This window comes from Aquisalibacillus elongatus, assembly GCF_003843875.1.
Classification (GTDB): domain Bacteria; phylum Bacillota; class Bacilli; order Bacillales; family Alkalibacillaceae; genus Aquisalibacillus; species Aquisalibacillus elongatus.
The window spans coordinates 114594-172264 of record NZ_RKRF01000010.1 but is presented as its reverse complement, the minus strand read 5'-3'; the positions used below and the strand labels follow the sequence as shown (position 1 = coordinate 172264).

The 57671-nt window shown below is 37.3% G+C and carries 58 protein-coding genes (2 of these 58 cut by a window edge); 22 read left to right on the top strand and 36 right to left on the bottom strand.

Annotated features, from left to right (window positions below; all coding sequences use genetic code 11):
• Both EDC24_RS10745 and EDC24_RS10740 read right to left on the bottom strand, forming a co-directional pair.
• On the bottom strand, nucleotides 1-120 hold the start of the coding sequence (locus EDC24_RS10745) for a GntR family transcriptional regulator (protein ID WP_124222433.1). Its footprint begins 261 nt before the window's first position; only the first 120 of its 381 coding nucleotides appear in the window; it begins with the start codon at nucleotides 118-120; its stop codon lies beyond the left edge, outside the window.
• A gap of 663 nt (nucleotides 121-783) precedes the next feature.
• Nucleotides 784-1143: a VOC family protein gene (locus EDC24_RS10740; RefSeq protein ID WP_170158558.1), complete on the bottom strand. Its 360-nt coding sequence runs from the start codon at nucleotides 1141-1143 to the stop codon at nucleotides 784-786.
• A gap of 167 nt (nucleotides 1144-1310) precedes the next feature.
• Here EDC24_RS10740 and EDC24_RS10735 point away from each other — a divergent pair, with 167 nt between their 5' ends.
• Nucleotides 1311-2198, top strand: coding sequence for a helix-turn-helix transcriptional regulator (locus EDC24_RS10735; RefSeq protein ID WP_124222429.1), 888 nt, complete (start codon nucleotides 1311-1313; stop codon nucleotides 2196-2198).
• A 15-nt stretch (nucleotides 2199-2213) separates the two neighbouring features.
• Here the strand turns inward: EDC24_RS10735 and EDC24_RS10730 are convergent, their stop codons facing one another.
• Together EDC24_RS10730 and EDC24_RS10725 are read right to left on the bottom strand one after the other, a co-directional pair.
• Nucleotides 2214-2600: a DUF6508 domain-containing protein gene (locus EDC24_RS10730; protein ID WP_124222427.1), complete on the bottom strand. Its 387-nt coding sequence runs from the start codon at nucleotides 2598-2600 to the stop codon at nucleotides 2214-2216.
• 69 nt (nucleotides 2601-2669) lie between these two features.
• Nucleotides 2670-3134, bottom strand: a complete 465-nt coding sequence (locus EDC24_RS10725; RefSeq protein WP_124222426.1) for a divergent PAP2 family protein — start codon at nucleotides 3132-3134, stop codon at nucleotides 2670-2672.
• Between the two features lie 104 nt (nucleotides 3135-3238).
• On the opposite strand from EDC24_RS10725, the gene EDC24_RS10720 reads away from it, so the two are divergent.
• Entirely contained in the window at nucleotides 3239-4555 is a 1317-nt protein-coding gene (locus EDC24_RS10720) for a glycoside hydrolase family 18 protein (RefSeq protein WP_170158557.1), read from the top strand.
• Between the two features lie 53 nt (nucleotides 4556-4608).
• Here EDC24_RS10720 and rbsK read toward each other — a convergent pair whose 3' ends face one another.
• The 5 genes from rbsK to EDC24_RS10695 all read right to left on the bottom strand — a co-directional run bounded on the left by rbsK (nucleotide 4609) and on the right by EDC24_RS10695 (nucleotide 11073).
• Nucleotides 4609-5478 carry a ribokinase gene (rbsK, locus tag EDC24_RS10715; RefSeq protein ID WP_124222422.1) on the bottom strand — a complete coding sequence of 290 codons (870 nt, stop codon included), beginning with the start codon at nucleotides 5476-5478 and terminating at the stop codon, nucleotides 4609-4611.
• Between the two features lie 13 nt (nucleotides 5479-5491).
• A complete protein-coding gene (locus EDC24_RS10710; RefSeq protein ID WP_124222420.1) occupies nucleotides 5492-6436 on the bottom strand; it encodes a nucleoside hydrolase in 945 nt (314 codons plus the stop codon).
• A gap of 138 nt (nucleotides 6437-6574) precedes the next feature.
• Nucleotides 6575-7984: a SpoVR family protein gene (locus tag EDC24_RS10705; RefSeq protein WP_124222418.1), complete on the bottom strand. Its 1410-nt coding sequence runs from the start codon at nucleotides 7982-7984 to the stop codon at nucleotides 6575-6577.
• Nucleotides 7985-7997: 13 nt separating this feature from the next.
• On the bottom strand, nucleotides 7998-9158 hold the full coding sequence (yhbH, locus tag EDC24_RS10700) for a sporulation protein YhbH (protein ID WP_124222416.1): 1161 nt from the start codon (nucleotides 9156-9158) through the stop codon (nucleotides 7998-8000).
• A gap of 16 nt (nucleotides 9159-9174) precedes the next feature.
• Entirely contained in the window at nucleotides 9175-11073 is a 1899-nt protein-coding gene (locus EDC24_RS10695) for a PrkA family serine protein kinase (protein ID WP_124222414.1), read from the bottom strand.
• Nucleotides 11074-11710: 637 nt separating this feature from the next.
• Here EDC24_RS10695 and EDC24_RS10690 point away from each other — a divergent pair.
• Nucleotides 11711-12931: a hemolysin family protein gene (locus EDC24_RS10690; RefSeq protein ID WP_124222412.1), complete on the top strand. Its 1221-nt coding sequence runs from the start codon at nucleotides 11711-11713 to the stop codon at nucleotides 12929-12931.
• Between the two features lie 13 nt (nucleotides 12932-12944).
• A complete protein-coding gene (locus EDC24_RS10685) occupies nucleotides 12945-13490 on the top strand; it encodes a histidine phosphatase family protein (protein WP_124222410.1) in 546 nt (181 codons plus the stop codon).
• Nucleotides 13491-13516: 26 nt separating this feature from the next.
• Here the strand turns inward: EDC24_RS10685 and EDC24_RS10680 are convergent, their stop codons facing one another.
• The 3 genes from EDC24_RS10680 to EDC24_RS10670 form a co-directional block, all read right to left on the bottom strand.
• On the bottom strand, nucleotides 13517-13702 hold the full coding sequence (locus EDC24_RS10680) for a hypothetical protein (protein WP_124222408.1): 186 nt from the start codon (nucleotides 13700-13702) through the stop codon (nucleotides 13517-13519).
• 90 nt (nucleotides 13703-13792) lie between these two features.
• Nucleotides 13793-14458, bottom strand: coding sequence for a YetF domain-containing protein (locus EDC24_RS10675; RefSeq protein ID WP_124222406.1), 666 nt, complete (start codon nucleotides 14456-14458; stop codon nucleotides 13793-13795).
• 72 nt (nucleotides 14459-14530) lie between these two features.
• Complete coding sequence (locus EDC24_RS10670; protein WP_124222404.1) at nucleotides 14531-15106, bottom strand: TetR/AcrR family transcriptional regulator; 576 nt, start codon at nucleotides 15104-15106, stop codon at nucleotides 14531-14533.
• Between the two features lie 273 nt (nucleotides 15107-15379).
• Here EDC24_RS10670 and EDC24_RS10665 point away from each other — a divergent pair, with 273 nt between their 5' ends.
• Together EDC24_RS10665 and EDC24_RS10660 are read left to right on the top strand one after the other, a co-directional pair.
• Complete coding sequence (locus EDC24_RS10665) at nucleotides 15380-17320, top strand: efflux RND transporter permease subunit (protein WP_245998120.1); 1941 nt, start codon at nucleotides 15380-15382, stop codon at nucleotides 17318-17320.
• A gap of 2 nt (nucleotides 17321-17322) precedes the next feature.
• Entirely contained in the window at nucleotides 17323-19131 is a 1809-nt protein-coding gene (locus EDC24_RS10660) for a coiled-coil domain-containing protein (protein ID WP_245998117.1), read from the top strand.
• Nucleotides 19132-19316: 185 nt separating this feature from the next.
• Here EDC24_RS10660 and rpoN read toward each other — a convergent pair whose 3' ends face one another.
• From rpoN to EDC24_RS10635, 5 genes are all read right to left on the bottom strand, one after another.
• A complete protein-coding gene (rpoN, locus tag EDC24_RS10655; RefSeq protein WP_124222398.1) occupies nucleotides 19317-20594 on the bottom strand; it encodes an RNA polymerase factor sigma-54 in 1278 nt (425 codons plus the stop codon).
• Nucleotides 20595-20709: 115 nt separating this feature from the next.
• Nucleotides 20710-22119, bottom strand: a complete 1410-nt coding sequence (gene nhaC / locus EDC24_RS10650; RefSeq protein ID WP_124222396.1) for a Na+/H+ antiporter NhaC — start codon at nucleotides 22117-22119, stop codon at nucleotides 20710-20712.
• A 52-nt stretch (nucleotides 22120-22171) separates the two neighbouring features.
• Nucleotides 22172-23059 carry a proline racemase family protein gene (locus tag EDC24_RS10645; protein WP_124222394.1) on the bottom strand — a complete coding sequence of 296 codons (888 nt, stop codon included), beginning with the start codon at nucleotides 23057-23059 and terminating at the stop codon, nucleotides 22172-22174.
• Between the two features lie 11 nt (nucleotides 23060-23070).
• The gene (locus EDC24_RS10640) at nucleotides 23071-24093 is read right to left on the bottom strand and encodes a proline racemase family protein (protein WP_124222392.1); all 1023 of its coding nucleotides are present in this window, start codon (nucleotides 24091-24093) and stop codon (nucleotides 23071-23073) included.
• Nucleotides 24090-25274, bottom strand: a complete 1185-nt coding sequence (locus EDC24_RS10635; RefSeq protein ID WP_124222390.1) for an NAD(P)/FAD-dependent oxidoreductase — start codon at nucleotides 25272-25274, stop codon at nucleotides 24090-24092. The genes EDC24_RS10640 and EDC24_RS10635 overlap by 4 nt, the downstream gene beginning before the upstream one ends.
• Before the next feature lie 154 nt (nucleotides 25275-25428).
• On the opposite strand from EDC24_RS10635, the gene EDC24_RS10630 reads away from it, so the two are divergent.
• From EDC24_RS10630 to EDC24_RS10615, 4 genes are all read left to right on the top strand, one after another.
• Nucleotides 25429-27027, top strand: a complete 1599-nt coding sequence (locus EDC24_RS10630; RefSeq protein ID WP_245998116.1) for a sigma-54 interaction domain-containing protein — start codon at nucleotides 25429-25431, stop codon at nucleotides 27025-27027.
• A gap of 81 nt (nucleotides 27028-27108) precedes the next feature.
• Entirely contained in the window at nucleotides 27109-27369 is a 261-nt protein-coding gene (locus EDC24_RS10625; protein WP_124222597.1) for a (2Fe-2S)-binding protein, read from the top strand.
• The gene (locus tag EDC24_RS10620) at nucleotides 27366-27707 is read left to right on the top strand and encodes a (2Fe-2S)-binding protein (protein WP_124222388.1); all 342 of its coding nucleotides are present in this window, start codon (nucleotides 27366-27368) and stop codon (nucleotides 27705-27707) included. Before EDC24_RS10625 ends, EDC24_RS10620 begins: the two co-directional genes overlap by 4 nt.
• On the top strand, nucleotides 27697-28926 hold the full coding sequence (locus EDC24_RS10615; RefSeq protein ID WP_124222386.1) for an NAD(P)/FAD-dependent oxidoreductase: 1230 nt from the start codon (nucleotides 27697-27699) through the stop codon (nucleotides 28924-28926). Before EDC24_RS10620 ends, EDC24_RS10615 begins: the two co-directional genes overlap by 11 nt.
• 30 nt (nucleotides 28927-28956) lie before the next feature.
• On the opposite strand, the gene EDC24_RS10610 is transcribed toward EDC24_RS10615, so the two are convergent.
• A complete protein-coding gene (locus tag EDC24_RS10610; protein ID WP_124222384.1) occupies nucleotides 28957-30393 on the bottom strand; it encodes an aldehyde dehydrogenase family protein in 1437 nt (478 codons plus the stop codon).
• 22 nt (nucleotides 30394-30415) lie between these two features.
• On the bottom strand, nucleotides 30416-31297 hold the full coding sequence (locus EDC24_RS10605; protein WP_124222382.1) for a dihydrodipicolinate synthase family protein: 882 nt from the start codon (nucleotides 31295-31297) through the stop codon (nucleotides 30416-30418).
• Nucleotides 31298-31595: 298 nt separating this feature from the next.
• Between EDC24_RS10605 and EDC24_RS10600 the strand changes: the two genes are divergently transcribed.
• The 3 genes from EDC24_RS10600 (at nucleotide 31596) to EDC24_RS10590 (ending at nucleotide 33088) form a co-directional block, all read left to right on the top strand.
• Nucleotides 31596-31796, top strand: a complete 201-nt coding sequence (locus EDC24_RS10600; RefSeq protein WP_170158544.1) for a hypothetical protein — start codon at nucleotides 31596-31598, stop codon at nucleotides 31794-31796.
• Between the two features lie 40 nt (nucleotides 31797-31836).
• Nucleotides 31837-32274 (top strand): Hsp20/alpha crystallin family protein, encoded by a 438-nt coding sequence (locus EDC24_RS10595; RefSeq protein WP_124222378.1) that lies wholly within the window; start codon nucleotides 31837-31839, stop codon nucleotides 32272-32274.
• 148 nt (nucleotides 32275-32422) lie between these two features.
• Nucleotides 32423-33088 carry a DUF4352 domain-containing protein gene (locus EDC24_RS10590; RefSeq protein WP_124222376.1) on the top strand — a complete coding sequence of 222 codons (666 nt, stop codon included), beginning with the start codon at nucleotides 32423-32425 and terminating at the stop codon, nucleotides 33086-33088.
• Between the two features lie 160 nt (nucleotides 33089-33248).
• Here the strand turns inward: EDC24_RS10590 and EDC24_RS10585 are convergent, their stop codons facing one another.
• The 4 genes from EDC24_RS10585 to EDC24_RS10570 all read right to left on the bottom strand — a co-directional run bounded on the left by EDC24_RS10585 (nucleotide 33249) and on the right by EDC24_RS10570 (nucleotide 40972).
• Nucleotides 33249-34784, bottom strand: a complete 1536-nt coding sequence (locus EDC24_RS10585) for an AbgT family transporter (RefSeq protein ID WP_124222374.1) — start codon at nucleotides 34782-34784, stop codon at nucleotides 33249-33251.
• A 180-nt stretch (nucleotides 34785-34964) separates the two neighbouring features.
• Nucleotides 34965-36548 (bottom strand): peptide chain release factor 3, encoded by a 1584-nt coding sequence (locus tag EDC24_RS10580; RefSeq protein WP_124222371.1) that lies wholly within the window; start codon nucleotides 36546-36548, stop codon nucleotides 34965-34967.
• Nucleotides 36549-36662: 114 nt separating this feature from the next.
• Complete coding sequence (locus tag EDC24_RS10575) at nucleotides 36663-37718, bottom strand: NAD(P)/FAD-dependent oxidoreductase (protein ID WP_124222369.1); 1056 nt, start codon at nucleotides 37716-37718, stop codon at nucleotides 36663-36665.
• A 254-nt stretch (nucleotides 37719-37972) separates the two neighbouring features.
• Nucleotides 37973-40972 carry a S8 family peptidase gene (locus tag EDC24_RS10570; RefSeq protein ID WP_170158556.1) on the bottom strand — a complete coding sequence of 1000 codons (3000 nt, stop codon included), beginning with the start codon at nucleotides 40970-40972 and terminating at the stop codon, nucleotides 37973-37975.
• Between the two features lie 333 nt (nucleotides 40973-41305).
• Between EDC24_RS10570 and EDC24_RS10565 the strand changes: the two genes are divergently transcribed.
• From EDC24_RS10565 to EDC24_RS10555, 3 genes are all read left to right on the top strand, one after another.
• A complete protein-coding gene (locus EDC24_RS10565; RefSeq protein WP_124222365.1) occupies nucleotides 41306-41818 on the top strand; it encodes an RNA polymerase sigma factor in 513 nt (170 codons plus the stop codon).
• Complete coding sequence (locus EDC24_RS10560) at nucleotides 41811-42671, top strand: hypothetical protein (protein WP_124222363.1); 861 nt, start codon at nucleotides 41811-41813, stop codon at nucleotides 42669-42671. Before EDC24_RS10565 ends, EDC24_RS10560 begins: the two co-directional genes overlap by 8 nt.
• A 270-nt stretch (nucleotides 42672-42941) precedes the next feature.
• Nucleotides 42942-43463 carry a metal-dependent hydrolase gene (locus tag EDC24_RS10555; RefSeq protein WP_170158555.1) on the top strand — a complete coding sequence of 174 codons (522 nt, stop codon included), beginning with the start codon at nucleotides 42942-42944 and terminating at the stop codon, nucleotides 43461-43463.
• Here EDC24_RS10555 and EDC24_RS10550 read toward each other — a convergent pair.
• The gene (locus EDC24_RS10550; RefSeq protein ID WP_124222359.1) at nucleotides 43451-44137 is read right to left on the bottom strand and encodes an RluA family pseudouridine synthase; all 687 of its coding nucleotides are present in this window, start codon (nucleotides 44135-44137) and stop codon (nucleotides 43451-43453) included. The genes EDC24_RS10555 and EDC24_RS10550 overlap by 13 nt on opposite strands.
• Before the next feature lie 120 nt (nucleotides 44138-44257).
• On the opposite strand from EDC24_RS10550, the gene EDC24_RS10545 reads away from it, so the two are divergent.
• Nucleotides 44258-45175 carry a YncE family protein gene (locus EDC24_RS10545; RefSeq protein ID WP_124222595.1) on the top strand — a complete coding sequence of 306 codons (918 nt, stop codon included), beginning with the start codon at nucleotides 44258-44260 and terminating at the stop codon, nucleotides 45173-45175.
• Between the two features lie 78 nt (nucleotides 45176-45253).
• Here the strand turns inward: EDC24_RS10545 and EDC24_RS10540 are convergent, their stop codons facing one another.
• The 8 genes from EDC24_RS10540 to EDC24_RS10505 form a co-directional block, all read right to left on the bottom strand.
• Nucleotides 45254-45499, bottom strand: coding sequence for a YkuS family protein (locus EDC24_RS10540; protein WP_124222357.1), 246 nt, complete (start codon nucleotides 45497-45499; stop codon nucleotides 45254-45256).
• Nucleotides 45500-45569: 70 nt separating this feature from the next.
• The gene (locus EDC24_RS10535) at nucleotides 45570-46523 is read right to left on the bottom strand and encodes a P1 family peptidase (RefSeq protein ID WP_124222355.1); all 954 of its coding nucleotides are present in this window, start codon (nucleotides 46521-46523) and stop codon (nucleotides 45570-45572) included.
• A 39-nt stretch (nucleotides 46524-46562) separates the two neighbouring features.
• On the bottom strand, nucleotides 46563-46784 hold the full coding sequence (locus tag EDC24_RS10530; RefSeq protein WP_124222353.1) for a hypothetical protein: 222 nt from the start codon (nucleotides 46782-46784) through the stop codon (nucleotides 46563-46565).
• A gap of 97 nt (nucleotides 46785-46881) precedes the next feature.
• Nucleotides 46882-47829 (bottom strand): alpha/beta hydrolase, encoded by a 948-nt coding sequence (locus tag EDC24_RS10525; protein ID WP_124222350.1) that lies wholly within the window; start codon nucleotides 47827-47829, stop codon nucleotides 46882-46884.
• A gap of 137 nt (nucleotides 47830-47966) precedes the next feature.
• Nucleotides 47967-49091, bottom strand: a complete 1125-nt coding sequence (locus tag EDC24_RS10520) for an MBL fold metallo-hydrolase (protein WP_124222348.1) — start codon at nucleotides 49089-49091, stop codon at nucleotides 47967-47969.
• A 12-nt stretch (nucleotides 49092-49103) separates the two neighbouring features.
• Nucleotides 49104-49493, bottom strand: coding sequence for a DsrE/DsrF/DrsH-like family protein (locus EDC24_RS10515; protein WP_124222346.1), 390 nt, complete (start codon nucleotides 49491-49493; stop codon nucleotides 49104-49106).
• A gap of 18 nt (nucleotides 49494-49511) precedes the next feature.
• Nucleotides 49512-50081, bottom strand: coding sequence for a sulfurtransferase TusA family protein (locus EDC24_RS10510; protein WP_124222344.1), 570 nt, complete (start codon nucleotides 50079-50081; stop codon nucleotides 49512-49514).
• A 13-nt stretch (nucleotides 50082-50094) separates the two neighbouring features.
• A complete protein-coding gene (locus EDC24_RS10505) occupies nucleotides 50095-50400 on the bottom strand; it encodes a rhodanese-like domain-containing protein (RefSeq protein WP_124222342.1) in 306 nt (101 codons plus the stop codon).
• A 270-nt stretch (nucleotides 50401-50670) separates the two neighbouring features.
• On the opposite strand from EDC24_RS10505, the gene EDC24_RS10500 reads away from it, so the two are divergent.
• Both EDC24_RS10500 and EDC24_RS10495 read left to right on the top strand, forming a co-directional pair.
• Nucleotides 50671-51840 (top strand): hypothetical protein, encoded by a 1170-nt coding sequence (locus tag EDC24_RS10500; RefSeq protein ID WP_124222340.1) that lies wholly within the window; start codon nucleotides 50671-50673, stop codon nucleotides 51838-51840.
• A 13-nt stretch (nucleotides 51841-51853) separates the two neighbouring features.
• Nucleotides 51854-53098, top strand: a complete 1245-nt coding sequence (locus tag EDC24_RS10495) for a metal-dependent hydrolase family protein (RefSeq protein ID WP_124222338.1) — start codon at nucleotides 51854-51856, stop codon at nucleotides 53096-53098.
• A 41-nt stretch (nucleotides 53099-53139) separates the two neighbouring features.
• Here EDC24_RS10495 and EDC24_RS10490 read toward each other — a convergent pair whose 3' ends face one another.
• From EDC24_RS10490 to EDC24_RS10480, 3 genes are read right to left on the bottom strand one after another with little or no spacing between them, the layout of a single operon-like run.
• Nucleotides 53140-53862 (bottom strand): hypothetical protein, encoded by a 723-nt coding sequence (locus EDC24_RS10490; protein ID WP_124222336.1) that lies wholly within the window; start codon nucleotides 53860-53862, stop codon nucleotides 53140-53142.
• A gap of 51 nt (nucleotides 53863-53913) precedes the next feature.
• Complete coding sequence (locus EDC24_RS10485) at nucleotides 53914-54210, bottom strand: hypothetical protein (RefSeq protein ID WP_124222334.1); 297 nt, start codon at nucleotides 54208-54210, stop codon at nucleotides 53914-53916.
• On the bottom strand, nucleotides 54200-54757 hold the full coding sequence (locus EDC24_RS10480) for a hypothetical protein (RefSeq protein WP_124222332.1): 558 nt from the start codon (nucleotides 54755-54757) through the stop codon (nucleotides 54200-54202). Before EDC24_RS10480 ends, EDC24_RS10485 begins: the two co-directional genes overlap by 11 nt.
• Nucleotides 54758-54897: 140 nt before the next feature.
• On the opposite strand from EDC24_RS10480, the gene EDC24_RS10475 reads away from it, so the two are divergent.
• The 3 genes from EDC24_RS10475 to EDC24_RS10465 all read left to right on the top strand — a co-directional run bounded on the left by EDC24_RS10475 (nucleotide 54898) and on the right by EDC24_RS10465 (nucleotide 56913).
• Nucleotides 54898-55347 carry a hypothetical protein gene (locus EDC24_RS10475; RefSeq protein WP_124222330.1) on the top strand — a complete coding sequence of 150 codons (450 nt, stop codon included), beginning with the start codon at nucleotides 54898-54900 and terminating at the stop codon, nucleotides 55345-55347.
• Between the two features lie 205 nt (nucleotides 55348-55552).
• Nucleotides 55553-55957, top strand: coding sequence for a M67 family metallopeptidase (locus EDC24_RS10470; protein WP_124222328.1), 405 nt, complete (start codon nucleotides 55553-55555; stop codon nucleotides 55955-55957).
• 284 nt (nucleotides 55958-56241) lie between these two features.
• Nucleotides 56242-56913 carry a BMQ_0737 family morphogenetic spore coat protein gene (locus EDC24_RS10465; RefSeq protein WP_124222326.1) on the top strand — a complete coding sequence of 224 codons (672 nt, stop codon included), beginning with the start codon at nucleotides 56242-56244 and terminating at the stop codon, nucleotides 56911-56913.
• A gap of 114 nt (nucleotides 56914-57027) precedes the next feature.
• Here the strand turns inward: EDC24_RS10465 and ku are convergent, their stop codons facing one another.
• Nucleotides 57028-57671: the 3' portion of a non-homologous end joining protein Ku gene (gene ku, locus EDC24_RS10460; protein WP_124222324.1), read on the bottom strand. Its footprint extends 229 nt past the window's final position; only the last 644 of its 873 coding nucleotides appear in the window; its start codon lies off the right edge, out of view; its stop codon occupies nucleotides 57028-57030.

Here is a 57671-nt window from a genome sequence, read left to right as displayed (position 1 = left end):
TCGCATCGAAGGAAGGGAATCACCCTCTTTAATTTCATTCCGCAAAACACTCTGCTTAATTTGGTTTTTTATCTGTTCAAATATCGGTTCTTTAGATGAATTAGATATTATAATATTCATGTTAACCTCTTTTGTATATAATGTATATATTGTGTATATTGTATATACTATTGTATGTAATCTTCTTTGTCAACACGTTTAATAAATTGAAGTGTGAAATTTTATTCATATCACATTTATTGTTAAAGTTCCCAAGGATATCAATAATGATGATTAGGTATTATTAAATTTAATACACAAAAACCTTGCAATGATACTTGTAAACCGTTCAGTTTTGAGACGCTATCCTTTAAAATATTTTTTTGACACTTATAATTTTATAATGTCTTATTAAACTAACACCTCCAAAGTTAAACAATGGAAATTGTTACTTTATCTTTTAAACACTTAAGATGGATTAATGATTGTGTATTCTAATCACCTTTTTTCATATGGTAAAACTTCCCTTATAAAGCCCTATGATTCGGGAAGAATATTAATGAGGTGATTAATATGGGTAAAGAAGAAATCAATCTCACATCTGCTGAAATAGGGACATTGTGGGGTGAATATATCACCTTCTAAAATCTAAATAAAAACACTCGAATTAATCGAGTGTTTTGGTTAACATATTGTTTTTTCGGGTGTTAATTTCTTGCGAAAGGGTGATATTTTCCTTTTGTTATTTGGGTTTTTCTCCCTCTCAAGTGAATCCGTTACAATTTATAGGTTCTCTTTTTTATATTAGTTATTAAACTCCAAAAATTCAACTACATTACCAGATGGGTCTTTGGCAGCGGTCATCATTCCTAGCGGGAAAGGCACAGGTTCTTCAAATATTAAGTCAACACCTTTTGCTTTTAGATCTTTAATGGTGTCATTAGCGCTCTCTACATTTAACCCTACTGCGACATATGAATCTTTCTCGTACTCAATTTCTGTTTTCCGATCAACTGCAAACAAAATAATCGGTACTGAACTCTTCAGCTCAACAATCTCTGGGTAGTACTTTTTGGATCCGACTTCAATTCCTAGTTTTTCGCTATAAAAACTTAGGGCTTGGTCCATATCATGTACTCCTACTGAAATGACTGATACTTGCATTCGCAAAAACATCCTCTCAATTATTAAATAGATTAGGCAGCTTTTTATGATATAATTATACCAATATTTTGACTAATCTTTATATTAATTGTTAACTAAAACCAGTCCTTCGTAAATATGCATTGTTGCAAGATTTTGTTAAGTTTTTAATTAACAGAGGTGTCGCTGTGGAAAACGTTAGTGAAAACATTCAGTATTATAGAAAAATAATTGGTATGACGAGGAAAGAATTAGCCGATGGGATTTGTGATCCTTCAACGTTATTCAGAATTGAAAAAGGTGAGCAAATGCCACGCATTGATGTGTTAACGGCGATATGTCATAAGTTAATGGTTCCTATCGATTTTATGGTTAGTCATTTAAGTAATCGTCAATTATCGGAAATTGAAAAATACAAAAGGCTTTGTAGAGAGGCCACTTACCATGGTGATTTTCATAGTTTATCAATTATATTAGAGGAATTTAAAAACTTTATGAATAACTTAGACGATGGTCCAGAGATACATATTGTTAAGAGATTTATCAAATGGCATGATGCGATTTATAGTCATGAAGCTGAAAATGATTTAATGAAAGCACAGCACATTCTAAAAGAAATTTATAATGGGCATATTTACACTGAATTGGATATCGGAATCTGTAATTCACTTGGTTATATTAAGATTTATAGTGAGAGCATTGATTTCTCGATGCCTTATTTTAAGGCTGCTCATAACGCTCTAAATAAACTACCCTATGTATCTGACAAGACGCTGCCTTCTTTAGTCGGATATAATCTAGCCTACTGTTACTACTACCAGTGGAATTTAGATGAAGCAATCACTGTCTGTTATCAGGTGTTAGAGCATTTGGAGATGAACCAATTAATCTATAAGTTAGGTGATACCAAGCACATGCTTGCCAAAATTCATCAACGATTGGGTGAATACGAATTAGCACATGATTTGTTAAAACAATCGATCCATTTGTTTCATATTGAAGCTAATACTTACAAACATAATAAATCGATAAAGGACTTGCAGGATCTAGAAGAATTGATGGGCATAGTTGAATAGTTCTGGGCACACCTTTTAATCGATCAATTCTTCTAACCTTACCAAAACATAATAAAAATCTCCACTTTCAACAGAACTAGCCCAGTTCCCATCACCGAAACGTTCACGGCGTATGAGTAATGTTAGGATGGCTCTTAAGTTTTCAAAATCCGCTTCTTCAATAGACTGATTGATATCATTAATATCAAACTCACTATCTTCTAATAGATTGATATAGTCTTTGTGTAATAGATTGCTATTTTTTACTTCCCGGATAAATTCTTTAAACTTCGTATGATAATCTGGAAACGGTAAGCCATAAGCGCCTCCTTGATCTCCCTGTTTGCGCCATGTAACGACGTCATCTTGTTTCAAATCTTCGAAGTAATCCTTGTACTTCAATACATTTTCATACTGATTCACTTTCCCACCTCTTTATAAAACAATTTGTTATTATAAACATTCTTGGTCGAATTGAAAATTCCCTTTTTATTAATCTTCAAGCTTCGCAGAAATTAACCCTATAAGAATTCCTAATGCAGCTCCACCTAAAACTTCTGTTGGCTGATGGCCTAGCATTTCTTCTAATTCCGTGTCTGAATCAACGACTTTAAAGCTCGGAAAGTCGCCTGACAAGTCATCGAATTTAATTTTTAAGTCATTTACAAGTTGAGCAATTTCGCCAGTGTGGCGGCGAATGCCTTGAGCATCGTACATGACAATAATGCCAAATGTGGTTGCTAAAGCCGTTTCTGTATGTAGCACTCCTTTGTTGGCTGCTAAATATGTGGCTAGTGCGGAAACACCTGCCGAATGTGAACTTGGCATCCCACCTGATTCAAAAGCTTTTTTGACATCCCATTCTCCTGTTTGCACCTTATATGTGAAGATCTTCATCCCTTGGGCAATCCCAATTGATAAAATAGATGTTGCGATTCCTCTTTTGATCTTATTCATTTATTTCACCCTGTTATCTTCTTTTTTAATCTTACTTATTTTTGTGATTAGAGGCGGGTTTTATACTGCATAATAATAAGAGTTCAGGATTTGGGGGCTATATGATGAAAAAGGTCTTTATTTTATTATTAACGCTTATTTTTGCTTTGCCAATGAGTAGTCAAGCATCTGTGATATACATTGTAAAACCTGGTGATACTCTTTATAAAATTTCTCAGCAATACGAGGTAGATCCCAATGATATTTCAGCTATTAATGGAATTACAGGTGATCAACTGGTGCCAGGTCAGTCACTTATTATAGATACCAATGAATATATAGGTAGCGAAGATGAGACATTTTTGGACATTGCAGCACGACATCAAGTATCGATGTTTCACTTAATGCAACAGAATGACTTTAGTGATTTAATCAAACCAGGCGGGAAGAAAATACAGATTCCTAAACCGTTAAAAACAGATGTTACGATTAGTTCATTTGCCAGTCCTGATCATATTGCGGATGGCGTCTCTGGAAGAAAGTTTAAATTTCTCAATCAAATCGCTGCATTTGAATATCATCCTGATGAAGAAGGTCATTTAAGTCAATTGGAGCAGATGGACTCGTTTAAAGACATACTTTGGAAAAATGATGTGGCGCCTTATGTGACAGTTACCAACATATCTGAGGATGGTTTTGATGCTAAATTGGCTCGAAAACTTCTGAACAACCCAAAAAGGTCTGGAGTTCTCATCGAAGAAATTTATCAGAAGTTAGATCAATATGACCTGAAAGGTGTAGTCATTGATTTTGAAGGGCTATCGCCTAAAGATCAAACATTGTTTAATCAATTTATCCGTCAGCTTGCAGAGAGGCTTCAACCTGCTGATATGGAAGTTGGCATAGCTGTCCCGCCATTACAAAGCGCAAAAAAGCCTGCTTGGAATACCGGCTATGATTATAAAACGCTTGGCCGATATGCCGATTTTATCTTTTTGATGACATATGACTGGCATTGGAGAGGTGGCGAGCCTGGCCCTATTTCCCCTATCAATAACGTAAGTGAGACTTTATCTTATGCCACTTCTGTCATGCCAAAAGAAAAAATCATTATGGGGATTCCTTTATACGCCTATGATTGGCCTTCTTATTGGCCACTATATGTTGGAACTGGCCAAGCTCAAGCCTATTCGCAGCAAAAAGCCATTGAAAAAGCCTTAAACTATGGGAGTTCCATCCAATATGATGAGGAAAGTCAAACACCATGGTTTAGCTACACAGATGAGGACGGATTTAATCATAAAGTCTGGTTTGAAGATGCTAGAAGCCTATTGGCTAAATATGAACTCGTTAAGAAATATAGAATCAAAGGAATAGGTGCTTGGCAAATGAAATTCAACTTTCCTCAATCTGAACATATGATTATGGAGCACTTTAATTAGATCCTTAAAATAAATCAAGTCCTTAAATCTGGATTAAGGACTTGATTTTTGAATCATTCTGAATCAATTAACTTTTTGACTTCTGATTTACTAGGCATTCCACTCTGAGCCCCCATATGTTGAACGGATAATGAGGCAGCAGCATTGGCGAACTCAATAGCCTCACGCAAATTTTTACCTTCACCTAAACTGACCGCCAATGCACCATTAAAGGTATCTCCCGCTCCTGTCGTATCAACAACATCGACATTGAAGGATGGTACTAATTGTTCTTTGCCTTCTTCACTATAGCTTGTCCCTTCATTTCCTTTTGTCACGATGAGTTGATCATTGAATGTTTCGTTAAATAATTGCTTATGTTCGGTTTCATTAGGTGTGATATATTGAACTCTTTCCCATAATTTTGGTGATAAATCCATTGCTGGTGCCGGGTTCACGATTAACGGAATGTTATGTTGATCGCATAAATCAATGCAATAAGTAATCGTCTCTTTCGGTATTTCAAACTGCAGTAAGACATAATCGCTATTTAAAATCGACTTTTTGACTTGGTCCAAATACTCCGGGGTCACGTGTTCATTTGCCCCGCCAATAATTATAATTCGATTATCTTGGTCGCTCAAAATTATATTGGCTAATCCTGAGGATGTATTCGGAATTTGTTTAATCAACGATGAATCTATTCCTTCATTATTAAAGTTGTTTAGAAGCTCAACTCCAAACTCATCATCTCCCACACAGCCAACCATCGTGACATCTGCTCCTAGTCTTGCGGCCGCAACGGCTTGATTGGCACCTTTTCCACCGGGGACGGTTTGAAATTGAGACCCTCGTACAGTCTCTCCTTGAACAGGGAATTGGTCCGTTTCTGTAACTAAGTCCATATTAATACTTCCGACAACGGTTATTTTTGGTCGCTTCATAATCCCCTCTCCTTTATTTGTCTGAGTAAAATGCTATGCTTCTTTCAAGTAAGTCCCAAAATTTAGTTGTATCTGCTTCATAAGCAAAATAAACATTAGGTTCTTTGCCTGTCACCCCTAATCTGTCCACTGCCGTCATCCCATAGGTGTGTTCACCTTTTGTTTCAATATCTACGTGGACATGTTTGAATTTGAACATCGCTGGATCAATTAAATAAGCGATGGTACACGCATCGTGAATCGGTGCTCCATCGAAATGAAAAACATCCTGATAGGTTTTGTTGAAAAAGCGTAGTAATTCAACGATAAATTCCGAAACGTGATTGTCTATATTGCTTATTCTTGAAATGACTTGGTCAGTCGCTTGCACTTGGTGCGTTACATCGAGTCCAAACATTCGGATCGGAATACCGCTATTAAACACAACGTGTGCTGCTTCTGCGTCAACATAAAAGTTAAATTCCGCAGCTGGTGTCCAATTACCAAAAGTCCCCCCACCCATTAAGACAATTTCTTTGATCTTATGCTTTAATTCCGGTTCTTTTATTAGTACCATGGCCACATTTGTGAGTGGACCTGTGGCAACGATCGTCATTGGTCCATTTGATTTATGTAGCTTGTCTGAGATTAAATCTACCGCATGGACTGATTCTGCCTGCTTGGTAGGAACATCGGGTAAATTAGGTCCTTCTAATCCTGACTCCCCGTGTATACTTTCTGCCACAACAATATCCTTTACTAAAGGACGTTCAGCACCCTTAGCCACTGGCACATCATTTAGTTGGATAATATCACAAACTTTTAGCGCATTAAGCGTATTTTTCTCCACGTCGACATTGCCACCAACCGTCGTAATGGCTTCAATGGATAACGTATTCTGATTTGCTACAGCCAGAATCATCGCTATCGCGTCATCATGCCCTGGGTCACAATCCATTATGATGTTTCTTTTGTTCATCGCTGACACCTCGATTAGTTTATTGATATAAAATATATAAAATAGAAATCTATTATTTTATTCTAACGAAAGTGCACACAACTCGCCAACATGGACTCTTGTTCATAAAAAATTCCTCAGGAACTATGAACCTGAGGATTACAAAAATTTACGATGTACTTTCTTTCCACTATAGCTGAATAGGGCTGGTTCATCTTCTACAATTGTCTCTAGATGAACCGGTCTCCCCCATAGATAATAGACATAGGGTAACGTTTTTTCAATGTATTTAACATCAAGTTCAATACCGTCATAGTGATGTTTTAAATACAGTTCTCCTTGGTGTAAATAATCGCCATCCTCGACCATGATATAGGGAAAGCTACCGTTAATTCGGGACTGAATCAGTTGTTCTCTAACATTCTCCCAATCTTTATCTACGATTGTATAATTATGGCCCTCTTTTTGAAAAAGGTACAAATCTAGATCTTCGACGAGATCTTTCGTAAGATAATTTCGTAGAAAAGATGTATCTCCGTCTATTTCTCGTACTTCGAATATTTTTTGTCGACCTTGATTCGGAACTATTCCATAACGTTCTATTTCTTCATCTGTCGGTTCATCCCAACGTTTCTCAATGTCTTCAAACATTTTGTACCCTAGATAATATGGGTTAATACTAGTTGTAGAAGGGGCGACAACAGAAGCGTTTAGTGTGGCAAATTCAATGGCTTCTTCTTCAGTTAAATCCATTTCCCTCAAAATTCGCACATGCCAGTAGCTAGCCCAGCCTTCGTTCATAATCTTCGTTTCTAATTGAGGCCAAAAATACAGCATTTCATCTCGTAAAATCGTTAGCACATCTCGTTGCCACTCTTCCAAATCGGTACTGTATTCCTGAATAAATAATAAAATATCTTTCTCAGGTTGAGGTGGAAAAGATTTTCGTGTTCGACTACCTTGAGGTTCTTCTTCGTTCTCTAATTGGTCTAATGCCCATAAATCATCGTAAGGACCTTGGCTTTTTGGCTTTAGATGCTCCTCATTCTTATTTCGCTTTTTCGGTTTAATTAATGATGGGTCAATGTGTTCTTGAATGGCAAGCGCTGCATCCAAGAGGTCTTCCACTTCTTGTTTTCCGTACTTCATTTCATATGATCGGATTCGTTCAGCACTAGCAGACATACTCTCAACCATATCTCGTGATGTATTCGAGAACCGTACATTGTTTTTAAAGAAATCGCAGTGCGCCAATACATGAGCGACGATTAATTTATTTTGAATTAAACTATTACTATCTAATAAAAAAGCATAACAAGGGTTAGAATTAATCACTAATTCATAAATTTTACTTAAACCGAGATCATATTGTAGCTTCATTCGATGAAAAGCCTTCCCGAAACTCCAATGAGAGTATCGGGTTGGCATACCATATGCTCCAAACGTATAAATAATATCAGACGGGCAAATTTCATATCGCATAGGGTAAAAGTCTAGACCAAAACCTACCGCAATTTCCGTAATCTCATTAATGGCCTTTTCTAATTCATGGTGCTCTACTCTAGTCATCTTCCTCCCTCCATTAGCTAGCATCAACATTTTCTTTTGAGAAAAATGTTTTTAACGCATCGTATACGCCACTCTTCTCTCGAATGGTTGCATAACGGAACCTTGGATCTTTTATCTTTCGAAAAGTAGACATTAATGATGAACCACTTTTTCTATACTGACTGACTTCACAGTACCCAAACATATTAGACATATCTAACAGTTCTTGAATTAACTCTAGACACTGCTTGTTATCAGAAGATAAATTATCACCGTCAGAAAAATGAAATGGATAAATGTTGTATCGTTCAGGGGAATATCGTTCTTCAATAATTTCAAGGGCTTTTAAATAGGCAGATGAACAAATCGTCCCTCCACTTTCTCCTTTCGAGAAAAATTCTTCTTCGGTAACTTCTTTGGCCCTTGTATGGTGTGCGATAAATACAATATCTACGTTTTCATATTTCGTGCGCAAAAACCGAACCATCCAAAAAAAGAAACTTCTCGCGATATATTTCTCAAAATAGCCCATAGATGCTGATGTATCTAACATCGCCATCACAACAGCATTTGAATGAGGTTGAACGACTTCTTCCCAAGTTTTAAATCGTAAATCATCAATAGAAATATCTAATAGTTTCTCATTATTTTCTAATGCGTTACGTCGAATCGATTCTAATAGTGTTCGTTTTTTATCCACATTACCCATTAAACCTTTTTTCCGAATATCATTAAAACGAATATCTTTAACCTTGATTTGATCTCGTTCTTTTTGCTTTAAATGGGGTAATTCTAGCTCTGAAAATAACAACTTCTCTAATTGTTCAAATTCAACTGCCTCTTCATAATAATCTTCCCCAGGTTGGTCCCCTGCTTCTTGGTCCTTTCCTTTACCTTTTTCAGGTTTGCCATCACGAGCAACGACATCTCCTACTTGACTGTCACCATCCCCTTGCCCAGCGTGTTGTTTTTTGTCATTATTAAATTTAAATTTATATTCATCTAATGAACGTATTGGAATCTTAATAACGTCGCTTCCATTTGACATGATAATACTTTCTTCCGTCACTAAATCAGGCAAGTTGTCTTTAATTGCTTCTCTAACTTTTTCTTGGTGTCTCGTTTGATCTTCATAACCTTTGCGATGGAGGGACCAATCTTCTTGGGATAATATGAAACTCGGTCGATGTTTCAAAAAAATCCCTCCTATTCTATCGATTTAACAAACTACCAACATATCTCAATAAGTCATTAGCTGATGCCGCGGTATAGTCATGTTCTTCTACCAATCGATTGATAACTTCATTAATCTTTTTCAACTGATCTTCGTCTGGTGTTTTAGTTGATGTGGTGATTTTAACTACATCTTTTAAATCAGCAAACAGTTTTTTCTGTATTGCCTCACGCAGTCGTTCATGTGAGTTATAATCAAAACGTTTTCCTTTCCTAGCATAAGCCGATATTCTGATTAATAGTTCTTCTCTAAAACCTTTCTTAGCATTTTCAGATACACCAATTTGTTCTTCAATCGATCGCATTAATTTTTCATCAGGTTCGATTTCTTCCCCAGTAAGAGGGTCTTTAATATTCTGTTCATTACAATACGCCTCAACGTTATCAAGATAGTTATCTAACAGTGTTTTAGCGGACTCGTCGTACGAATAAACAAACGCCTTCTGTACTTCTTTCTTGGCCAACTCATCATATTCTTTACGAGCGATTGAAATAAAATTGAGGTATTTATCCTTCGTGTCATTCGTAATAGATGGATGAGAATCTAAGCCATCTTTTAACGACCGTAAAACATCTAATGCATTAATATAATTTCGATCAGTATTGATTAGAGCACTAGAAATACGGTTAATGACATACCGAGGGTCGATTCCTGACATGCCTTCATCTGAAAACTCATGATGCAATTCTTCAACATCTGCTAAATTAAAGCCTTCAACTGTTTTTCCATCATAGAGCTTTAGTTTCTTCATTAAGTCAACACTTTGCTTTTTGGATTCTTTTAAACGAGTGAGTATGGAGAAAATGGCTGCGCTTCTTAAAGCGTGTGGAGCAATATGCAAATGGCCGATGTCACTTTGTTTAATCAATTTCTGATATATTTGTTCCTCTTTTGATACAGATAGGTTGTAAGGAACTGGCATAACAATCATTCGAGATTGAAGTGCTTCATTCTTTTTGTTGCTAATAAATGAACGGTACTCCGATTCATTTGTATGAGCGACAATGAGTTCATCTGCTGAAATAAGGGCAAAACGACCGGCCTTAAAATTTCCTTCCTGTGTTAGTGAAAGTAAGTTCCATAAGAATTTCTCATCGCACTTAAGCATTTCTTGAAATTCCATCAAGCCTCGATTCGCTTTGTTTAATTCACCGTCAAATCGATATGCTCGAGGGTCAGACTCCGATCCATATTCAGCAATCGTTGCAAAATCAATACTTCCCGTCAGATCTGCAATATCTTGTGATTTCGGATCAGATGGGCTAAACGTCCCGATTCCGACACGTTTGTCTTCAGATAAGAATATACGTTCAACTTCAACATCCTCTACTTTGCCATCGTACTTCTTTTCTAACATCAACTGACAGGAAGGGCACAGGTTTCCTTCAATTTTAATGTTATATTCTTTTTCAAAATCCTCCCGTAATTTTTGTGGGATAAGATGTAATGGTTCTTCATGCATTGGGCACCCTTTAATACCATAGATTGCCCCTTCATCAGTTCTGGAATAACGCTCTAAACCTTCTTTCAACATCGTAACAATCGTGGATTTTCCACCACTAACAGGACCCATTAGTAATAAAATTCGTTTTCTAACATCAAGACGTTTAGCTGCTGAATGGAAATACTCTTCCACTAATTTTTCAATAGCGCGATCTAATCCGTATAATTCTTGACTAAAGAATAGATATTCCGAAGTTCCATCCTCGGCTTTTTCAACTCCTGCACTTTTTATCATATTGTAAACTCGTGAGTGAGCCGTTCCAGCTACATGAGGATTCTCTTCTACAATTTTTAAGTAATCTGCAAAAGTTCCTTCCCAACGAAGGCTCTCCTCATGGGCACGATGTTCAGAAATTCTCTTTAAAATATCCATGGTGTCCTCCTCTCAAGATCCTTTAAAAATTAAGAAGTAAAATACTCCCAACCATTCTACATATGAAATGGACTTTGATTAATACAGTTTATGCGGATAGAGAAATTTAAGACACCAAACAAGTTGTACAATATCTAGATATATTGAACTTTTTATTGAACACATCATGAATTGTGATTCACTTTCGAACTACTCTTAAAGTTCATTTATCTACCAAGATATGCTTCCATTTTCTGAAAACTTTATATACACTTATACTATATTTACTAGGGAAATGGGGTTATAAGATGTTTGAATGGATTTCAAGTGATCGCTTGGTTATTACCACTTATAGCGCTCTTAAGTTTAAAACATAAATGGCTAGCTATTATCAGTTTAGTGTTGGGGTTTGATATTCTATATCAAATAACGAGTACATTGATATGGGATTGTCATTACTGTAGTATTTATGATGGGACAATTAGCCTTTTTACTTCAACGGGATATGTATTATTAGGATTCTCGTTATATATTATGGCTTATGTTTTTTCATCTTTATGTCGTTGGCGACGATCTAGAAATTCATAGAAGCATTGTTAGCCTTTACCTCTAACTGGGTATTATAATACTATTAGTTCGTACATAAGGAGGACCTATTTTGATATTCGCCATAATTGCGCTGATTTTCGTTTCTTTCTTTTTCTCTGGAAGCGAAACAGCTTTAACAGCTACCAATCATATGAAATTACAATCGAAGGCAAAAAATGGAGACAAAAAATCAGAGAAGTTATTAAATCTCGTACAAAAACCAAATGAATTCATTACTTCCATATTAATTGGTAATAACATATCAAACATTGTCCTCCCAACGCTTGTGACGACAATGGCAATCCAATATGGGTTCGATGTGGCAACGGCGACGGCTATCTTAACGATCACGATTATCATCGTTGCTGAAGTGATCCCTAAATCAGTGGCAGCAGCATTTCCGGACCGAATTTCGTATATCGTTTATCCGGTGATTCGGGCAGTGGTCACCATTTTTAAACCGATTACCATCGTCTTAAATTGGATGACTGATTCAATCACGAGAAGGTTATCTAAAGGCGAAAAAACACAGTATTCCTTTTCCAAAGAGGAATTTAAAGCGATGATTGATATTGCAGATTCAGAAGGCACCTTTCATGATGAAGAGTCCTTCAGAATTAAAGGCGTTCTCGACTTTCAAAATTTAAATGTCAAAGATGTGCTTCAAACACCTCGAATTGAAATTGTTTCACTAGACGCGGAGTCGACTTTTGAAGAAGTTCGAGATGTGATCATTCAAAATCCTTACACGAGGTACCCGATTACTGACGGGGACATTGATCATATCATTGGAGTTTTTCATTCAAAATTTTTCATTCAATGGTCGACTCAACCTGAAAAATCGCTTCAATCGACTAGTGATATGGATCCGTTAATTGTTTATGAGTTTCAGTCCATTGAACATGTGTTTCGGGAGATGACAAAACATAATAAACATATCGCGATTGTGCTGGACGAATATGGTGGTACTGAAGGCATTGTGACCCATGAAGATATCATTGAAGCCATGATTGGATTGGAGATTGAGGATGAAATCGATGCTGAAAATGATTCGATGATTGAGAAAATTACCGATACTGAAATCATTTGTGACGGTAAAATACCGTTAAGGCGCTTAAATGCTGTTTTCAATACGGAAATTCCAGAAGAAGAAGATGTCTTATCTGGATTTTTACTTAAAGAAATCAACGACTTTCCAGATGAAAACGACGTCATTGAACGACACAACTTATCCTTTAAAATATTAGAAATCGACGAAAGATCCATCAAAAAAGTACAGATTGTGAAGTAACAGGAGGGGAACTATGCAGAAAAACATTTATATCATCAGACACTGTCAGGCAGAAGGCCAACATCCAGAAGCTCCACTGACAAACAAAGGGTTTAAGCAAGCTGATGAGTTGTCTCATTTTCTAAGTGAATTTGAGCTAGACCATGTGATCTCAAGCCCTTTTCTAAGGGCGGTTCAAACGATTAGACCTTATATCATAAAAGAAAAAATGAGTTTGGAAATTGATGAACGCTTGTCTGAGCGTGTGTTAAGTAATGAGCATTTTTCAGATTGGCTTGAAAAACTCCGGACAACATTCAATCAAATGGATTTAAAATATGAAGGTGGGGAATCGAGCAACGAAGCCCAAGGCCGTATTATCAATGTAATCAACGAAATCTTAGACAGTGAACACCAAAACGTGGCAATAGTTACGCACGGTGGGATTATGTCATTACTTTTAAAGTATTATGAAGATGCATTTGGGTTTAACGAATGGCAAGGTTTGACTCGTCCAGACGTTTATCAACTCACAATTTCCAATGAGGGTCATGACCTCAACAGGTTATGGGAGAATTAAAAAAATGAATAGGGCTCCCCTATTCATTATCTAAATGGCCTATTAGATTTTGCTTTAGTAAAAGCTTTTTCAACGTTCTTCTCATGTTCTGTTTTATCTCGGTAGGGTGTATAAATATACTTTTTATTCTTTTTCTGTCTTCGTTTATCTAGATAAATCATCCAAATGATAATTATTATAACAACTAAAATCCATAAGATATCAATCACCACTATATTTAATCCCCCATGTTAAAACATCTTTAAATTCATTCTAACAAAATTTAATAAGATTTTCTTTTGATTATAATTTTGATAAATGAATTAATGTTTCACATCATCATCTTTTTGATCGATATAAAGACTACCATCAGGCTGGACTTCTGCGTAAAAAACTTCATCCAGAGATTGAATTCCATTTTGGTTTAATTTTTCCTTCACCCATTTTTCATCTAAATCTAACCTGGATAAATTTTTATAATTAATGACACCATCGGACACGACTTCCGTAGCAGTTGGGTAGACCGTCTGATTAGGGCTATCACTATATTTCATTACAGATAATTCTCCGCTTGTTTCAAAAATTGCATATTTAACATCCGTTAAATTGAATACATTTTTCTTCCTTAATAAAGCTTTTAATGAATCCATATCCAACCGGGAATGTTGCAAGGATTCTTCCATTATTTTCCCTTCCTTAATCACTATTATGGGTTCTCCCGTCGAATATTTACGAACCTTTTTAAACTTAATATCAATATATCCCATGAGCAATGTAAAAACTGTCCAGGATAATAAAGCGATAATACCATTACGGATACTTAAACTAGAGTCGATGGCAAAGCTTGCTGCTATTGCACCAATTGAGATAGCTGAGACAAAATTAAAAAACGTTAATTGACTGATTTCCTTCTTTCCCATTAATCTTGCCAAAACCAATAAAATAAAAAATGCTAGAAAAAGTCTTAATATAAGTTGATCTAGTTCCACCTATAACCATCCTCTACTTTTTGGCCATAGTTTGTGCAATGATATTCGTTTAAAACATATAGATTAGGTCTATTATCTATTTTCTCCCATTATGCTCAATCCATTATTCGTAAACTGACTGATCATCTCTGACATCTCCTTCGGTGACTGATTCATATCTTGATTAATCCAATCTTTAATGACATTAATTGCACCACTCACAATAAACGTACTGAGATAACGGTTATAGGATTCGTCTCCTTTATTTATAGGCATCCAATTATTCATTAAAAATTGTTGAGCAATATTCATCATCCGTTTTTCAAAAGTTGGATCGACGTTTTGATTTAATAAGGTTTGAAATGTATGCTTATTTTCAATAATGTACTCGAGTAATTTTTGTGTCATTAGTTTAGATTCTTCTTCAATCGTAAACTGATAACTGCTCAAATATGCTCGGAGGTCTTGTGCAATCTCCTCTTCTATTTGCTCTAATAAGTCATAATGGTCCGAGTAGTGTGTATAAAATGTAGAACGGTTTATATCTGCTTTTTCACAAAGCTCTTTGACCGTTATCGAAGAGATTGATTTTTCACTAAGTAAGGAGATTAAACTTTCCTTTAAAACTCTCCGGGTATATTTTTTTCGTCGATCTAGTTTTTGACTCATTTGAATCGACTCCTTTTTTGACAATTTTGTATCAATCCAACACATTTTCGGTATATGTTGAGAAACTGACACTCAATCGTAAACTGTTTGTTGAATATCCAACACGGTGTCCATATAATAATAAAGTGGATTTAGGTTATATGCAAGAGAGGATGAAGCCTTATTGATCTATCAACACGAATCATAAATAATCGGAAATTTATTGTTATAGGATTTATCATAATAGCCTTAGTTAGCGCCATTGCCCAATTTGGCGTTTCGGTCAACTATAATATGGTGGATTATTTGTCAGATGATTCGCCTTCGATGGAAGCTACAGACCTAATGGAAGAAGAATTTGACGAACCCATTACCAATGCTCGTGTTATGGTTCGTGATGTATCTATTACTGAGGCTCTATCATATAAGGAGAAATTAGAAGCAATCGATGGTGTTTCAAACGTTATGTGGCTTGATGATGCCATTGATATTAAAACACCTTTAGAAGTTGCAAATGAAGATACTATCGAATCTTATTATCAAGATGACTTCGCGTTATACTCGATTCACGTTCAAGAGGGTGATGAAGTCGAGGTTACGGAGGAAATTTACGATTTAATTGGTGAAGATGGTGCGTTAGCGGGAGATGCTGTTGATACTGCCAATTCTCAAAAAATGACTGGGAGTGAAACGATCAATGCGGCAGCACTCCTCATACCAATTATTATCATTATTTTAATTATCTCGACTCATTCCTGGATGGAACCTGTCTTTTTCCTAACGGCGATCGGTGTTTCAGTCATTATTAATATGGGGACGAATATCTTTATCGGAGAAATTTCGTTTGTGACTCAATCGGTTGCTCCGATTTTACAACTCGCCGTTTCGCTCGACTACGCCATATTCTTACTGCATAGTTTCTCAAGCTATCGGAAGGAAATTGCTGATCCTAAGGAAGCAATGCATAAAGCGATGAAGCAGTCCTTCCCTGCGATTACGGCTAGTGCGAGCACAACATTCTTTGGCTTTATGGCGTTAACGTTTATGGATTTTGGCATCGGTGCCGATTTAGGGGTTAACTTAGTTAAAGGGATTTTATTCAGTTATATTAGCGTTGTTATTTTCTTACCAGCGCTAACGTTAATGTTCTATAAATGGATTGATAAAACGCAACATAGACCCATTGTTCCTGATTTTAAACGCGTTGGACGCCGCGTAATGAAATTCCGAGTGCCTAGTTTAATACTTGTCATACTGTTCATTGTGCCAGCATTTTTAGCACAAAGTGAAACATCATTTATTTATGGCATGGGTGAAGCGCCCGATAATACGCGCTTAGGTATGGATGAAGCTGCGATTGAAGATGAGTTCGGCCAAAATACGCCAATGGTTCTATTAGTTCCAAATGGCGATGTCGCAAAAGAAGAAGAACTCATCCAAGAGTTAGAAAGTTTACCTAACGTCTCAAGCACAGTTTCGTATGTTAATACGGTTAGCTCGGGGATTCCATCAGATTATTTAGATGAATCGATGACCGAGCAATTTTATTCCGATGATTATGCTCGGATCACCCTCCATACGAAAACTGATAATGAGGGCGACCGTGCCTTTTCATTAATTGAAGACGTTGAGGATATAGCTGAATCATACTATGATGACGTTCACTTGCTTGGTGAAAGTGTTACGTTATATGACATTAAACACACGGTTGAAGCAGATAATACGGTTGTTAACTTACTTACCGTTATAACGATTGCTATAGTCTTACTGATTACCTTTAAATCGATCACTATACCAATTGTCTTACTGCTTACGATACAATCAGCGGTCTGGTTTAACTTGTCAGTCCCATACTTTACCGATACTCCGCTCGTTTACGTCGGATATTTAATCATTAGTACGGTACAGCTAGCCGCAACGGTAGACTACGGGATATTATTTACCGAATATTATACAAAAGTCCGTCAGCGCATGCCGGCATTAAAAGCGATTAAGAAGACCATTGATGATAAAACATTTGCGATCTTTATATCTGCTTCGATTTTATCAAGTGTTGGGTTTATTCTTGGTTGGACGTCAACGAATCCAATTGTCTCATCAATTGGTATGCTATTAGGAAGAGGTGCCCTGTTGGCATTTATTTTAGTCGTCTTCTTCCTTCCTGCCATGTTACTTGTGTCGGATAAAATAATTGAAAAAACGACGTTAAACACGAAATTTTACAAAGGGGAATGAGCATGAAACGAATTTTGTTAATCTTGATGTCATGTTTACTTGTCATCCCGACTTTTCTTGTATCAGCTACTTCTGATACATCGAATGAAGAAGATTCGCCTAGTGGCGAAGGCATTTATTCAGAAAAACATGAAGTTGTTTACGCCACGCTTCAGGCAACTGGTGAACAAGATGGCATGTACATTGTCAATAATTTTAATATTGAAGAGCCAGGTAAAATAACGGATTACGGAGAGTATACGACGGTCAAAAATTTAACAGATTTAACTGAGATTACTCAAAACGAGCAACAAGTAGAATTCACAGCAAAAGACGAGCAATTTTTCTATCAAGGTGATTTAAATGGTAAACCACTACCTTGGGATATTGATATCAATTACTCGCTTAATGGTGAGTCACTCTCAGCTGATGAGCTGCTCGGAAATGATGGAAAGCTTCAAATTGATATTGATACGACACAAAATGATGAAGCTGACACCATTTTTTATAACAATTATTTATTACAAATTTCTGTTCCATTAGATTCTGAAATCTATCAAAACATCGAAACGGATGAAGGCATCGTTGCCAATGCCGGCAAAAACAAACAAGTGACTTTTACTGTTATGCCTGAAAAAGACGGTAATTTTACAATCGAAGCTGATGTAAAAAATCTTGAGCTTGAAAGTTTTGAAATAACAGCAATGCCTTCAACCATGTCAGTTGATTCTCCAGATTCGGATGACATGACTGAAGATATGGAGTCATTATCCGATGCGACAGCTGAAGTGAACGACGGTTTGAAAGAGTTAAAAGGTGGCATTTCGGATCTAAATGATGGTGTGTCAGAATTAGAAAATGGCTCTGGAGACTATCAAACAGGAATACATGACCTTGACGGTGGCTCAGCTGAGTTAATTGAAGGCTCAGGGTCCATCGATCAGGCACTTGAAGAAATGAGTCAGTCGTTAAATCAAGGTGAAAGTTTTGATACTAGTGAGTTAAGAGAATTACAAGAAGGATTACTTCAAATTGCATCTGGTTTAGAAGAAACTGAAGAAGGCTTGACTGAATTGAAAGATGGTTACGAAGAAGCTTATAACGCACTTGATGACTCAATGCAGGGAATTCCTGAAGGTGACTTGTCTGAAGAGGAACTTGCTGAAGTCGTTCAAAATAATCCTGAATCAGAAGCAGTTCAGAAACTAGTCGAAACGTACGAAGCTGCTCAAGTAGCCAAAGGCACTTATGCGCAGGTTAACGATGCATTTCAGCAAGTTAGCCCAACATTAGATCAAGTCATTGGTTCGCTTGAGGAGATGAGAACAAACCTTGAGACGATGGCAAGTGAGCTTGATACGAGCCTAAATGAAATGGATTCTAATGGATCGCTTAATGAACTACAAGAAGGCCTCGACCAGCTTTCAACTGAGTATAAAACTTTCCATTCAGGATTAGTCGACTATACCAACGGCGTAAGCGAGCTTTCAAACTCATACGATGGCCTTCACAACGGTATTACTGACCTATCAAGCGGAACAAGTGAGTTAGAAAATGGTGCGGCTGAATTACACGACGGTACAACCGAACTGATGGAGTCTACGAGCGACTTACCTGAAGAAATGCAGAACGAAATTGATAACATGATTAATGAATACGATAAATCCGATTTCGAACCCGTGTCTTTCGTCTCACCAAAAAATGAAAAAGTCGAAACCGTCCAATTTGTCATTAAAACAGAAAGCATCAAGCACGACGATGAAGACGAAGAAGAACCCGAGGAAGAAGAACCAAAAGGATTTTGGGAAAAATTAATGGATCTGTTTAGATAAGTAAAGCTCACCCGGCTAAAGTCGGGTGAGCTTTTTATGGTTGAGCATGTTGGTATTGCTTGCTTAAAATAGATCATGTTAAATCAATATTAATCATTAGTATTAATTAACCTTTGTTAATAATTAAAATAAGACGACATAAAACTTAAAGGTTTCCTTTTTTAAAAAAACTGTAAAAGTGATCATTAAAACTGTTTTCTATTTCTAGAGGAAGGAATATTTAACTCCTCACGATATTTACTAACTGCTCTTCTCGAAACCTCAATTCCTTCTTTAGCGAAGATATCGGATATTTTCTGGTCTGAGTAAGGCTTTTCCTTATTTTCTTCACTGATGATTTCTCTCATGCGAACTTTAACCTTTTCACGTGATACGAATTCACCATCTAAAGAGGCTAGTTTAGAAGAGAAAAATACCCGCATATCGAACAATCCTACAGGCGTTCTTATAACCTTATTTTTTGTAGCTCTACTAATTGTTGATTCGTGTACACCTATTTCATCAGCAACTTCCTTCATAGTCAAAGGATTTAAAGCTGAAATGCCATGCTCAAAAAACTCTTTTTGAATGCTAATAATAGCTTTAGTAATGCTTAAAAGAGTCATTCTTCTTTGCTCTATACTGTTTAATAACCATTTAAAATTTTGATACGACCTATGATAATAGTCCTTTTGATTTTCTAATGTTTTTAATAGCCTTGCATTCTTTTCACTAAATGAGATTTTGGGCAAATAATCGTCAACCAATTTAACAATTAGTTGATTATTTTCAAACTTAACTTCAATATCAGGAATCCAGTTCTCATTAATGTAGTTTAAGTGACTACAAGGTTTAGGATTTAATTCCTGAATTTGAGAAAAAGCGTTTTCAATTTCTAATATATCTGAATTCAAACAGTCGGAAATCTTTCGTAGGTCTCTGGATGCCAAATCTTCAAGGTGATTTGTAACTAACTTTTGTAATAAACAATCATCAGGAAAGTAATAGCAAGCTTGTAAGTATAAACATTCTCTTAAATCTCTTGAACCAACACCTACTGGTTCTAAACCTTGGAGGTGATTTATAGCTGTTACTAATATATCATCATTAATTTTTAAAAGTTGCTTTAATTCATGGTTACCGACTTCTAAATACCCATTTTCATCTAAGTTATGTACTAAATAATATAAGATATGCTTCATACTATGACTCATATTTAATTCATTAATTTGTTCTATTAACATCTCCTGCATGCCTTTTTCATCACTAACAATTTCCTCTATTGTGTTACTGGTATTAACAGTAGAGAGTTTGTTACCAAAATATTGTTCTGTCTCTTCTATTTCAATTAAAGGATTTTCTAGATGTTGTTCATGTATAAATTGATATAAATCATAAGTGGAGTATTGTAAAAGTGATATCGCCTGTTTTAAGTTTTGAGTCATTACTATTTTTTGCTTTTGTTCAACGACTAGATTTAACACTATTTTAACTAACCTCCCTTCTTAATAGTATATTATAAAATTTGAGTATTATCTAATTATTCCGAAAATTAAAAGTAGCTACACTTACATTTGTGTAGCTACTTTTAATAAATTCTTAACTAGCCTTCTCCGAATTATCAACAGTATGATCATTAGTGTACCAGATAAATTTATTCGAAAATCCGTATATTAATGAAATTAAAACTACTAGTAGGTTGAACCATAAAAATGGCAAGTAAGTTAAAGTTGAGACACCTAAAGTTGCTGCCATAAATATTCCTCCATCAGACCAAGGTACCATAGGGGTTGTGACTGTACCACCTGCCTCAGTATTTCTTGATAATAGTCTTCTATCTAAATTAAGTCTGTCATAGTTTTCTTCAGTCATTTTACTTGCGGTTATTAGGGACACATACGCTGCCCCTCCAAAGAAGTTACCAAAGAATCCTGATAGCATAGTAGATAAAGTTGTTTTCCCTGCATTATCTGCCCAAGATAACAACTTGACACAAATAGCTCTTAAAATGCCTGTTTGTTCCATTAAGCCACCTACACCAAGAGCAAATAAGATAAGGACGATAACTTCTAACATGAACGTGATTCCACCACGATTCAGTAAATTATCAATAAAATCTACACCAGATTCGATAGTACTTCCTGTATAAATACTAGTGAATGCTTCTAAAGGCGCCAATCCTTGAAATAGACCTGCCCATATAGAGCCAAGCAATGCTCCAAATAGAATAACTGGAATGGCTGGTTTCTTCATCGCTAATAGTGCAATAACAATTGCTGCAGGTATTAACATATACCAAGCGATATTAAAGTAGTTACTCAAGGATTGCATGGTTTGTTCTGCTTGTGAAAGGTCTCCACTTCCTCCATAGAAAAAGCCCATAACAATGAACAATAGACCTGCTATAACAAAAGCTGGGCCACTTACATACAACATACCTTTAATGTGCTCAATTACATTAACTTTCGATAAAGATGCTGTCATTACTGTGGTATCTGATAACGGGGATAGTTTATCACCAACATAACACCCTGAAATAACAGCACCTGCGACTAAAGCAATCGGCATTCCAAAACTTGCACCAATCCCCATCATTGCAATACCAGCTGTACCTGCTGATCCAAAAGAAGTACCAGTTGCCAATGAAGTGATGGCGCAAATTACAAATGCTGCGAATAAGAATATTGTGGGATCAATAATCGTTAAACCGAAATAAATAATACTCGGAACAATTCCTCCGGCTATCCAAGTACCAATTAAAGCACCTACTGATATTAGGACTAATACAGCTTCCATTCCATCAGTAATTCCTTTAATAATACCATTTTGCATCTGATAATACGTATACCCTATCCTCAGCCCAACAATCATAATTAAAAACCAAACAGTTAGTAAAGCTAATTGAATAGGTAATTCAAACTGCACGATGAACAAATACATGATGACAATGAAACCTACTAAGACAAAACCTACCTCTCCAAGCGTCGGTAACCTTTTTTCGTCGACCATAATTTCACTCTCCTTAATTTTTGGTAAGCGTTTTCATTTTTAGAAAAAACACTTACTTTATAATGAACCCATTTCTTAATGGATCATCCTCATCTAATACAAATTCACTTACGCTGGTTATAAAAACTTTGTTCTTCAATTCAATTTCAAGACTATTATGTTGTTTTTTCGCAGAAATAGAGTTTCCAAAAATATTGTAATTAGTAATGTTCAAGAGATCTTTTTGAATTAATAAAGCCATCGTACTGTCAATTCCAGGGGACCTTAAGATATGTCCATCATTCTCAAAAGTCATTGTCCTATATTCATCTAGATTCTTGTTTTCTACCAATATAATGCCATCGTATTTTTCATGATTTAAATTTAGTTCATTAACTTTATCCTTGCCCCATCTTTTAAGTGTAGTTAAGTAATCCATTTCGATTGCAGGAATTTCTTCTGGCAATGAGAAAATCCTGTACCGCCTTCCCCCATCAATTACAACCCAATTATCTTGAACTAACTTCTCAGTATCTTTATTTTCTATTAAAACCCTTAATACCGTACCTCTATTAAATTCGACTTCCAATTGATAGACCCCTAAGTAAGTTTCTATTTTATACTTACCATTAGGTTTGACTTCGAGATTTCCAGTTTCTATTAACGAAACTGTTGTTGCTATTAAAGCTCCAATTTTGAATGTTGCGGAACCATTGTGCGTGAAAAATAACAACCCAAAATCACTGTGGTTTGAAGGTAATGTCAGACATCCATTCATTCCCCTATGTCCCCTTGGTTCATTGAGCAATATTTCTTTAACTTGCGTAAATGATTGATTTAATTTATTTTGATTCTCCACAATGTTAGTACTGGTAAGACCGATTGGTGAATGAGTTACAATTCTAAACGCTTCCCCATCTACATGTGTATCAATTGTTGAGTACATTTTTGTCAAATTCATAAAAAACCTCCTTAGTGTCCATCCATTGGAGGAATGAGTAAAAATCCTTCTTTTAATGGATCTGATTCTTGATAGAAAAACTTATGAAACCCCATTACCCAAGCTGATCCCGTTATCTCCGAAGTTACTGCTTTGTAACCACTAAGAACTGTCTCTTCTTCGACTTTAGCTTTAAACAAAGAACCAACGATACTTTCATGTATAAAATCTTCGTCCTCTCCAACTAAACCTTTTTCGTAGAGTGTAGCAAGCTTTGCGGAAGTTCCAGTTCCACAAGGCGAACGATCAATTCCACCAGGCGGGACAACAACCGTATTTTTTAGTGTTGCCTCAGGATGTTTTGGTTTAGTTGAAAATTCGATGTGTGTTAATCCATTTATAAAAGGATGTTCAGGATGAATAACCTCATAATTTTGATTAATATGGTTTCGAATTTGTATAGCTGTATCTATAATTTGTGTTGCATTATGAGTCTCGAGTTCAAGATTTAATTGGTCAGCTTCTATAATCCCATAAAAGTTTCCACCATAAGCAACTTCACAAGTAATGTCTCCAATCCCTTCTACATTTGTTTCAATTGTTTTAAGTAAAAACGATGGTACATTGGAAAATGACACTTCTTTCGCTTTACCTTCGATTACTTTTACTTTCACGTCTACCAACCCTGCGGGTGTATCAAGTTTCATATGAGTAAAGGGTTCCTTCACATCAACTACTCCCGCTTCAATAAGTGCCGTGCAACAACCAATGGTGTCATGACCACACATAGGTAGATATCCTCCAGTTTCTATATAAACAACTCCGATATCAGCTTCAGGATGACATGGGTCCAGAAGAATTGCTCCTGACATAACATCATGTCCTCTTGGTTCGTTCATCAAGAATTTCCTAACCCAATCCATGTTCTCTTTTATATATAGCATCTTTTCAGACATCGTTTTTCCCTGGACAGGTGGCATACCATGAATGACAGTTCTAGTTGGGTTACCACCTGTATGTGTATCGATTGTCGTAAATAATTTGTTAAAATTCACGTATATTCCACCCTCTCTTTAAAACGATCATATCGTAGAGGTTCAATAGGTATGGATGTTGGCTTCTCATTGAGTAACTCTTCCATAACTTTCCCGGTAATAGCAGCTAAGCTTATCCCATCTCCTTCATGCCCTGCTGCTATGTAGAACCCTGGTACTTCATCAACATGTGAAATAATAGGGAGATGATCTTCAGTCCAAGGTCTTAAACCTGCGTATGTTCTAATCACTGTCATATCTGCCATTGTTGGGTAAAACCGTAATGCTCTTTTAGCTATTAGTTTAGTAACTTGGTGATTGACGACTGTGTCGAACCCTAAAAATTCTCTACTACTACCAATGAGAAAATTTTGGCTTTCAGTAGGTTCAAAAACTAAAGCCACTCCATATTGTTCAGTTAAGGTATCAACCTGTCTTTCTCCACCAAATTTTGAGATTAAATAACCAAATTCCATGACTTTCCTAAGTCCAACAGCCTCTTGTCTAGAAGCTACTATTAACTGTCCTTTTCTTGGTTTTATCGGAATATCAACCCCTACCATTTCTCCAATATATGGTGACCACACACCAGCTGCATTTACAACTTTATTTGCAGTGAATTTGCCTTTATTTGTTTCAATAATAAATTGATCATCAGCGTCTTTATAAAGGTGCTTAACCTCTGTGTCCTTATGAATTTTTGCTCCTTGTTTTTCGGCTTCTTCAAACATGGAAAAGGTAAACATATAAGGGTTGACGGTTGAATCCGTTTTACATTCCAAACCACCATAGAGGTCATCAGCAAAGTGTTTGGATTCATTTCTTAAATCCTCTCGATCCAACATATTAAAGTCTAATCCAGCTTCTTGTTGTTGCTTTACCCACTTTTGTGCTGCTTCCATCTCCAAATCATTTTCACAGACCAAAATACTTCCGGGGTTTCGATATTCAAAAGGGATTTTTAACTCTTTGTTAAGTTGTTCAACTAATTGTTGGCTCTTAAGTGACATTTGACTATCAAATCCAGGATCTTTGTCAATAGCCAAGATATTACCATCACACCTTGATGAAGTTCCACTGGCTATTTCACCTTTTTCAACTATAGTGATATCTAATCCATGTTTAGTTCCGTAATAAGAAATAGCTGCTCCCATAATTCCTCCACCGATTACCAGCACATCACTATGTGTGGCTTTTTTCATCTTCTCTCCCCCCTCTTCACTTAAGTATTATGCAATATCCGTGCCAAAAAAATCACCCTTAAATTTCTGAATATATTGAATAATTTATTTCTTTGTGTAAAAATTATTTTATGTAGTGTATAAATTTTTTTACATACCTAAAGGGGTTGGTCACATGACAAATTTATTTATGAACTCCAAGAGGCATTTTCATAGCTGCTTAGAACCTAAAGAGAATATCTCTAATTTTGTAAACGCTAACAATAATAGCAGTTTGAATGAAATTATTACTAAATTACAAGATGGCGAAAACGTCTATTTTGAGGATGAAGAAAGCAAGAATTCTGGATTTGTTAACTTAAAAAAGCTAAGCGGACTACTTCTAGAAGAGCTACAACACATAAAAGCTTACTTTCATACAGTTTTGGAGACAATTGATGAATCCTGCACGGTTATCGATAAAGATAAGAATGTTATGATTTGGACAAAAGGTGCAGAAAATATATTCTCTATTAAAAAAGAAGAGATTTTAGGTAAACCTATTACAGATTTTTTCTCACCAGATAAACTACAAGTATTAGAAACAATTGAAAACGGCACTTCACTCTATCATAGCCAACACGAAGCTAGAGATAATTTAGTTGTTATGATTAACTCCAACCCAATCCATCTAAATGATGATATTATAGGTGCAGTTGTATCCGAGACCGATATTACTAGCCAAATCAAAATGTATAATGAATTATACAATGCATCAGAGAAAGTTTTTAACCTTGAAAAAGAGGTTAATAAATATTTACCAAAAGAGGACCCCTTTCAGATTATTCGAGGTAATAGTGTTGTCCTTAATAAAACGATAAACTTATCAAAAAAAGCAGCAAAAACAAACACTAATATTCTGATTCATGGAGAAAGTGGAGTTGGTAAAGAATTATTCGCTAAAGCCATACACAATTTAAGAGAAGAGAGTTCTTCACCTTTCGTCGCCATTAACTGTGGCGCCATCCCAGAAGCTCTATTTGAGAGTGAGATGTTCGGGTATGAAAAAGGAGCTTTCTCAGGCGCAGATCAAAAAGGTAAAAAAGGTAAAGTCGAATTAGCTAAAGGTGGTACTTTATTCCTGGATGAAATTGGGGAAATGCCACTTGATATGCAAGTAAAAATGTTAAGACTACTTCAAGAGAGAAAGTTTTATCGTGTAGGTGGGACTAAAGAAATTGAAGTGGATTTTAGAATTATTGCGGCTACAAATAGGGATCTACGAACATTAGTTGATGAAGGTGAATTTAGGGAGGATTTATTTTACAGATTAAATGTTGTGAGTCTTGAGATACCACCTTTAAGGCTTAGACCCGAAGACATTATCGAATTAACTCATTACTTTTTACATGAAACCTCTATTAAATATAACAAAACAATAAAAGGCGTATCTCAAATGGTCATGCAAGCATTATTAAACCATAACTGGCCGGGAAATATTCGTGAACTAAAGAATGTTGTTGAGCGTCTTGTGGTTTTTGCAGAAGATGGAGAAGTCAGTATTGATGACCTTCCCTTTGAACACAGCACAACAAAGCCAAAAGCTGTACCTAACCATAACACAAACCATAATAATCAACTCTCACTAAACGAACAGTTACAGAACTATGAAAGAGACATTATTATATCCGAATTAAACAAAGCGAACGGAAATAAACAAGCTTGTGCAGAACAATTAAGTATTACGCGTGCTACATTGTACAATCGCATCAAGAAATTGGGTATCAAATTATAAAACACTTCTGGTTTGGCATGAAATTTGCATAACAGTTAGCTAAAAGGCTAATTGAGGTGAGTATTCTTGTCTGATAAAAGCATGATTATATGCAGATGTGAAGAGGTAACTTATGAAGAATTGATTGAAACAGCTGAAAAACACAAATGTTCTGCGAGAGAACTAAAATTAAGAACCCGAGCAGGCATGGGTTACTGTGGCGGAAGGACTTGCCGCAATATGGTTGAATCTATCCCTCGCCAATACCTACCTAACAAAGAACAACTTGGTTTAGTAACTTTGAAATACCAACCTCCAATAAGACCTGTACACTTTGGAGATCTTGGGGGTGATGAAACATGAGTCAACGAATTAAATACCACCCTTTATTAGAGGATTATAAAGATGGGAAGAATATAACTTTTATTTTTAACTCTGAGGAATATATTGGAATAGAAGGTGATACAATTGCCTCGGCACTTCTAGTTAATGGAATCAGAACCCTAAGGTACCATGAAGAAACCGGCACACCTCATGGTTTGTACTGTAATATTGGTCAATGTTTTGAATGTAGAGTTAACGTTAATCATCAGCAGGGCGTCAGAGCTTGCATAACACCAATCGAAGACGGGATGGTCATAAAAAGTCAAGATGTACTACCAACCCCTGTTAAAGATTGGAGGGAGAAACATGACAAATGATGTTATCATAATTGGTGCCGGTCCCGCTGGACTTTCAGCTGCCATCACTTGTGCTAAACATGGAATGAATGTTGTTGTTATAGATGAATATTACAAACCTGGTGGCAGATTACTTGGTCAATTATATGAAGAACCTGATGGCAGCTGGTGGAATGGAATAAAAGAATCAGATAAATTATATAACCAAGCTATCAACTCTGGAGTCCAACTTAAACTCAGTGTACCTGTAATAAATATAGAACGACAAGGAACAGAGTGGAATGTTTTTACGAATATGGAAACCTTACAAGCTAATAATCTCCTAGTAGCAACTGGAGCTGCGGAATCACCAGCTCCTGTCCCAGGATGGACTCTCCCGGGCGTAATGTCAGTAGGAGCAGCACAAGTGATGACAAATGTACAAAGGGTGAAACCAGGTGAAAAAGGGATCATTATAGGTGTAAATGTACTCTCGGCAGCCATTGCCCAAGAGTTAAAGCTTGCCAACATCAGTGTAGAATCTATGACACTACCAAAAATAAATTCAATGAACCATGATTATGCTATTCCCAAAAATGTAGTTAATTCCTTATTACATGTTTCCCATTTGTCTCCATCTCCCATAATTAAGATAGGAAGCAATTTAATGAAATATAAATTAATCAATAAACTAGCATTAAAATTTTACCCTAATAAAGGAATCAAAATGTGGGATATTCCTATTCAACTGAAGAAAGCTGTTACTCAAATTTATGGTACTGATAAAGTAGAAGGAGTTACTATTGCAAACGTTGACGACTATGGGCAAATCATACCAAAAAGTGAAAAATCAATTGAAGTTGATTTTGTATGTATATCGGGTGGTCTTTATCCACTAGCTGAACTAGCTGCCATTGCTGGTTGTCCGTTTTACATGATTGAAGAATTAGGTGGTTATGTTCCATTACATAACGAGAGAATGGAAACGCCATTAAGTGGTTTATTTGTTGCGGGTAACATTACCGGTATTGAGGGTGCAAAAGTTGCGGCAGCTCAAGGTACTGTTGCTGGATTGTCAATCGTTAATAACACATTAAATTCTGCTTTCGAATTTGAACTAGAGGAGGCCATTAAACAGGTTCGAATTATCAGAGAAGAAAACCCAATTCAATTTCACCCACATATTCAAAATGGGAGAAAAAAGATGCAAAAATATTGGAATGAATACTTTGCTAATAATCAAGAATCGTTCATTATTTAAAAAAAGCTAGGCAGTTAAGCCTAGCTTTTTTTATAAGGAATATTTAATAGCACAAGTTTTAATTTCAGAATAAAAATCAAGCGCTGCCTGCCCTTGCTCACGCGTGTGTGAGCTTGAATTTTTCAAACCTCCAAAAGGTGCCTGATACTCGACACCTGCTGTTTCTTGATTGACTCTGGCCATACCAACTTCTACTTCATTTAAGAAGGCGTGCGCTTTATTCAAATCGTTCGTAAATATGGAGGCACTCAAACCAAATTCACTATCGTTACACAATTGTATAGCTTCTTTATAATCGCTAACAGGAACTATTACAGATAATGGTCCAAAAACTTCATCTTTCAATAGCGAGTGGTCTTTGTCTAACCCTGTTACAATTAACGGGTTAACATAATAACCCTCAAGATTTACATTATTGTTCCCTTCTGCTACTACTTCTGCATCTTCTTTAGCAAGATTGACAAATGAAGTCACTTTTTTATATTGATCTTCTGATACAACTGGACCTAAATAAGTGTCACCTTCAAGTTGATAGCCTAATTTTATTTTTGTGACTTCTTCCTTTAATTTTGCTTTTAGTAAATCAAATACCTCTTTTTCTACAATAATACGTTCAGTTGCTGTGCATTTTTGTCCAGCTGACCTAAAGGCACCGCTTAGAATAATTGGTACTACTTTATCTAAATTAGCATCCTTCATCACTATCGCGGCATTCTTGCCGCCCTTCTCAGTCTGGTATTTGATATTACGTCTTGCACAAACCTCAGCTACGTGTTTTCCAACTTCCTTAGAACCTGTAAAGCTTACACATTGAATATTAGCTTCTTCTAATATTTTGTTTCCAATATCTCTACCTCTACCAATCAACAAATTAATAACACCTTTTGGTAGGTTTGCTTTTTCAAATAACTCAGCCATTTTAGTCGCTGTTAACACAGAATTCTCTGCAGGCTTCCAAATCACTGTGTTACCGCAAATGAGCGCTGGAGCCATTTTCCAAATAGGAATAGCTACTGGGAAGTTCCATGGTGTGATAATCCCAACAACACCTAAAGGAATTCTTTGTGAATACTGAAGAACTTCAGTATCTGAAGACGGAATAATGTTGCCATCAGAACGCATGCCCTCAGCTGCATAATATCTAAATAGATTTACACCACGATTGACTTCTCCCTTCATCTCTCCAATAGGTTTACCCATTTCCCGGCTTGCTAGTTCTGCCAATTCATCCAGATTCTCTTCAAAGATATCAGCTAATTTAGATAAGTAACTTCCTCTAACATTAGGATTTAAATTTTTCCATTCTTTATGTGCCGAATTTGCAGCAATATCTGCCTTTTTCACATCACTAGAATCAGAAAAATTTACGATTCCTACCTTTTCACTTAACTTACCTGGATTATAAGCTTCTACTTTTTCATTTTTAGGCGTCACCCATTCTCCATTAATCCAGTTTTTTGTCTCCATTTTTCCACCTCGCATATAATAATTATTTACTAACTGTGCCAACTGCGTTCTCAAAAGCTATTTTTACATTTTCATAATGTTTATCACTCAATGGTAGTCTTGGGGGTCTAGTTGGACCAACTGGCATACCTGCCAATTCGTTCATATATTTAATGGATTGAACTAACTGAGGGCTTGTATCATATTTAAAAAGAGGGAGTAGTCGCTTGTATAATTCCATTGCTTCTTCCAATCTACCTTCCCTAGCTAAATTAAATAGTTCAACTCCTTCTTTTGGTAACGCATTTGGAACTCCTGCAATCCACCCTGTCGCCCCGAGTAATGGTCCTTCTAATCCTAAATCGTCAACTCCAATCATAACTTCTAACTCGGTTTTATCTAATATTTCGTGAACACGTCTAACATCACCTGTAAACTCTTTAACTCCTATAACATTTTCTAACTGTGACAATTCCGCTAATATATCAGGTGTTAAATCAACCGGATAATCGTGCGGATTATTATAAGCAACAATAGGTAAACCAACGCTATTTATAGCTTTAAAATGTTCAATAACTTCATTCCTTAAAGGATTATAATTAATTGGAGGTAGTGCCATAACACCTTCTGCACCAACTTTTTTAGCATGTTCTACCCAGTAAACTACCTGATCTGTAGATGGTGCACCTGAACCTACCATTACTGGAACACGTCCCCCCGCTGCTTCAACAACTGTCTCCACTACTTTTGCTCTTTCGTCATGCTTTAACGTTGCGTACTCACCAAGAGAACCACCAGGAACTAACCCATCAACACCATTTTCAATTAGCCAGTCACATAACTCATACAAACGGGTATAATCCACCTCATAATTATCTTTAAAAGGTGTTATCAATGCAACAAAAACCCCATTAAACTTTGCCATAACTCATTCTCCTTTCAATGCACTGTGTATAGATTTTTAGACACTTGTTCAGAAAATTAAACACATCATTCTAGTAGTAAAATGGTATAGCCATTTAACTACACACTTGCTCTCCACTCCTTTCATAAGTGTATTTACTAAGTATTATGCAAAATTCATGCCAGATTCTTTATAAGCTAATTGAAACCTAATTATATGTTGGTAAGTTATTATAAAAAAGTTATGTTTTTATATATAGAAGAATCATTATTTCGATAATGCATACATACAACTACCGAAACATTGGGAGGTGAAACGTTTGAAGAGGTATCAAGTGATTCTATCAATTGCTGTTATTACAGGTGTGCCATTATGTTTTTTGATCTTATCTTTAATCACTCAAGAGTGGGGTTACTTTTTATGGAGCATTGTCCCTGCTTGTATTGTTGGGGCGGTTACATACCAAAATGCCAAATCAAAAAATAATGCATATATATGTTTAACAAGCGTTTTTGCGTGATAAATTATTTATGAAAACATGATTATTGGAGGTGGTTTAGATGGCTAATCTATTTCCAAGAAAACGAGATTTCTTTGACTTTATTCCAAGCTTTTTTGATGATCAACTTGAAGATCGAACACCTTTTATGAATCAGTTTGGGCTACAAAACCCGAAAGTTGATGTAAAAGACAAAGGTGACCATTACGAAATCGACGCAGAATTACCAGGTTATTCAAAAGATGATATCGTTGTTGAATACAAAGACCATTATCTAACCATAAAAGGGCATAAAGAAGAATCATCTGAATCTAAGAATGACCAAGAACAATTTATTCGACGTGAGCGATCCTACGGTTCATTTCATCGAAGCTTTTATATAGGTGATATCGATGAGAAGGACATTTCAGGAAAATTTGATCAAGGTATTCTAAAGCTCACGGTACCGAAATCTAACGATCATGAGGATCACAATTCACACCGAATAAACATTTATTAGAAGCTGTTGAGAGCTGAACTCAACAGCTTTTTTAATATTTCAAACTTTAGAACTTCCGTAAATCTGTGTTAATGAATTGTAATTAGCGGATACATAATCTATTATTTTTGATGGAAATAATATTGAATATTAAAGGAGATGAAACAGCATGAAAAAACTTCTTGCTATACTTTTTGCAACATCTTTAGTTTTAGCTGCTTGTGGTGGCGATGAAACTGAGGAACAAGACAATACTTCAGATGATCAAACCCAAGATGAACAGTCCGAGAATAATGGCGAGTCCGAGAGTTCAACTGAGGAAACTGACGGTTCTACAGAAGAAACGTCTGAGGACGCACAAGTCGGTGACGTTGTTGAAACAGAAGGCGGAACATTTACACTTCAAGCTAAAACGGACTCTGAACAAACATTTGAAACAGGCCCAATTGTATTAACGGTCGAACAAGTCGTTACTGCTTCTGGTGAGCTTGAAGGTGATATGGCAGAATTCATGGAAGCAGATGAATTAGATTATGTTCAGGTAGATCTAACGGTTGAAAACACATCAGATGATGATATGACGTTTTATGCTGGACAAGGAACTATGGCAACAAGTACAGGTGAACAATTAGACCCTGATATGTGGTTAAGCGACCATATCGAGGGTGATATGATGGCAAACACTAAAGCAAGTGGCAGTTTTTATTACGTATTAGAAAACTCAAATGCCGAAGATGTTGAACACGTACGTTTGAAGTTCTCAGCACCTTATAATACAGAAAGTTTTGATGATGTTGGTGAAGAGTTAGATTTTGAAATTCAATTAAATCAATAAAATGAAAGTCGCTAGGGTCATGCCCTAGCGACTTTTTTATGTCTATATGCGAAAATGACTGTTCTTCTCGCGAACGAAGCCTTCAATCTCGCGAATAACATAATCCTACTCGCGAACAAAAATCCCAAGGAAGTTTTTATTCCTTGGGATTTCATAAACATTAGCTATTATAGAAAAGTGATGATCCTGGACCTAAGTCGATGCCTAATAGCATCCATGCGAATAGTAATAGTGTCCAGAAAACTAAGAATGCGATGGAGTATGGAAGCATTACTGAAATCAATGTTCCGATACCCATGTTCTTATCATACTTCTGTGCAAATGCGATAATAATCGCAAAGTAAGTCATCAATGGTGTGATGATGTTCGTAGACGAATCGGCAATACGATACGCCATTTGTGTAAGTTCTGGTGCTAAACCTAATTGCATCATCATCGGTACAAAGATTGGAGCTAACATTGCCCACTTAGCTGATGCACTTCCGATAAATAGGTTAATGAAACCAGATACTAGAATAAAGAGTATTAATAATAAGAATGGCATGTTATCAAGGTTAAGGAATTCAAGGAAGTTTGCACCTAGAACACCTAGAACCATTCCCATATTAGACTCAGCGAAGTATGCTACGAACTGACCAGCTGTGAATGCTAGTACAATGAACATACCCATTGAAGCCATCGTATCAGTTAGCTGTTTCGCAACATCTTTATCGTTCTTAATATTTTTCGTAACCTTACCATATACATAACCTGGTACGAAGAATAAGATCATAATCACTGGTACAAGTGATGACATGAATGGTGATTGAATAATTTCACCTTCATCACCGCGTAATGGTGCATTTGTTGGCACAATTAATAATGAAATTAAAATCGATGATACAACAAGTGACACAGCCGCCCAGATTAGACCTTTCTTCTCAGTACTATCAAGACCATTTAAGTCTTCGCGGTAATCACCTTTATATTCTCCAAGACGAGGTTCAACGACTTTTTCAGTAATCCATGCCCCGACAATAGTTAGTAAGAATACTGATGCAATGATGAAGTAATAGTTCATTGCAATATTGATTGTGTCTGCATACTCTGGGCTGATCATGGCAGCAGCATCAATCGTAAGCTCACCTAGCATAGCGTCTGTTGCAGATAAGAATAGGTTCGCACTGAAACCTGCTGATACACCTGCGAAAGCAGCTGCAAGACCAGCTAACGGGTGACGACCTAATCCTGCGAAAATGACGGCACCTAGTGGTGGTAAAACAACATAACCAGCATCAGATGCAACACTGGACATAATACCAGCGAATACTAGACCTGCTGTGATTAGTACTTTTGGTACGGATAATACGAATCCGCGTAATGCGGCACTAATCAGGCCTGTCCGTTCTGCAATTCCAATACCTAACATGGTCGCTAATACCACGCCAAGTGGCGCGAACTCAATAAAGTTGGATACCATGCTCTCAAAGAGATATTGGATTCCATCAGAACTTAATAAACTATTGACTTCAACGGTTTCATCTTTACCTGGATGTTGTACTGCAACATCAAATAATGAAACAATGGCGGATACTGCCACAACTAATACCGCTAAGATCGCAAATAGCGTAATCGGATGCGGGAGTTTGTTGCCGACGCGTTCTATGAAGTCGAGAAAACGTTGAAATAAACTTCTGCGCTTCTTCTCTTTACTCATGAGTTTTCTCCTTTCTATTATCTCCCTAAATTTTCTGAAAAATAAGTTTAAATTTTATAAGTGAGAAAGACATCATACATTATATAATGTTCAACCAACAAAAATAAACACGCTTTCTAAAACTCTTACTAGGAAAAAAATTCTCACTATTAAAACATAAAATCTGCACCGAGGTGCAGATTATGTTTGGTCGTATTTATTAACTTCATAAAGGTCAATCAGGTCAACTTCAGGGTGTTGATCTTTAAACCAGTTTAACGAGAACTCATTTTTAAACAAGACAACTGGATTGCCTTCACGATCCTCAACAAGCATATTACGTTCATCAAAAAGTGACTCCTTCACTTTTTCATCGCCTATCCACCTTGGAACACGTTCTCCAATCGATTCTAACAATATATCCGAGTTGTATTCATTTTGCATTCTGTATTTAAATACATCAAATTGAAGGTCACCGACTGCCCCAACGATATAGGACTCTGTTTTATACTTTTTGAAAAGTTGAATCGCGCCTTCCTGGACGAGTTGTTCAATTCCTTTTTTAAATTGTTTTGATTTCATAACGTTTTTGGCTGTGACACGTTTATATAATTCCGGCGGGAACTGTGGCAGTTCATCATACTCAAACAGTTCTTTTCCTTCAACCAATGTATCGCCAATCCGGTAAACGTTAGGGTCATAAATTCCGATAATGTCGCCCGCATAGGCTTCTTCAATATTATCTCTTGCTGATGCAACAAATTGTTGCGATTGCGATAAATTGATCGTTTTACCTGTCCGTGCTAATTTTACACTCAAATTTCGCTCGAATTTTCCTGAGCAAACCCTTAGGAATGCGACTCTGTCACGGTGTTGCGGATTCATATTCGCCTGTATTTTGAAAATGAATCCTGAGAAGTCCGGGTTATCAGGCTGAACGACACTTTCGGTTGTTTTTCTTGGTGCTGGCGGTGGAGCCATTTCAATAAACGTATCGAAAAAGGTTTGAACGCCGAATGGCGCAAGCGCACTACCAAAGAAAACAGGAGTTAGCTCACCTTTTAACACTTTATCCATTGAAAACTGATCGCCCGCTTCATCTAATAACGATACTTCATCTGAAGCTGTTTGATATTCTTCCGTTTTTTTCAAGTCGTCAAATTCAGGTTGATCAAGTTCTTCATACGGAACAAACGTCTCTTTATCTTCGCTGCTATATTTAACAAATTGATTACCATTACGATCGAAAATACCTTGGAAACGTTTCCCCATACCAACTGGCCAGTTCATCGGATACGTTTCAATATCGAGAACTTCTTCAATTTCCTCTAATAATTCAAACGGCTCGCGTCCTTCACGGTCGAGTTTATTAATGAATGTAAAAATCGGAATTCCACGCATACGACAAACTTTAAATAGCTTTTTCGTCTGTGCTTCGATCCCTTTTGTCGCATCGATGATCATGACCACACTGTCAACGGCCGTGAGCGTTCGATATGTGTCCTCACTGAAATCTTCGTGACCTGGTGTATCAAGAATATTAACTTGTAAGCCATTATATGGAAAATTCATGACACTGGATGTTACGGAAATCCCGCGTTGTTTTTCGATTTCCATCCAATCTGATGTGGCGAATTTCCCTGTCTTTTTACCTTTTACAGTACCGGCAGATCTAATAAGATTACCGAATAAAAGTAAGGTTTCTGTTAACGTCGTTTTCCCGGCGTCCGGGTGTGAAATAATCGCAAATGTGCGTCGTTTTTGCACTTCTTCTGAAATTGTCATTTAAAAAATCCCTTCTATAGATAAATTGTTCTGAATGTGGGATTTTAACTTACATTGGCTGATTCTCCTTTATTAAAATTACCTACCCTAATATACTAGATAACTGTTAAAATTTCATCCATTTAATAAGGTTTCTGCTATTGTTTTTCCTAAATAAGGTCCGCTTGTAATGCCTGAAGCACCAAGGCCATTGGTAATGAAAATGTCTGGATGGTTCGGCAGGTTGCCTATGTATGGTTCTTGATCAGGCATGGTTGGGCGAAAACCGACTTGTGAGCCGATAAATTTAGCCTGCTCTAATCCAGGAGCAAATTTAAAAGCCGTTTTTAAAATTTCATAAACCCCAGCTGCTGAACTTGTCGGGTCAAAGTCATCGTTAGCATCATGGGCTGAGCCGACAAAAACTTGGTGATTCTCAAATCCCACGATGTACTTGTTATTCGGAAGCATGATCGCGGGCCATTTGGACGGGTCATCATCCCGGTATTCAAGTTGTAAAATCTGCGTTTTTTGCGATGATACATGAAACGAGATTCCTATTTGTTTTAATAGATGATCAGCCCAAGCTCCATTTGTGACAATAATCTTTTGACCGGTTAGCTCTTTTTGGTTAACTGAAATTTTATTATCCGAAATGAACTGAGCTTCACCTTCAATAACCTCTGTACCATGCAGTTTCGCTGCTTGGATTAGCGCATCCCTCATCTTTCTGCCATTAACACGGGCACCTCCATCAACTTTGACCGCTCCCATTCGGTCACCCATAATAGATATACTATTATTAACTTCTTGACCTGTTAAAAGAGAAAGCCCTTCAACTTCTGGTGCATCTTCTCTTCGGTCTGCAGCATCTTGCACCATTTTTTCAAGTTTATCCTGACTTTTATGTAAATGGATGGATCCTACCTGAGCATAACTCGTGTCGTGAATACCTTGGTCTGATAACTCACGAACTAATTCTGGATAGTACTTAGCTCCACTACTGATAATCTTATAGAGCTTTTGATTATTCTTCTGCGACAGCCACGGGCTAATAATCCCCGCCCCCGAACGCGTCGCTTCACCCTTATGGTGTTTATCAATTAGTATGACTGGCACGCCCTGTTTAGATAGGTGATAAGCTGTAGACGCTCCTAAGATGCCTGCTCCGATGATGATATATGGTTTCATTTATGGTATCTCCTTAAAAGTAAGTTATAATCACAGTCTAACAAATATATATCCTTTTTATCACAATTTTTAAGTCGTCGTAAAAAGTATGGAAAAACTCTTGAAAAGTACTGAAAAGAACGAAAAAAGTTCTGAAAAATTAAAATTTGTATATATTTATTAAAAATCTTGGTCTGAAACTGGAAAATATGGTCTAAACCTATTCAAAAAAGGTCTAAAAAAATCAGCCGTGCACTGCACGACTGATTTTTTCTTTAATTTTTACCTTTGCCTTTATTCTTTCCTTTGCCAGCGCTATTAACATCTAGAATTGAATAAGGGTTAAGCGCATTTTCAATCATTAGCACTTGCTCGCGATCGTCAACTGACACGCTTACATTTTGATGGCTATAAGCTGGTACTGTAACAGTTGTCTCATCCATTTCGAATGATTTATTGTTCGGATCATGTTTAATCCATCCACCATCATTATCATCAAAGGATTCAGTTAACGTATCAAATGCAACGGCTTGATATTGGAATTCGCCGTCAATTCCGGCATATGAATTCAGTACCGGTAATGCTGTGTAATTATCGTTATAGGAACCACCTAATTCAATGTAGTATAGTGGTGTCATTGTACCGCTAGCAAGATCATATATCACAGAGACTTGGTCCCCTGTTGGATCGACTCCAGATAAAGTTCCTAAATCAGAATTAAACAGGATCGCATCTTCTACACCATCCATATCGTTATCAATATAGATGTCATATTCGATCATGGTCGGAGACTCCCAAGTACTTTCACTTGTTAAAACAAATTCGGTAACACCTTCGTCGAATGAGCGAGCTCCGACTCCTCTTAGGTCATAATGAGTACCTGTATCAGCAGCATCTTCATCTCCAAAAGTGAAGAAATCAACTTGCGAATCTAATTCACCTTTATTTTTAAGTTTAATAGATTCATTATTAGAATTGGCATCAACACGACTCAATTTCTCTACTACTGCTTGATAAGGTACGCGTAAAGTTTCTCCAGAATCAGATTCCAACACTACATAACCATCTAATTCTTGGAACCCTTCTGTACCAACCTTATTTGCATCAATTGTAAAGTCAACTTTTAATTTTGATTTCTTACCAGCTTCTACTGTTAATTGATTAGGTAAGTCAACATCGAGTGCTCCTGATTGAGAGCCATAACGGTCTTCCCAAGATACATCATAAGTTTTTGAATCATTACCTTTGTTTGTGATTGTAATTTTTTCGTTCTTCTGAAGTGTTGTTTCATCTTCTAACGGTACATATCCTAATGACAGTGCTTGTGGGTATGCAACACTCGTTGTTTCAGCTGCGACATCTACTTGTACGCGTCCAGCACCTTGACGTGATAATGGATAAATATCTCCTTCAAGGTCTGCAATGGTAGTAGAAGTATTCATCATAAGTGACTTAATTTCTTCTGAATTCCAATCAGGGCGTAGCTGTTTTAATAGCGCAGCGACACCTGCAACATGAGGTGCTGCCATGGACGTACCACTCATTTGAGTTGCACCATCACCTGATCCAACAGCTGCTGAGCTAATGGCATAACCAGGAGCCGAAATTTCTGGCTTAAAACCGATATCGCCACGGCCAGGTCCTTTTGAACTAAAGTCAGCGATTGTGTCTGCTAATTCTGGTTTAGCCACTTGAATATCTGGAGAAAGTGTTACACTTACATCTTCTCCATTTTCAAGAGCATCTTTGATACTATTTCCTGTAGACTGGTGAATCATAACACCAGCAATGTCTACTGGATCGCCACCCATAACAATTGGGTCACCAGAACCATTGTTCGCTACAATACCCGCTACTGCACCATGATCAAGTGCTCTTTGTAACTTTTCAGTAAAGCTACATTCCCCACGATCCATCATAGCAACCTTACCTGTAGGGTCATCTAGATACTCATCAACCTCACAACCTCTTCCAACATACACCACATTATTCGTAATATCTCCAGTTTCACTCAACGGAGTCGTAATCGCACCTTCTACTGCTTCAAATTGACCAGCAATTGACTCAGGCGAATTAACATCAATCGCACCAACAACTATTCCATCATCTATTGAAGCTGCAACGCTAATTGCCTTCTCAGCTACTGCAGGTGAACCCGTAATATACGGCACATCACCTGAGTTACCAGCAGATGCTACAACAATAACTCCTGCATCTACAGCTAAGTCTGCTGCTTCTGCTGATGGATCATTTGGATGACCATATGGTGAACCTAGCGACATATTCACGACATCAACATGGTCTGATACATCGCCATCACCATTCGGGTCCATCGCCATTTCTAATGCTTGAGCTGTGACTGCTGTTGAACCACCTTCACCAAAAACTTTATAAGCATATAGTTCAGCATCTGGTGCAACACCTTTTCCAACTTTACTATCAACTTCTATACCAGCGACGGTCGCACCAACGTGTGTACCGTGTCCATGCTCATCTAAAGGATCAGCGTCTGGTTTTGGAATGCGTATTTCAGGATCATCAGAACTAGCATCATAGTCCGTTCCAACAAAATCCCATCCACCTACTACCTTAGCTGTAGGGAAAGTGCCTTCCTCAACAACATCCGGATCATTAGATTCATAGGCTTCAACAGTACCTTCACCGGCAAACGAGGCATGTGTATAGTCGATTCCAGTATCAATGACCGCTACTGAAATACCTTCGCCAGTTACTTCACGACCTTCCTCATCAAGTTTCTCCCATACTTCTGGAGCACCTATATAAGGAACGCTTGTGTCGTTGTGTAACTCTACTGGTTTGACCGAATGAATCGACGTAACTTCCGCCAATTCCGACAGTTCATTAAGAGCTCCACGTTCGACTTGCGCATAAAGTCCATTGTAGACTTTTTCAAAACTATCAATCACTTGACCATTATTCTGCGCAATGACTTGCTCAGCATTTTTCTTAGCGTTAGATAGCCCTTTTGCATGATTCTTCTGAGCCTGTTTACCTAACTTTTTACCTTTGCCTTTTGCTTCGGTAAATTTCTTTAGGACCGGGTCACCTTCGAACTCAACAATGACCTCCACAAGCTCGTCCATCTTTGCCCCTCGTGGCAGCAATTCTGAAGAAATTTTGCCATCAAGTGCTGGTGCGTCTACAGGTGTGAAATTAGCTTGCGACGCTTGAATCGGTGATGACATACCAGCGAGTAACAAAATGGATAGAGCAACTAACCCTATTTTCTTTGATCTTTTCTTAAAAGATCTCATCCTCCTACCTCCTAATAATATATGTTTTATGACAACCATGAAGGCTGCCATAACCCTTATTCCACGAGAGTCCTCCCCTCTCCTTCTACCTCGACAAAGGTTATAATAAGAAGACAAAACTAGTTATAATTCAGCTAAAACTATCAACCTAATATTTAATAAACTAGAAACAGTTCCTTTATTTGGATAAAACTAGTTCAATTTGAGTAAACTTTTTATAAATACATGTTGATTATTGTAAAAAAACATTTATAAATTTTGTTTACTTACTGTCACTTCTACGAAATCAAAACGTCTAATTAAGTGAAATTTGATATTCGGAGGAATATTCGCATGCGAAAAAGTGAAATAATTTCCGATTGGTTTCAAAACTATCATCAAGATGTATACAACTTCCTCGTTTATTACACTGGACGAAGAGATTGCGAGGACCTCGTTCAGGAGGTTTTTATTAAAGCTCTGAGAGGGCTAGATCACTTTAATGGCCAGTCAAACCCTAAAACATGGCTGTTTAGTATTGCTAGAAATGTAGCGATTGATGAATCAAGAAAATTAAAAAGGCGAGGACTAGACCGAACATCACCGCTTGAGGAGTCACCAGAGCCGTCAACTGTTAAGACACCCGATGATTTTCTTCAAGAACAAGAGACCCAACAGCAACTTTACCAAATGATTGAAAAACTAAGGGACAGCTATCGGGATGTGCTGGTATTAAGAGGCATAAAAGATCTCTCAGTATATGAAACTGCCTGTGTACTTGGTTGGTCAGAGTCAAAAGTAAAGACAACCTATTTAAGGGCCAAAAAAGCTTTGCAGGCCATGCAAGGAGGTTTTCACATTGAGTGATGAGCACAACCATCATATAGATCAAGAGTTAAAGGAGTTTCCAGAGTATCAAATGGATCCTAAAAAAGTAGATGAAATTTATGAAAATATTATGGAGGAAGCGAAAAAAATAGACCAACAAGAAACCAAACGAAAAACAATGAATAAATGGGCTGTTGCACTGACGAGCGCGGCAGCATTGTTAATCATAGCTTTAATATCTGTGCCTTTTATAGGTGAAAACATGAATGATGAAATGGGCGAAGGTTCTGCTAATGAAGATAGTTGGCAAGCGGCTGATGATCAAGACGGTGAACAGCAAATGACAGATGACGATGACGACGTGCAGCCAGAAGAAGAAGCAGAATCAGAACCTCAATCTACCGAGGAAATTGTGACGGGTTTAGCAGATGAGGTCATTGAACTTCTTAGTACACAAACAATGGACCGTCTATCAGGTTATGTTGATGAAGAAAAAGGGTTACTTTTCTCGCCTTATTTACATGTAGATGAGGAAGCTGTTGTCATGGAGCCAGAAGAGGTCGCGAACTTTTTTAACGATGAATCGACTTATGTATGGGGACAGGAAGCAGGTAGTGGGCGTCCTATTGAGTTAACCCCTGCTGAATATTATAACGAGTGGATTATGGATCAAGACTATAAAGATGCCGACCAAGTTCGTTATGAAAAATATAAAAATAATGGTAATATCCCAAATAATTTAGACGAAACGTTTCCAGATGCAAAGGTAGTTGAGTACTTTGTTGAGTCCACAGATGGTTTAAACTGGGGTGCACTTAACTTAGTATTTGCAAAAAATAAATCAGATGAATGGAAATTAGTTGCGATTGTCCATGATCAATGGACACCATAATATAGTAAATCTCCGGCGTAATTTCGCCGGAGATTTATTTTTCGTACACTAACATTCAATTTATGCGCTAGCCTTTTAATTTTATGCGCCCCTATTTTAGATTTATGCACTACGAAATTTGTCGAACGGACAAAAAACTGAATTTTATGCGCCCTTTTTAATGTGTTTATGCGCTCTTTTAGGTCAGGATTGTCAAATTTCCCACCCAATCCTTTAGCATAATATGGTAAAATAATAATACTCAACCAAACAACAAGACAGGTGACAACGTTGGAAGCCAAAACACACATCATAACATCATTAACCATCGCAGCAGCCGTATCCAAATACGCCGCCATTCCATTTACAGCCGGTTACATAGCAGGTGCCGCACTAGGGAGTGTGCTTCCGGATTTAGATAAAAAAGATTCATTTATCGGTAAAAGGTCGTTTGGATTATCACGGGTTGTCCAACTATTATTTGGACATCGCGGATTTACACACTCACTATTTTGCTGGGTTTTAATTAGCATTATTTGTTTGTACTACCCATCACCATTTACATACGGGCTATCTATTGGGTATATCGGTCATATTATGGGAGACTTTTTCTCAAACCGTGGTGTACCATTACTTTATCCAATTTTGAAAAAGCCTCTTAATCCTAGTCACTTCATCACTTACCGAACAGGTGGAACTTCTGAGACGTTCATTCTCGTCATTTCGGTCATAGTTCTTCTGACATTGATCTTAGAGGAGCCTTTAGTCAATGACTTTGTCCAATCGATAAAAGTTTTCGTCTATGATGAGTAATACTCTGCCCATAAATGCCAAGGGAAGCCCATCGGTGGATTTGACACCACTCGGACTTCTTCTTTTTTAGTAGGGTGTTCTAACGCTAAGGTGTGTGACCATAAAGCAATTTGTTGGCCTGGTTGGTTAACTTTTTCTCCGTATTTTTGATCACCATAAATCGGTAAACCGCGTGATGATAGCTGAACTCGAATTTGGTGCGGTCTTCCGGTATGTAACTGAATGCGAAGTAAGCTAAGCCCCTTCTTCTCTCCCATCACCTCATAATCTAACAATGCTTTTTTAGCCTCTGAGTTATTATGAGAAGATATGTAGACTTTATTTTCCTTTTTGTCTTTTACAAGAAAATCTTTTAATGAGTCCTGCATCTTCTTCGTTCGTCCTCGTACCACGGTTAAGTATTCCTTATCAAAAGCATTTCTCCGTATTTGATCTGATAAACGTGATGCGGCTTTGGAAGTTTTCGCAAAAACCATTACTCCACCAACGGGGCGATCAAGCCTGTGCACTAAGCCGAGATAGACATTTCCAGGTTTTTCATCACGAACTTTTATAAATTCTTTTATCATTGTTAATAAATCTCTATCTTTAGATTGATCAGCTTGAACCGGGATGTTTACCGGCTTTTCAACAAAAATCAAATGGTTATCTTCATATAAAATTTTAAAATCCATACAGTGTATCTCCTTTTAAATCCGTCTACTTCGTTAGAATATCATAAACCCTTTAGTTTATTAATGTTTTCGTTTTGTCAAAATGTTAAAATAATTATTATAAAAAAGGAGGATAATATGATGAATGATTATTTAATCGTGCTAAACAAGGACGAAGATACATTATCAGTTGTGGATATAGAGTCTAATGAGGTAATAAAAACAATTCCGACTTCGCATAACCCGCACGAAGTGATTACGACACATGATGGTAGAAAGACTTACATTGCATGCTCACTTGGTAACAAACTCGATGTCATGGACAATAACACATTTGAAATCGTAAAAACGATAGAGCATCCAGACTTTAAGTTCCCGCATGGTGTTGACCTAACGAAGGATGGCAAGAAACTTTATTTGGCATCGACTTTTTCTAGCAAAATTTTTATAATTAATACGGACTCAGATGAAATTGAAAATGTTTTCCCTACATACCAAAAACATTCTCATATGATTTCATTTTCGCCAGATAGAAAAACGGTTTATGTGCCAAATATCGGGAGTCATAATATTACAGAAATTGATGTGGCGAGTGAAAAAGTGGTCAATCATTTTCCAGTAGGACAAGGTCCAGAAGGGGTAGCCGTACACCCTAATGGCAGACACCTTTATGTAGCTAATCAAGAGGAGAATAATGTTTTTGTCATCGATCTTGAGACTTATGAAACTCTATATAAACGTGGTGTGGGGGATTGCCCCGTTCGACTCGTCTTCTCATCTGATGGTAAATATGCCTTAATTGCCAACAGACACTCTCATGATGTTTCTGTTATTTTGTGCGAACAGGAGATCAACGGCACTAAACGACCTTGGGAGATTAAGCGAATTCCTGTCGGACGTTGGGCTGGCGGCATTGTCTTTAACCCTGAAGGTAATCTAGCTTATGTCGCGAACAATAAAACGAATGATGTTTCGATTATTAATATGGAAACTCTTAAAGAAAAAGGACGCTTTGATGTTGGCATTCATCCAGATGGAATTGATTATGTTAGAGTCTGATTTATAAAGGGTATTCACGAGGTTTTCATCAAAACCCAAAAATTTAGGCTGTCCACACCTTCGTGGACAGCCTATTCATTACCTATTTTGTAATCGTTCATTCACTTCTTGTACGACTTCTTCAGCGGTCATTCCATCGCAATTAATCATGGAAGCATCTGAAGTTGCTTCACTCATTCCCATTACGTTTTGATCTTGTCCAGATACACAACTACAATCACAACCTGCTGCGTTATCGCCTTCTAATGTAACAACATCGTGGCCTTGTTCTTGTAGGGCTTGTTTGACATCCGAAAGTGTTTCCTCTACTGCTATGCGTGCCATCCAATCTCACCTCCATTTTCCCAATCATTAGCTTGCCTCATTATTGGGAAAAATATGCAGATGAGTTTATTTATTCATATGCTTTAATACTTTGGATCGTTTCTGCTTCTTTCACCGCGCGTATAATAGCTTCTTCCATCACTTGTGTTGCCAAGCTTCCGATAACGTCTAATGAGTATCGTTCTTTGCCAGTTGCTACTGTAAAAATAGTGTCGCCGTCAAACATCGTATGTGCTGGATGAACAGTTCTGCCGATCGCATTTTGAGTTATTTGCGAAACTTTTTTTGCCTCAGCTTTAGATAGACTTGCATTTACGGCAATCACACCAATTGTTGTGTTTTGACCAACTTGGCCAAAGGATTCCGCTTGATTAATAATAAATGATTCGCTATCAACAATGCTCCCGTCTTCGGGTTTTAAGGCACCAGCGATGATTTCGCCTGTTTTCGGGTCGCGAATGTCACCGAATGCGTTAACAGCAACTACGGCACCTACTGATAATCCGTTATCTAGTTCAACCGCTGCGCTGCCCAAGCCGCTTTTCATCGCATGCTCGAAGCCTAACACCTTCCCAACTGTTGCACCAGCGCCAGCGCCAACATTTCCTTGTTTAAAAATGCCGCTAGCTGCCTTTTGTGTCGCTTCATACCCCATTTGTTGATTAGGTCTGACTTTGGCATCACCAATCGCTAAATCAAACAAAATAGCAGAAGGTACAATTGGAACTTTTGCAACATGAACGTCAAGACCGATGCCTTTTTCCTCCAAATAGTTTGTAACACCACTTGCCGCATCTAAGCCAAAGGCGCTTCCACCTGATAAACAAATGGCATGGACTTGATCAACCGTATTGATCGGATCAAGTAAATCCGTTTCACGCGTTCCAGGTGCTGATCCTCTTACATCAACACCAGCTGTTGCGCCTTCTTCGGTTAAAATAACGGTGCACCCTGTCAGCGCATCTAAATCTTGCTGATGCCCAACCTTCACACCTGGAACGTCTGTAATATTATCAAAGCTCATCTAATCCCCCTCACGAATCTCATCCTTTTCGTCCTCATTCTAGGCGAAGTCTTGTTTTCCCTTCTTATAAGGTAAAATAGATAAGACTTGAACTTTTTTAAATCGTCTAACAGCACGTTTCGTATAACAAAAAGCTAAAAAAACATGTTCTTTAACCTCAACAATTCGAACGACCCGTTGGGAGTATTCACCTTTTTCACTTAAGTAAATCATTTCGAGCTTTTGTTTATTGTCCAGTGCTCTTCTTAATAAGTTATCCATTAAGCACCCTCCGAAATAAGAACGTTTGTTCGTATTATACCACATCTTCTATAAAATATACAAAAGTAAACCTGCAGATAAAACTGCAGGCTGCTCACTACTTTTCAGCGACTTTTTGTGTCACATCTGCTAAAAAGTGATTAATTTTTCTAACCGTCTGATAAACTTGTTTTTCAAAAAATAGGACGTTCGTAAAAAATCCGTGAATAACGCCTAGTTCTAATTTGGCATCCATTTTTACACCAGCTTCTTTTAACCTTCTGGCGTACGCCAAACCTTCATCGCGTAACACATCATTTTCAGCGACAATAACAAACGCAGGCGGTAAACCACTTAAATCCTGACAAGTTAAAGGCGCTACATAAGGGTTAAAATAATCATTCTCTTCCTTGACGTAATGCTCACCAAACCATTTCATCAAGTCGCGGTCTAACCCATATCCTTCTTTAAATTCTTCATAGGAAGACGTATCGTAGCTCAAATTTGTCACCGGATAAATTAATACTTGTGCACTAATAGGAGGGCCTTCTCGATCTTTACTTAGCATCGAAACAGCACCCGCTAAATTCCCCCCTGCACTGTCTCCACCTATTACTAAGTTAGAAACATCGCCATCTATTTCAATTGGATTGGCGTAGACCCACTCTAATGCGTTGTAGCAGTCTTCTAGTGGCGTTGGGTACTTATGTTCCGGTGCCAATCGGTAATCCACCGAGATGACCACACGATTTAATTCATTAGCTAAAATACGACAACTAGAATCGGCGAAATCTAAATCACCTAACACCCAGCCACCGCCGTGGTAATAAATAAATACAGGGAAAGGCCCTTCACCTTCAGGGGTATACACCCGTATCGGAATTTTATAACCGTCACGTGCCGTTATCGTTCGGTCTTCAACATGCGCAACTTCTTCTGGCTCATAGTCACCAAGTGGCATGTCTTCAAATAAATTCCTGATCTCTTCAGGTTCCATTAATGTAAAATCTGGCATTTCTTTAAACAACTCTAAATAAACTTTAGATGCTTCGTTTAAATTAGCCATAGACACCATCCTTTTCTAAGTTTGTTTCATTATATTTTGACGAGTTCTAATTTAGAAGTTTTTTCAGTTAGTCTTTTGTAGCTTCTTAAAACTTGTCAAATTAAAAAAGCCCACATTCCGTGGACTTTTTTAATATATTATTTTATGGCACATCGATTAGGCCCTATTTCCATTTCTCTTCTTTTTTCATCTTCAGGATCCATTTTACCTAAATTTGTTTGACGTATTTCATCGTACGAGTTCGGTTGTGGTGGTAGATTGTCGGTTACAGCGTGACGGAATTCCTGTTCATCTTCAATGTTTAAGCCGTGGTTTTCTTTGTACAGCTCACCCAAATTTTCAGAAACGGTGCCGTCGTCATTCATTTCATCCACGCTCATATAATGCGCTGGTAAAACAATGAGGTCATGTGAAAGTTTTTTGTACCGTTCATACAATGTTTCTCTCAAATCGCTCACCCAGTCTTCAGCCTTACCCGCTAAATCAGGTCTACCGATCGATTCAATAAATAGAATATCACCTGTCAATAAGTATTGATCATCGACAATGTAAGAGGTACTGCCAATCGTATGTCCCGGGGAATAAAAAGATTTAATTTTAGTGCTTCCGACATTTAGTTCATCATCTTCTTGAATATCATTAAATTCAAACGTAATTCCTTCGGCGTCTTTAGGCGGTAAATAATAATCGGCACCTAGTTTTTCAGCTAAATTTTTACCTCCTGAAATATGGTCTGCATGTAAGTGCGTATCGATGACGTATTTAACATCGACTTGATGTTTTGATACAAATTGTTCGTAGGGTGTTGACATTCGGTTTGAATCCACAATCGCTCCTTCTCCATTTGAGACAATCAAATAAGATAAACAGCCTTTACCAATACGTACAAATTGGTAGATCTCACCATCTGATACTTCACCTACCTTGATGGGCTCTAAGTGTTCACTGTAGGCTTTCATACCACCTTCTATTGAATAAACATTGTCATAACCTGCTTCAGCGATTTGTTCAGCAACCATTTGTGATGAACCACCTTTGGCACAAATCACATAGATTGGTTCTTCTTTTGGGAGTTTTTCCTCAACTGGTTCAACCCCATCCATTAAATCAAAATATGGCTGATTGTGAATCTCAACATTTTCACCTTCAACCTTCCAATCATCAAATTCCCCTGTATTTCGTACATCCAATATAAATAATTTTTCATGATTTAAAATTTTCTCAGTTAGTTCTTTCACTGAGATGTGATTGACTTCTGCCATAATCATCCCTCCTTAAAATGCTAATGTGACATCTGCGTCTTCTGCATAACTTAAAAAGGTCGCTGCCCCCCCTACTTCAATGCCTTCTACAAACTGATCTTGCTCTAAACTCATCACATCCATCGTCATCTGACAACCGATCATCTTAACATTCATATCTTTAGCCATATCTAAAAGCTCTTCAACAGGTGGCACATTAGCCTTTTGAAAACCTTCTTGGAAATGCTCCTTACCAGATGGCAAAGGCAATTGCTTATGTGCATCTTTATGAATTAAATTTAACCCCTCAAATGTAAAAAAGATCCCGACTTCCGCATCAGTCGCAGCTGCGGCCGTTGCGATATTAAAAACTTTATAGGCATCAAACATGTTTCCGTTTGCAGCAATAATGGCTACTTTCATACTTAATACATCTTCTTTTTAATGATTTTGATTAACTGGCCCGTCCCAATCTTTCATACCAGGAACGACATTCTTCACACTCGAGAACCCTTTTCCGGAAAGTTTTTGAGCTGCCAAATCACTCCTGTTACCTGTTCGGCAAATCACATGAATATCATCATCTTGATTTAGCTCTTCACTTCGATCTTCAAGCTCCCCCAACGGAATATTGATGGACCCTGGAATGTGTCCAAATGCATACTCAGCAGGTTCACGTACATCAAGAATCGTAATCTGTTCGTCACCTTCTAATCTATCCTTTAAGTTCTCTAATTCCAACACATCCTGATGCTTCGTTTCGGTAGTATCTTCTTCACTGGATTTACGAACATAGTGCTTTAATACATCACCTTCCTCTTTAGTCCCTAAATACTGATGTCCGGTATTTTCAGCCCAGGCTTTAAGGTCTGCGGTCGAACCTTGATCCGTAGCCTGAATTTCTATGACTTGTCCAGGTTCTATTTGGTCAATTTCTTTTTTCGTTTTCACAATTGGCATTGGACAAGCAAGGCCTTTAGCATCTAATACATGATTTACATTAACTTCCATTTGTTTCAACCTCCTATCGGTCAACTTTTCCTTCCCATTCCAACATTCCACCAGGCATATTTTTCACGTTGTAACCTTTACTGGCTAAATAATCGGTCGCTTTACCACTTCTACCTCCGGATCGGCATACCATTACGTGCTCTTTATCTTTATTAATTTCATCTAGACGATCTTGTAGTTCGCCTAGTGGAATGTGCTTAGCTCCTGGAATCTTACCTTGTGCCACTTCATCATCTTCACGTACGTCAATGATGCTTAACTTTTTGTTCTGTCCTAATTGCTGCTCTACCTCTTTTGGTTGTATTTCATCTATAGCCATACTTTTTCTCCTTTTTCTTGTAGTTCTTATTAATTTCTCTCAGACTCCTTCATTTATACTTTGTATCCAAATTCAAAAAAAATCCCTGAATTGAAAGCGGTTTAACAGGCTTTTTATGTAATCGGTTACGCGTTTAATTTCATCATGTTTAAATCGCTTTCACAAAACAATTAAAATTTTAGAATTAGAAAAAATAGTCAGAAATCTCCTCTGGACAGCCTTTCAGAGCGGTGTTATATTTATGATTAAATTTATTTAGGAGGATTAGGAATGACAGAATTATTCAACCATCCATTAATCGCAACAGTATTGATTTTCGCGCTCATTGCTTTTGGCGAGTGGGTATCAATCGTGACAAGAGCAAGAGTCCCAATGTTATTAACAGCTATGGTGAGCTTCCTAATCCTGTCGTGGACTGGCATATTCCCAGAAGACATCATGGACCGCTCACAATTCGCTGTACTAGGATCGATCTTAATTGGTCCAGCCATTGTTCATATGGGGACATTAATCCCGTTAAAAGTATTAAGACAGCAATATAAAGCTGTCATCATCGCACTGAGTGGCATTACGGTTTCTGGAATTATTGTAATATCGGTAGTTACGGTGGTGTTTAACTATGAAACAGCCATCGCAGGTATTGGACCAATTAGTGGCGGTGTTGTGGCGCTTTTAATCACCCAGGAGAAATTAACTGAAATTGGCCTATCAGCCATCGTCGTGATCCCCGCGTTAATCGTCGCTTTCCAAGGTGTTTTGGGAATGCCTTTAGCGCTAAACTTCATGCGACGTTACTCCAAAAAGATTATTAAAGGGATCGATGAAGGTACTTTTGTTCCAATGAAAGGTGACAGTTTAAACTCCGAAAACGAAAGTAAACAAGGGCCTCTTCGTGCGAGTACGACAATCAAGTTATTTTTAGTGTTCGTCGTCGGTGCCGTTGGTGTTGGCCTTGGGGAGTTAACAGGCATCCATTATAGTCTATGGTGCTTAGGTCTCGGAATTTTATCTGTTAAAGTAGGTTTCCTTGAAAATGAATCCTTAAATAAAGCTAATTCATTCACATTAACGATGATTGGTATTATTTTCGTCGTCATTGGCACGATGGCTGATGTATCTCCACAGCAAGTATTAGATAACCTACCAGCCATTTTAACGATCTTACTTCTAGGTACGTCCGGTATCGCACTTGGTGGCTATGTTGGGTCTAAACTTGTTAAGTGGGATCCATTCAAAGGAATGCCAGTTGCCCTAACAGCTTTATTCGGTTTCCCAGGAGATTACATCCTCTGTGAAGAAGTAAGTAGAAGTGCTGCACGAAATGAAAAGGAAGAAAAAATGATTTTCGATGAGCTATTAACACCTATGCTGATCGGCGGTTTTACAACCGTAACTGTTGCATCCGTTGTGATCGCAGGGATATTAATACAAACGTTATAGGAGGTTTTTTTAAATGAGTAAAACATTAATTAAAAATGGTTTAGTGGTAGATGGAAATGGTGGCGAACCCAAGAAAGGATATGTGGTTGTAGTAGGAGACAAACATATCGTCTATGTTGGTGAGGAATCACAATATCAAGCATCAGGTGATGAACAGGTGGTTGATGCTCAAGGCGGAACTGTTCTACCAGGATTAATTGATACGCACGTTCATATGATGATGGAATACACACCTTTGGCTGAACGTTTAACAACGCCTTTTTCATATATGTACTTCCAAGCGCAAAAGTATCTTGAAAACACATTAAATGCTGGTGTAACAACAGTCCGTGATGCACTTGGAACGGATTTAGGCGTTAAAAAGGCTGTCGAAAACGGCTTAGTTAAAGGTCCACGCCTTCAAATTAGTATCAACGCTTTAACGATCACAGGCGGTCATGGTGATGGTACTCAATTAAACGGTGATACGCTAGACCTTCTCCCTTCTGGTCATCGAGGTATGCCAGACGGCCGTTGTGACGGTGTCGCTGAAGTGAGAAAGAAAACGAGAGAAATGCTTCGCGCCGGCGCTGAAGTGATTAAAGTTCATGCAACAGGTGGTGTTTTAAGCCCAACAGACCATCCTGAATTCACTCAGTTTACCCAAGAAGAACTTGAAGCGATTGTTGAAGAAGGTCGTTTCCGTAAAGGCGTTAAAGTGATGGCTCACGCGCAAGGGTCAGAAGGAATTAAAAACGCAGTTCGCGCAGGTATTCACTCAATCGAACATGGTATTTTCCTAGATGATGAAGCGATCGAACTCATGCTTGAAAACGGCACATACCTTGTACCTACCCTTCTCGCACCTGTTTCCGTATTAGAAACAGCGGATGAGAAAGGTATGCCTCAATCAGCAGTCGAAAAATCGAAAGAAGTTATCGAAGCCCACAAAGAAAGCTTCACGAAAGCTTACAACGCTGGTGTAAAAATTGCGATGGGAACTGACGCAGGCGTCATGAAACACGGCACCAACTTAAGAGAGCTTGGCTTAATGGTTGATTCCGGCATGACACCAATGGATTCCATTGTCGCTACGACGAAGACTGCCGCTGAGTGTTTAGGTTGGGATGATCAAATCGGAACACTTGAAGCAGGAAAACTCGCAGACGTTGTCATTACGAAATCAAATCCGATAGATGATATTTATTCATTAGCGGATAACGATAATATTCAATACGTGCTTAAAGATGGACAAGTAGAAAAAGACCAGTTAAATTAATTCAAAATTAAGAGGCTGCCCATTACTTGGTGCAGCCTCTTTTATGATTGCTTCTCTAATAAATCGAGCTCTTGGGATAAGTAATCTAATTTCTCTTCTAGAGCAAGAATTAGGTAATCTTTTTGTGAAAGTTCTTCTTTCTCAAATTTCATACCATAATCTTGAATGAGTCTTACCAACTGTTGAATCAACCTTGATTTAAATAACGACTCTATCTTCCCCTTTTCATCCTTCAGATTTTCTATCGTTTGTTGTAAGTCCTGACTATTCTGATGCAACTTTTGATTATGACTATCTAGTTGCTTAATTTGACTCTTATATTGATCATACTTTTTTGTTAGCTGATGAATGTCTGAAGCTTGCGACTTAATTGTTTTTTCAGCTTGACTTTGATTAGATTGTGCTAGGGATAATGTGTTTTGAAGTTTTTCATACTCTTCTTTTAATCCTTCAAACTCTAATAGACGTTGTTGATGTTTTTGTTCATGACTCTCAACCGACGTTTGATACATTTTAACTTTAATAGCAGATACTTCTGATTTACGTTTATAGTCCTCCAATTTCTTCTCTAATTCTTCTAAGTGTTGCTTTAAAGCCTTTTTCTCATCTTTCAACGCTTGGTTTTCTATTTTTAATTGCTCGATGAGTTGATAATTATACGTCGTTTGATAGTGCTTCACATAGTTTTGATACTTCTTTAATTCGGATTGAACATGGATTAAACGCTGCTTCAGTATAATGGGATCATGCGTTTGTCTGGACACCGGTCTTCCTCACTTTCCATCATTCGAATACCTATGTATATGCCCGAATGATTAGATCCGTTCAACCCCCAATTCTTGCAATATCTTATTATAGGACTGTCTTTTATTCACAATCATTTGATCCAAATTATTTAAAATCTGATTAATATCTTTGTCTTCGACTTGTTTTAACTGACTTTCTTCAACTGGAGCATCCATATTCAGTAACAATAAGGTGAGGAGTAGATGAATACTTTCCCCTTCCAAATATAAAAAACTTTGTTCATCCTTACGATTCTTCTTCATCTTATCAAGCTGATCGTCAAGCGTCTGGTAAATTAACTTTTTTAAATAGACATCACGACTCAACTGAATCCCCCCTCACCTTCCCACTAATGCTAATCGAATTTATTGCCGGAACGCCTTCATGATAACCTTCACCATAGAAAAAACCTTGCACATTAGCGTTATAATTTTGTTCAGCAGCATACGTTAGTTGAAAATTAGAAAACGATAATTTTTCACCGGGAAATAATACATCTTTATCAACTGGCTTTAACCAATAATCTTGTGAGCGGTCTGATTGTGTAAACCGCTCCCACGCTCCAGGTTGTCCTTTTCGTTTCATATCTGGACTAATGATTTTTCCTGTCATATGAAAAAAAGGATCTTCGGGAAGTTTTAAACAAATAAATGGCTGGTGAATCTCATGAGTGGTTATATTGAAAAGTGTATAATTTGCAATGATAATATTATTTTCATCTAGAGCGTTGGAGACATTTAATGAATAAGAAAAATAACTGATGGGAGTTCGAGGGAATTGATTTAATGATTCTTGAATTCGATTAATAAATTTTTGGTTCTCTTGATCTAGCTGTTGAAGTTTTTCATTAAGTTGCATCAAGAGATCTGACATTCAACTTCACGTCCTCTCAGTAAATCGTTCAATAACAATATTTATGACACTATAACCTGTGTCATTCGTACAATTACTCCTATTAAATACACTCTTTTAATAGATTCATAATAAAATAATAATGTTAAGAGGTGAGTCTATTGAAGAAGGTAAAGGATATTAATCAAATAAAATCTAGCTTGACTGATTCTTACAAGCTGTTAGATGAAATCAAACAGGAACGTGCTAACCACTCAGAGTTAGAGGCTAACCTCAGCCTACTCAACCGCCATATAGAGTTACTAGAAGGAGCTGTTCACACATTGAGTCAGGAGGAGCATAACCGTAATGATGAGACACAAACATTACAAGATTCTTTAAAATCATTAGAAAGTATTTTAATCGAAATGAAGCTAGAACTGTCAGATATAAAAAATATTTTAATTAAACAACAAAAAGACCATAACTCAAATCAACAAGTATCCCCAACCAATTCTCGTGTGCCAATGCAAAAAACAATTACTCAGCAAACACCCGTCACCAACTATCGTCACCTGCAATCCTTGATGAATAATTCTAGCATGGTACAAACACCTAAAAAAAAACATTAAAACGTTATAAAGCTCAACAAGTCTCGAATGCAAAGCCTAGGCATATTAAACCCTATAACCGAACCACTAAGCAACCTTCAAAACAAGAGAGTCCTAAACAAACGGAAACAAAAGAAGTTAAACAGCCTAAAGAATCAATAGCACACCAAAAAGAGAATCAAAGTACTTTAGACAAATTACTCAACAGTTCGTTTTTAAAACGATTATGATTCGTATATATGAACAACCTTATAACCAAATGATTAAAAACGCCAAGAATGCCTTCCCTCTTGAAGGATGTGGAATATTGACAGGGATTGATCGAACGATTTATACGTTTTGGCCTCTCGAAAATGAATCCCAGCAACTTCATCGTTTTTACGTTGGAAACAAACAATTAAGTCAAGTTTTACAAGACATAGAAACGACACACGAGGATATACTTGCCATCTACCATTCACACCCAAATACAAGTGCCATCCCGTCGGCTTTGGATCTATTTAATCACCGAGACCAAGATATTTTCATAATGATCGTGTCTCTTAAATATACTGAACCTGACGTTAGAAGTTATCAAATCAATGATTCTAGACAGTACTTAAACTGTCCATTTCAGGTTATAAAGGAGTGAACTTTTTGAAAGTATATAAAAAATATAAAGCAGTAGAAGTAAAGTCTTCTAAGCGTAGAAGAAGTAGAAAAAGAAATTGCGGATGCGGCAATTAAATAAAGGCTCTTCGGTCATATCCGAAGAGCCTTTATCCATGGGGAGTGGACAAAGATACATTTTCAAACATATATAGATTTAATGTACTCCTTCACTACATGAAGAGACTGTCAGGTCATACTTTATCAATGTAAGAACCTCTAAATAGAGGAACTTATATAAAAATAAATAGAGAGGTGCTTCTTTATATGAAAAATGAAAACCTTGCCGGTGGTCAGGAACTAGTCTGTATTAATACTGAGCAAGTTTATGACTGGATTATTAATGATGCAACGTTTGACATTAATATTACAGCAGCCGGATTAGTAGATATTGTAGACTGCGAATCGATTCTCGTAGATGATATTACGTGTACTGTAACACCTGCTGAAGAAGGAGCAGTTGAAGAAATCGACCGTGAGGACCGTACGTTTAATGTTGATGGTACTGACATCACCTTACAAGTTATCACTTTAAGGAAAAACTTTGATGTCCTACTTGAAATCCCATACGACGTTGACGGTACTGTAGAAGTGGAAGAATTTCTAAGAACTTACTCCAGAAGCGAGCAAGTTATTTTATATGCTCCAGAAACGACAGATATTGAAATTGATTTCACAAACGAAGAGTGTTTTATTGTATCCTTTGACTGTTTTGGCGGTGATGTTGACCCTGTCACTTTCGATGCTGTCATCTCGGTACGTTTGTGTCAAAGTATCCAAGCTGTTTACGATGTCACTTTAGAATTGGTTGCCGACTTATGTCAGCCGCGTGAAGAGTTAATTCTTCCTACAGGTACTTGCCCAGCCCCAGTAGTTCCAGAACAAAGCCAACTATTCCCTACTAACGGTAACGGGGACAATGGCAACGGCGTAGGTTAAACCTAATAAAGAAGGTAAAACCAAGATTTAAAAATATGAAATGCCCACATTCCCTGAATTGCTCAGAGATTTCTGGGCATTTCTTTTATCACTAAATCCACTTCCCATAACATTCTATGTGGCCTTGGCTTTTTCTTTCTTCTGTCCAGAAGATTTCTTTTTCGATGTTGTAGATGTTTGTTTTTTCTTCGTTGTGTTTGATTTTTTCTTGTTTTTTTGTGATTTGTTAAGCGATTTTTCCAGTGCATCCATGAGGTCCGTTACATTTTCCGGTGTTTCTGGTTCTTTGGCAGTTGCAATCTCTTCCCCATCTTTTTTCTTCTCAATTAAATCCATTAAAGCTGTTCTGTATTCATCCGTATATTTCTCAGGATCAAATTCAGTTGTTAATTGATCTATTAACATTTTCGCCGTTTCAAGTTCTTTATCAACGACATTCGTCTCCTCTGGAACATTTGGAACCTCTTGCACATCTCTAACTTCATCTGGATAGTGAATGGTTTCCATCACAAGCGTATCATTATAAATTCTCACAACAGCCAAATGTTCTTTTGACCTGATGGTAATTTTAGCGAGTCCGATTTTACCAGAGTCTTTTAGTGCCTGGCGTAAGAGAGCGTAAGCCTTCCCTCCCCCATCATTTGGAGACAGATAATAACTTCGCTCAAAGTATATAGGATCAATCTCTTCTAATTTCACAAAGTCCATAATTTCCACTTGTTTATCTGCTTTCTCATCCTTTAGCGTCGCCAAATCTT

Bases quoted from the DNA above. Each gene is read 5' to 3' on its own strand.
- EDC24_RS10740 (WP_170158558.1), bottom strand. From the start codon at position 1,143: ATGCAAGTATCAGTCATTTCAGTAGGAGTACATGATATGGACCAAGCC.
- EDC24_RS10725 (WP_124222426.1), bottom strand. From the start codon at position 3,134: ATGAATAAGATCAAAAGAGGAATCGCAACATCTATTTTATCAATTGGG.
- EDC24_RS10720 (WP_170158557.1), top strand. From the start codon at position 3,239: ATGAAAAAGGTCTTTATTTTATTATTAACGCTTATTTTTGCTTTGCCA.
- rbsK (WP_124222422.1), bottom strand. From the start codon at position 5,478: ATGAAGCGACCAAAAATAACCGTTGTCGGAAGTATTAATATGGACTTA.
- EDC24_RS10710 (WP_124222420.1), bottom strand. From the start codon at position 6,436: ATGAACAAAAGAAACATCATAATGGATTGTGACCCAGGGCATGATGAC.
- EDC24_RS10705 (WP_124222418.1), bottom strand. From the start codon at position 7,984: ATGACTAGAGTAGAGCACCATGAATTAGAAAAGGCCATTAATGAGATT.
- EDC24_RS10695 (WP_124222414.1), bottom strand. From the start codon at position 11,073: ATGGATATTTTAAAGAGAATTTCTGAACATCGTGCCCATGAGGAGAGC.
- EDC24_RS10685 (WP_124222410.1), top strand. From the start codon at position 12,945: ATGCAGAAAAACATTTATATCATCAGACACTGTCAGGCAGAAGGCCAA.
- EDC24_RS10670 (WP_124222404.1), bottom strand. From the start codon at position 15,106: ATGAGTCAAAAACTAGATCGACGAAAAAAATATACCCGGAGAGTTTTA.
- EDC24_RS10665 (WP_245998120.1), top strand. From the start codon at position 15,380: ATGGTGGATTATTTGTCAGATGATTCGCCTTCGATGGAAGCTACAGAC.
- EDC24_RS10660 (WP_245998117.1), top strand. From the start codon at position 17,323: ATGAAACGAATTTTGTTAATCTTGATGTCATGTTTACTTGTCATCCCG.
- nhaC (WP_124222396.1), bottom strand. From the start codon at position 22,119: ATGGTCGACGAAAAAAGGTTACCGACGCTTGGAGAGGTAGGTTTTGTC.
- EDC24_RS10645 (WP_124222394.1), bottom strand. From the start codon at position 23,059: ATGAATTTGACAAAAATGTACTCAACAATTGATACACATGTAGATGGG.
- EDC24_RS10635 (WP_124222390.1), bottom strand. From the start codon at position 25,274: ATGAAAAAAGCCACACATAGTGATGTGCTGGTAATCGGTGGAGGAATT.
- EDC24_RS10630 (WP_245998116.1), top strand. From the start codon at position 25,429: ATGACAAATTTATTTATGAACTCCAAGAGGCATTTTCATAGCTGCTTA.
- EDC24_RS10625 (WP_124222597.1), top strand. From the start codon at position 27,109: ATGATTATATGCAGATGTGAAGAGGTAACTTATGAAGAATTGATTGAA.
- EDC24_RS10620 (WP_124222388.1), top strand. From the start codon at position 27,366: ATGAGTCAACGAATTAAATACCACCCTTTATTAGAGGATTATAAAGAT.
- EDC24_RS10615 (WP_124222386.1), top strand. From the start codon at position 27,697: ATGACAAATGATGTTATCATAATTGGTGCCGGTCCCGCTGGACTTTCA.
- EDC24_RS10610 (WP_124222384.1), bottom strand. From the start codon at position 30,393: ATGGAGACAAAAAACTGGATTAATGGAGAATGGGTGACGCCTAAAAAT.
- EDC24_RS10605 (WP_124222382.1), bottom strand. From the start codon at position 31,297: ATGGCAAAGTTTAATGGGGTTTTTGTTGCATTGATAACACCTTTTAAA.
- EDC24_RS10595 (WP_124222378.1), top strand. From the start codon at position 31,837: ATGGCTAATCTATTTCCAAGAAAACGAGATTTCTTTGACTTTATTCCA.
- EDC24_RS10590 (WP_124222376.1), top strand. From the start codon at position 32,423: ATGAAAAAACTTCTTGCTATACTTTTTGCAACATCTTTAGTTTTAGCT.
- EDC24_RS10585 (WP_124222374.1), bottom strand. From the start codon at position 34,784: ATGAGTAAAGAGAAGAAGCGCAGAAGTTTATTTCAACGTTTTCTCGAC.
- EDC24_RS10580 (WP_124222371.1), bottom strand. From the start codon at position 36,548: ATGACAATTTCAGAAGAAGTGCAAAAACGACGCACATTTGCGATTATT.
- EDC24_RS10575 (WP_124222369.1), bottom strand. From the start codon at position 37,718: ATGAAACCATATATCATCATCGGAGCAGGCATCTTAGGAGCGTCTACA.
- EDC24_RS10570 (WP_170158556.1), bottom strand. From the start codon at position 40,972: ATGAGATCTTTTAAGAAAAGATCAAAGAAAATAGGGTTAGTTGCTCTA.
- EDC24_RS10565 (WP_124222365.1), top strand. From the start codon at position 41,306: ATGCGAAAAAGTGAAATAATTTCCGATTGGTTTCAAAACTATCATCAA.
- EDC24_RS10550 (WP_124222359.1), bottom strand. From the start codon at position 44,137: ATGGATTTTAAAATTTTATATGAAGATAACCATTTGATTTTTGTTGAA.
- EDC24_RS10545 (WP_124222595.1), top strand. From the start codon at position 44,258: ATGAATGATTATTTAATCGTGCTAAACAAGGACGAAGATACATTATCA.
- EDC24_RS10540 (WP_124222357.1), bottom strand. From the start codon at position 45,499: ATGGCACGCATAGCAGTAGAGGAAACACTTTCGGATGTCAAACAAGCC.
- EDC24_RS10535 (WP_124222355.1), bottom strand. From the start codon at position 46,523: ATGAGCTTTGATAATATTACAGACGTTCCAGGTGTGAAGGTTGGGCAT.
- EDC24_RS10530 (WP_124222353.1), bottom strand. From the start codon at position 46,784: ATGGATAACTTATTAAGAAGAGCACTGGACAATAAACAAAAGCTCGAA.
- EDC24_RS10525 (WP_124222350.1), bottom strand. From the start codon at position 47,829: ATGGCTAATTTAAACGAAGCATCTAAAGTTTATTTAGAGTTGTTTAAA.
- EDC24_RS10520 (WP_124222348.1), bottom strand. From the start codon at position 49,091: ATGGCAGAAGTCAATCACATCTCAGTGAAAGAACTAACTGAGAAAATT.
- EDC24_RS10515 (WP_124222346.1), bottom strand. From the start codon at position 49,493: ATGAAAGTAGCCATTATTGCTGCAAACGGAAACATGTTTGATGCCTAT.
- EDC24_RS10510 (WP_124222344.1), bottom strand. From the start codon at position 50,081: ATGGAAGTTAATGTAAATCATGTATTAGATGCTAAAGGCCTTGCTTGT.
- EDC24_RS10505 (WP_124222342.1), bottom strand. From the start codon at position 50,400: ATGGCTATAGATGAAATACAACCAAAAGAGGTAGAGCAGCAATTAGGA.
- EDC24_RS10500 (WP_124222340.1), top strand. From the start codon at position 50,671: ATGACAGAATTATTCAACCATCCATTAATCGCAACAGTATTGATTTTC.
- EDC24_RS10495 (WP_124222338.1), top strand. From the start codon at position 51,854: ATGAGTAAAACATTAATTAAAAATGGTTTAGTGGTAGATGGAAATGGT.
- EDC24_RS10480 (WP_124222332.1), bottom strand. From the start codon at position 54,757: ATGTCAGATCTCTTGATGCAACTTAATGAAAAACTTCAACAGCTAGAT.
- EDC24_RS10470 (WP_124222328.1), top strand. From the start codon at position 55,553: ATGATTCGTATATATGAACAACCTTATAACCAAATGATTAAAAACGCC.
- EDC24_RS10465 (WP_124222326.1), top strand. From the start codon at position 56,242: ATGAAAAATGAAAACCTTGCCGGTGGTCAGGAACTAGTCTGTATTAAT.